The organism is Halopseudomonas sp., from assembly GCF_038130085.1.
GTDB lineage: Bacteria > Pseudomonadota > Gammaproteobacteria > Pseudomonadales > Pseudomonadaceae > Halopseudomonas.
The window spans coordinates 1-51,764 of record NZ_JAYPMU010000023.1; the positions used below are offsets into that span (position 1 = coordinate 1).

70 protein-coding genes and 1 pseudogene are annotated in these 51,764 nt (G+C 60.2%); 16 read left to right on the forward strand and 55 right to left on the reverse strand.

Features of this window, described 5'->3' with window-relative positions:
- The 7 genes from AAFM31_RS14625 to AAFM31_RS14655 all read left to right on the forward strand — a co-directional run.
- On the forward strand, window positions 1-493 hold a 493-nt coding region (locus AAFM31_RS14625; RefSeq protein WP_341708665.1), incomplete at its 5' end, for a restriction endonuclease subunit S.
- 35 nt (window positions 494-528) lie between these two features.
- Window positions 529-1,077 carry a hypothetical protein gene (locus AAFM31_RS14630; RefSeq protein WP_341708666.1) on the forward strand — a complete coding sequence of 183 codons (549 nt, stop codon included), beginning with the start codon at window positions 529-531 and terminating at the stop codon, window positions 1,075-1,077.
- The gene (locus tag AAFM31_RS14635; protein ID WP_341708667.1) at window positions 1,074-1,415 is read left to right on the forward strand and encodes a hypothetical protein; all 342 of its coding nucleotides are present in this window, start codon (window positions 1,074-1,076) and stop codon (window positions 1,413-1,415) included. The genes AAFM31_RS14630 and AAFM31_RS14635 overlap by 4 nt, the downstream gene beginning before the upstream one ends.
- Window positions 1,324-2,166, forward strand: coding sequence for a hypothetical protein (locus AAFM31_RS14640; protein WP_341708668.1), 843 nt, complete (start codon window positions 1,324-1,326; stop codon window positions 2,164-2,166). Before AAFM31_RS14635 ends, AAFM31_RS14640 begins: the two co-directional genes overlap by 92 nt.
- A gap of 63 nt (window positions 2,167-2,229) precedes the next feature.
- Window positions 2,230-3,492: a B12-binding domain-containing radical SAM protein gene (locus AAFM31_RS14645; RefSeq protein WP_341708669.1), complete on the forward strand. Its 1,263-nt coding sequence runs from the start codon at window positions 2,230-2,232 to the stop codon at window positions 3,490-3,492.
- Entirely contained in the window at window positions 3,492-4,091 is a 600-nt protein-coding gene (locus tag AAFM31_RS14650; protein WP_341708670.1) for an AAA family ATPase, read from the forward strand. Before AAFM31_RS14645 ends, AAFM31_RS14650 begins: the two co-directional genes overlap by 1 nt.
- Window positions 4,092-4,392: 301 nt before the next feature.
- Window positions 4,393-4,812, forward strand: a complete 420-nt coding sequence (locus tag AAFM31_RS14655; protein ID WP_341708671.1) for a hypothetical protein — start codon at window positions 4,393-4,395, stop codon at window positions 4,810-4,812.
- A gap of 16 nt (window positions 4,813-4,828) precedes the next feature.
- Here AAFM31_RS14655 and AAFM31_RS14660 read toward each other — a convergent pair whose 3' ends face one another.
- The 15 genes from AAFM31_RS14660 to AAFM31_RS14730 form a co-directional block, all read right to left on the reverse strand.
- A complete protein-coding gene (locus AAFM31_RS14660) occupies window positions 4,829-5,638 on the reverse strand; it encodes a cobalamin-binding protein (RefSeq protein WP_341708672.1) in 810 nt (269 codons plus the stop codon).
- On the reverse strand, window positions 5,639-6,064 hold the full coding sequence (locus AAFM31_RS14665; RefSeq protein ID WP_341708673.1) for an MFS transporter: 426 nt from the start codon (window positions 6,062-6,064) through the stop codon (window positions 5,639-5,641).
- Window positions 6,057-6,680: a GTP cyclohydrolase II gene (gene ribA, locus AAFM31_RS14670; protein ID WP_341708674.1), complete on the reverse strand. Its 624-nt coding sequence runs from the start codon at window positions 6,678-6,680 to the stop codon at window positions 6,057-6,059. The genes AAFM31_RS14665 and ribA overlap by 8 nt, the downstream gene beginning before the upstream one ends.
- Window positions 6,681-6,802: 122 nt before the next feature.
- Window positions 6,803-7,450 carry a TIGR02281 family clan AA aspartic protease gene (locus tag AAFM31_RS14675; RefSeq protein WP_341708725.1) on the reverse strand — a complete coding sequence of 216 codons (648 nt, stop codon included), beginning with the start codon at window positions 7,448-7,450 and terminating at the stop codon, window positions 6,803-6,805.
- Between the two features lie 42 nt (window positions 7,451-7,492).
- Window positions 7,493-7,987, reverse strand: coding sequence for a phosphatidylglycerophosphatase A (locus tag AAFM31_RS14680; RefSeq protein WP_341708675.1), 495 nt, complete (start codon window positions 7,985-7,987; stop codon window positions 7,493-7,495).
- On the reverse strand, window positions 7,980-8,969 hold the full coding sequence (gene thiL, locus AAFM31_RS14685) for a thiamine-phosphate kinase (RefSeq protein WP_371833043.1): 990 nt from the start codon (window positions 8,967-8,969) through the stop codon (window positions 7,980-7,982). Before thiL ends, AAFM31_RS14680 begins: the two co-directional genes overlap by 8 nt.
- A gap of 16 nt (window positions 8,970-8,985) precedes the next feature.
- Entirely contained in the window at window positions 8,986-9,462 is a 477-nt protein-coding gene (nusB, locus tag AAFM31_RS14690; protein WP_341708677.1) for a transcription antitermination factor NusB, read from the reverse strand.
- The gene (gene ribE, locus AAFM31_RS14695) at window positions 9,462-9,938 is read right to left on the reverse strand and encodes a 6,7-dimethyl-8-ribityllumazine synthase (protein ID WP_104739478.1); all 477 of its coding nucleotides are present in this window, start codon (window positions 9,936-9,938) and stop codon (window positions 9,462-9,464) included. The genes nusB and ribE overlap by 1 nt, the downstream gene beginning before the upstream one ends.
- A gap of 94 nt (window positions 9,939-10,032) precedes the next feature.
- Window positions 10,033-11,127, reverse strand: a complete 1,095-nt coding sequence (gene ribBA / locus AAFM31_RS14700) for a bifunctional 3,4-dihydroxy-2-butanone-4-phosphate synthase/GTP cyclohydrolase II (protein ID WP_341708678.1) — start codon at window positions 11,125-11,127, stop codon at window positions 10,033-10,035.
- 24 nt (window positions 11,128-11,151) lie between these two features.
- A complete protein-coding gene (locus AAFM31_RS14705) occupies window positions 11,152-11,814 on the reverse strand; it encodes a riboflavin synthase (RefSeq protein WP_341708679.1) in 663 nt (220 codons plus the stop codon).
- A gap of 27 nt (window positions 11,815-11,841) precedes the next feature.
- A complete protein-coding gene (nhaD, locus tag AAFM31_RS14710; protein ID WP_341708680.1) occupies window positions 11,842-13,098 on the reverse strand; it encodes a sodium:proton antiporter NhaD in 1,257 nt (418 codons plus the stop codon).
- A gap of 12 nt (window positions 13,099-13,110) precedes the next feature.
- Entirely contained in the window at window positions 13,111-14,250 is a 1,140-nt protein-coding gene (gene ribD / locus AAFM31_RS14715; RefSeq protein WP_371833042.1) for a bifunctional diaminohydroxyphosphoribosylaminopyrimidine deaminase/5-amino-6-(5-phosphoribosylamino)uracil reductase RibD, read from the reverse strand.
- Window positions 14,234-14,707, reverse strand: coding sequence for a transcriptional regulator NrdR (gene nrdR, locus AAFM31_RS14720; protein ID WP_341708682.1), 474 nt, complete (start codon window positions 14,705-14,707; stop codon window positions 14,234-14,236). Before nrdR ends, ribD begins: the two co-directional genes overlap by 17 nt.
- Window positions 14,708-14,914: 207 nt before the next feature.
- Window positions 14,915-16,396 (reverse strand): AMP-binding protein, encoded by a 1,482-nt coding sequence (locus AAFM31_RS14725; protein ID WP_341708683.1) that lies wholly within the window; start codon window positions 16,394-16,396, stop codon window positions 14,915-14,917.
- 1 nt (window position 16,397) lies between these two features.
- Window positions 16,398-17,384, reverse strand: coding sequence for a nitronate monooxygenase family protein (locus AAFM31_RS14730; protein WP_341708684.1), 987 nt, complete (start codon window positions 17,382-17,384; stop codon window positions 16,398-16,400).
- 114 nt (window positions 17,385-17,498) lie between these two features.
- On the opposite strand from AAFM31_RS14730, the gene AAFM31_RS14735 reads away from it, so the two are divergent.
- From AAFM31_RS14735 to AAFM31_RS14765, 7 genes are all read left to right on the forward strand, one after another.
- Complete coding sequence (locus AAFM31_RS14735) at window positions 17,499-18,446, forward strand: LysR family transcriptional regulator (RefSeq protein WP_341708685.1); 948 nt, start codon at window positions 17,499-17,501, stop codon at window positions 18,444-18,446.
- Between the two features lie 16 nt (window positions 18,447-18,462).
- Window positions 18,463-19,116, forward strand: coding sequence for a 50S ribosomal protein L11 methyltransferase (locus AAFM31_RS14740; RefSeq protein ID WP_341708687.1), 654 nt, complete (start codon window positions 18,463-18,465; stop codon window positions 19,114-19,116).
- A 59-nt stretch (window positions 19,117-19,175) separates the two neighbouring features.
- Window positions 19,176-20,054 carry a thioredoxin gene (gene trxA, locus AAFM31_RS14745; protein ID WP_341708688.1) on the forward strand — a complete coding sequence of 293 codons (879 nt, stop codon included), beginning with the start codon at window positions 19,176-19,178 and terminating at the stop codon, window positions 20,052-20,054.
- A 99-nt stretch (window positions 20,055-20,153) separates the two neighbouring features.
- Window positions 20,154-20,753: a DUF2796 domain-containing protein gene (locus AAFM31_RS14750; RefSeq protein WP_341708689.1), complete on the forward strand. Its 600-nt coding sequence runs from the start codon at window positions 20,154-20,156 to the stop codon at window positions 20,751-20,753.
- A 7-nt stretch (window positions 20,754-20,760) separates the two neighbouring features.
- Window positions 20,761-21,471 carry an ABC transporter ATP-binding protein gene (locus AAFM31_RS14755; protein WP_341708690.1) on the forward strand — a complete coding sequence of 237 codons (711 nt, stop codon included), beginning with the start codon at window positions 20,761-20,763 and terminating at the stop codon, window positions 21,469-21,471.
- Complete coding sequence (locus AAFM31_RS14760; protein ID WP_341708691.1) at window positions 21,471-22,733, forward strand: ABC transporter permease; 1,263 nt, start codon at window positions 21,471-21,473, stop codon at window positions 22,731-22,733. Before AAFM31_RS14755 ends, AAFM31_RS14760 begins: the two co-directional genes overlap by 1 nt.
- Window positions 22,734-22,748: 15 nt before the next feature.
- Window positions 22,749-23,255, forward strand: a complete 507-nt coding sequence (locus AAFM31_RS14765; RefSeq protein WP_341708693.1) for a DUF3299 domain-containing protein — start codon at window positions 22,749-22,751, stop codon at window positions 23,253-23,255.
- Here the strand turns inward: AAFM31_RS14765 and AAFM31_RS14770 are convergent.
- Genes AAFM31_RS14770 through AAFM31_RS14795 form a run of 6 tightly spaced genes read right to left on the reverse strand, consistent with a single transcriptional unit; the run spans window position 23,249 to window position 28,036 of the window.
- A complete protein-coding gene (locus AAFM31_RS14770) occupies window positions 23,249-24,316 on the reverse strand; it encodes a hypothetical protein (protein ID WP_341708694.1) in 1,068 nt (355 codons plus the stop codon). The genes AAFM31_RS14765 and AAFM31_RS14770 overlap by 7 nt on opposite strands.
- Window positions 24,316-25,002: an energy transducer TonB gene (locus AAFM31_RS14775; RefSeq protein ID WP_341708696.1), complete on the reverse strand. Its 687-nt coding sequence runs from the start codon at window positions 25,000-25,002 to the stop codon at window positions 24,316-24,318. The genes AAFM31_RS14770 and AAFM31_RS14775 overlap by 1 nt, the downstream gene beginning before the upstream one ends.
- On the reverse strand, window positions 25,002-25,412 hold the full coding sequence (locus AAFM31_RS14780) for a biopolymer transporter ExbD (RefSeq protein WP_341708697.1): 411 nt from the start codon (window positions 25,410-25,412) through the stop codon (window positions 25,002-25,004). The genes AAFM31_RS14775 and AAFM31_RS14780 overlap by 1 nt, the downstream gene beginning before the upstream one ends.
- 11 nt (window positions 25,413-25,423) lie before the next feature.
- Complete coding sequence (locus AAFM31_RS14785; RefSeq protein WP_341708698.1) at window positions 25,424-25,939, reverse strand: MotA/TolQ/ExbB proton channel family protein; 516 nt, start codon at window positions 25,937-25,939, stop codon at window positions 25,424-25,426.
- Entirely contained in the window at window positions 25,932-27,275 is a 1,344-nt protein-coding gene (locus tag AAFM31_RS14790; protein ID WP_341708699.1) for a MotA/TolQ/ExbB proton channel family protein, read from the reverse strand. The genes AAFM31_RS14785 and AAFM31_RS14790 overlap by 8 nt, the downstream gene beginning before the upstream one ends.
- On the reverse strand, window positions 27,272-28,036 hold the full coding sequence (locus AAFM31_RS14795; RefSeq protein WP_341708700.1) for a DUF3450 domain-containing protein: 765 nt from the start codon (window positions 28,034-28,036) through the stop codon (window positions 27,272-27,274). Before AAFM31_RS14795 ends, AAFM31_RS14790 begins: the two co-directional genes overlap by 4 nt.
- A 208-nt stretch (window positions 28,037-28,244) precedes the next feature.
- Here AAFM31_RS14795 and AAFM31_RS14800 point away from each other — a divergent pair, with 208 nt between their 5' ends.
- Window positions 28,245-28,940 carry an OmpW family outer membrane protein gene (locus tag AAFM31_RS14800; protein WP_341708701.1) on the forward strand — a complete coding sequence of 232 codons (696 nt, stop codon included), beginning with the start codon at window positions 28,245-28,247 and terminating at the stop codon, window positions 28,938-28,940.
- Window positions 28,941-28,990: 50 nt separating this feature from the next.
- Here the strand turns inward: AAFM31_RS14800 and AAFM31_RS14805 are convergent, their stop codons facing one another.
- The 4 genes from AAFM31_RS14805 to AAFM31_RS14820 all read right to left on the reverse strand — a co-directional run bounded on the left by AAFM31_RS14805 (window position 28,991) and on the right by AAFM31_RS14820 (window position 32,805).
- Entirely contained in the window at window positions 28,991-29,872 is an 882-nt protein-coding gene (locus AAFM31_RS14805; RefSeq protein ID WP_341708702.1) for a sugar nucleotide-binding protein, read from the reverse strand.
- 226 nt (window positions 29,873-30,098) lie between these two features.
- The gene (locus AAFM31_RS14810) at window positions 30,099-30,776 is read right to left on the reverse strand and encodes a histidine phosphatase family protein (RefSeq protein ID WP_341708703.1); all 678 of its coding nucleotides are present in this window, start codon (window positions 30,774-30,776) and stop codon (window positions 30,099-30,101) included.
- 145 nt (window positions 30,777-30,921) lie between these two features.
- On the reverse strand, window positions 30,922-31,407 hold the full coding sequence (ssb, locus tag AAFM31_RS14815; protein WP_269688495.1) for a single-stranded DNA-binding protein: 486 nt from the start codon (window positions 31,405-31,407) through the stop codon (window positions 30,922-30,924).
- Window positions 31,408-31,434: 27 nt separating this feature from the next.
- Window positions 31,435-32,805, reverse strand: coding sequence for an MFS transporter (locus AAFM31_RS14820; RefSeq protein ID WP_341708705.1), 1,371 nt, complete (start codon window positions 32,803-32,805; stop codon window positions 31,435-31,437).
- 151 nt (window positions 32,806-32,956) lie between these two features.
- Here AAFM31_RS14820 and uvrA point away from each other — a divergent pair, with 151 nt between their 5' ends.
- Window positions 32,957-35,788 (forward strand): excinuclease ABC subunit UvrA, encoded by a 2,832-nt coding sequence (gene uvrA, locus AAFM31_RS14825; protein WP_341708706.1) that lies wholly within the window; start codon window positions 32,957-32,959, stop codon window positions 35,786-35,788.
- 2 nt (window positions 35,789-35,790) lie between these two features.
- Here the strand turns inward: uvrA and AAFM31_RS14830 are convergent, their stop codons facing one another.
- The 30 genes and pseudogenes from AAFM31_RS14830 to AAFM31_RS14975 form a co-directional block, all read right to left on the reverse strand.
- Entirely contained in the window at window positions 35,791-37,749 is a 1,959-nt protein-coding gene (locus AAFM31_RS14830; protein ID WP_341708708.1) for a methyl-accepting chemotaxis protein, read from the reverse strand.
- Window positions 37,750-37,975: 226 nt separating this feature from the next.
- Window positions 37,976-38,356, reverse strand: a complete 381-nt coding sequence (rplQ, locus tag AAFM31_RS14835; RefSeq protein WP_321350191.1) for a 50S ribosomal protein L17 — start codon at window positions 38,354-38,356, stop codon at window positions 37,976-37,978.
- Window positions 38,357-38,382: 26 nt separating this feature from the next.
- On the reverse strand, window positions 38,383-39,384 hold the full coding sequence (rpoA, locus tag AAFM31_RS14840; protein WP_104739454.1) for a DNA-directed RNA polymerase subunit alpha: 1,002 nt from the start codon (window positions 39,382-39,384) through the stop codon (window positions 38,383-38,385).
- Between the two features lie 27 nt (window positions 39,385-39,411).
- On the reverse strand, window positions 39,412-40,032 hold the full coding sequence (gene rpsD, locus AAFM31_RS14845; RefSeq protein ID WP_088277377.1) for a 30S ribosomal protein S4: 621 nt from the start codon (window positions 40,030-40,032) through the stop codon (window positions 39,412-39,414).
- A gap of 15 nt (window positions 40,033-40,047) precedes the next feature.
- On the reverse strand, window positions 40,048-40,437 hold the full coding sequence (rpsK, locus tag AAFM31_RS14850) for a 30S ribosomal protein S11 (protein ID WP_080048700.1): 390 nt from the start codon (window positions 40,435-40,437) through the stop codon (window positions 40,048-40,050).
- A gap of 20 nt (window positions 40,438-40,457) precedes the next feature.
- The gene (gene rpsM / locus AAFM31_RS14855) at window positions 40,458-40,814 is read right to left on the reverse strand and encodes a 30S ribosomal protein S13 (protein ID WP_096006250.1); all 357 of its coding nucleotides are present in this window, start codon (window positions 40,812-40,814) and stop codon (window positions 40,458-40,460) included.
- Between the two features lie 160 nt (window positions 40,815-40,974).
- The gene (rpmJ, locus tag AAFM31_RS14860) at window positions 40,975-41,091 is read right to left on the reverse strand and encodes a 50S ribosomal protein L36 (RefSeq protein ID WP_088277373.1); all 117 of its coding nucleotides are present in this window, start codon (window positions 41,089-41,091) and stop codon (window positions 40,975-40,977) included.
- Between the two features lie 24 nt (window positions 41,092-41,115).
- On the reverse strand, window positions 41,116-42,444 hold the full coding sequence (gene secY / locus AAFM31_RS14865; RefSeq protein WP_341708714.1) for a preprotein translocase subunit SecY: 1,329 nt from the start codon (window positions 42,442-42,444) through the stop codon (window positions 41,116-41,118).
- Window positions 42,445-42,879, reverse strand: coding sequence for a 50S ribosomal protein L15 (gene rplO, locus AAFM31_RS14870; protein WP_088277369.1), 435 nt, complete (start codon window positions 42,877-42,879; stop codon window positions 42,445-42,447).
- 3 nt (window positions 42,880-42,882) lie between these two features.
- Complete coding sequence (gene rpmD, locus AAFM31_RS14875) at window positions 42,883-43,065, reverse strand: 50S ribosomal protein L30 (protein WP_088277367.1); 183 nt, start codon at window positions 43,063-43,065, stop codon at window positions 42,883-42,885.
- A 6-nt stretch (window positions 43,066-43,071) separates the two neighbouring features.
- Window positions 43,072-43,575, reverse strand: coding sequence for a 30S ribosomal protein S5 (rpsE, locus tag AAFM31_RS14880; protein ID WP_083728626.1), 504 nt, complete (start codon window positions 43,573-43,575; stop codon window positions 43,072-43,074).
- A gap of 10 nt (window positions 43,576-43,585) precedes the next feature.
- On the reverse strand, window positions 43,586-43,936 hold the full coding sequence (gene rplR / locus AAFM31_RS14885) for a 50S ribosomal protein L18 (RefSeq protein ID WP_341708716.1): 351 nt from the start codon (window positions 43,934-43,936) through the stop codon (window positions 43,586-43,588).
- A 10-nt stretch (window positions 43,937-43,946) separates the two neighbouring features.
- Entirely contained in the window at window positions 43,947-44,477 is a 531-nt protein-coding gene (gene rplF, locus AAFM31_RS14890; RefSeq protein ID WP_341708717.1) for a 50S ribosomal protein L6, read from the reverse strand.
- Window positions 44,478-44,490: 13 nt separating this feature from the next.
- Window positions 44,491-44,883: a 30S ribosomal protein S8 gene (gene rpsH / locus AAFM31_RS14895; protein ID WP_088277361.1), complete on the reverse strand. Its 393-nt coding sequence runs from the start codon at window positions 44,881-44,883 to the stop codon at window positions 44,491-44,493.
- A gap of 39 nt (window positions 44,884-44,922) precedes the next feature.
- The gene (gene rpsN / locus AAFM31_RS14900; RefSeq protein ID WP_341708718.1) at window positions 44,923-45,228 is read right to left on the reverse strand and encodes a 30S ribosomal protein S14; all 306 of its coding nucleotides are present in this window, start codon (window positions 45,226-45,228) and stop codon (window positions 44,923-44,925) included.
- 11 nt (window positions 45,229-45,239) lie between these two features.
- A complete protein-coding gene (gene rplE / locus AAFM31_RS14905; RefSeq protein ID WP_088277357.1) occupies window positions 45,240-45,776 on the reverse strand; it encodes a 50S ribosomal protein L5 in 537 nt (178 codons plus the stop codon).
- Between the two features lie 17 nt (window positions 45,777-45,793).
- Window positions 45,794-46,108, reverse strand: coding sequence for a 50S ribosomal protein L24 (gene rplX, locus AAFM31_RS14910; RefSeq protein WP_088277355.1), 315 nt, complete (start codon window positions 46,106-46,108; stop codon window positions 45,794-45,796).
- Window positions 46,109-46,119: 11 nt separating this feature from the next.
- Entirely contained in the window at window positions 46,120-46,488 is a 369-nt protein-coding gene (gene rplN / locus AAFM31_RS14915) for a 50S ribosomal protein L14 (protein ID WP_088277353.1), read from the reverse strand.
- A 42-nt stretch (window positions 46,489-46,530) separates the two neighbouring features.
- Window positions 46,531-46,794 (reverse strand): 30S ribosomal protein S17, encoded by a 264-nt coding sequence (gene rpsQ, locus AAFM31_RS14920; protein WP_104739447.1) that lies wholly within the window; start codon window positions 46,792-46,794, stop codon window positions 46,531-46,533.
- Window positions 46,795-46,796: 2 nt separating this feature from the next.
- Window positions 46,797-46,988, reverse strand: a complete 192-nt coding sequence (gene rpmC, locus AAFM31_RS14925) for a 50S ribosomal protein L29 (RefSeq protein ID WP_083728635.1) — start codon at window positions 46,986-46,988, stop codon at window positions 46,797-46,799.
- Entirely contained in the window at window positions 46,988-47,401 is a 414-nt protein-coding gene (rplP, locus tag AAFM31_RS14930) for a 50S ribosomal protein L16 (RefSeq protein WP_088277349.1), read from the reverse strand. Before rplP ends, rpmC begins: the two co-directional genes overlap by 1 nt.
- A gap of 11 nt (window positions 47,402-47,412) precedes the next feature.
- On the reverse strand, window positions 47,413-48,093 hold the full coding sequence (gene rpsC, locus AAFM31_RS14935) for a 30S ribosomal protein S3 (RefSeq protein WP_088277347.1): 681 nt from the start codon (window positions 48,091-48,093) through the stop codon (window positions 47,413-47,415).
- Window positions 48,094-48,104: 11 nt separating this feature from the next.
- Window positions 48,105-48,437 carry a 50S ribosomal protein L22 gene (rplV, locus tag AAFM31_RS14940; RefSeq protein WP_065335991.1) on the reverse strand — a complete coding sequence of 111 codons (333 nt, stop codon included), beginning with the start codon at window positions 48,435-48,437 and terminating at the stop codon, window positions 48,105-48,107.
- Window positions 48,438-48,448: 11 nt separating this feature from the next.
- Entirely contained in the window at window positions 48,449-48,724 is a 276-nt protein-coding gene (gene rpsS / locus AAFM31_RS14945) for a 30S ribosomal protein S19 (RefSeq protein WP_088277343.1), read from the reverse strand.
- A 17-nt stretch (window positions 48,725-48,741) separates the two neighbouring features.
- A complete protein-coding gene (gene rplB, locus AAFM31_RS14950; RefSeq protein WP_088277341.1) occupies window positions 48,742-49,566 on the reverse strand; it encodes a 50S ribosomal protein L2 in 825 nt (274 codons plus the stop codon).
- A 14-nt stretch (window positions 49,567-49,580) separates the two neighbouring features.
- Window positions 49,581-49,877, reverse strand: a complete 297-nt coding sequence (gene rplW / locus AAFM31_RS14955) for a 50S ribosomal protein L23 (RefSeq protein ID WP_104739443.1) — start codon at window positions 49,875-49,877, stop codon at window positions 49,581-49,583.
- Window positions 49,874-50,476, reverse strand: a complete 603-nt coding sequence (rplD, locus tag AAFM31_RS14960; protein WP_341708722.1) for a 50S ribosomal protein L4 — start codon at window positions 50,474-50,476, stop codon at window positions 49,874-49,876. Before rplD ends, rplW begins: the two co-directional genes overlap by 4 nt.
- Before the next feature lie 12 nt (window positions 50,477-50,488).
- The gene (rplC, locus tag AAFM31_RS14965) at window positions 50,489-51,127 is read right to left on the reverse strand and encodes a 50S ribosomal protein L3 (protein ID WP_104739441.1); all 639 of its coding nucleotides are present in this window, start codon (window positions 51,125-51,127) and stop codon (window positions 50,489-50,491) included.
- A gap of 91 nt (window positions 51,128-51,218) precedes the next feature.
- Entirely contained in the window at window positions 51,219-51,530 is a 312-nt protein-coding gene (gene rpsJ / locus AAFM31_RS14970) for a 30S ribosomal protein S10 (protein WP_044501102.1), read from the reverse strand.
- 154 nt (window positions 51,531-51,684) lie between these two features.
- Window positions 51,685-51,764, reverse strand: a pseudogene (locus tag AAFM31_RS14975) (elongation factor Tu); the annotation flags it as partial.

Sequence of the window (51,764 nt, forward strand, 5' to 3'; positions counted from 1 at the left end):
AGGGCAGCACCGTACCGGAAAGGTCAGGTGTTGCACTCAGTTTTTGCCGCAGCCCCACATATCAGCAAAAGCTTTAGCGGAAACCTCTCTTAAAGTAGTTCCACCGAAAAGCTTACTGATGGTTGTACGCGGCATGATCTTGGCACATTCCTTTCCTGTCGCACTCACTGCGCGGGAGGTTACGATCAACCAAGATATGAAAGCCTTGGTGCCACCTGAAGAAATCAGTGACTATCTATTAATGTACTTGCAGGCCGTTAAGCTATTGATCGTTGGGTTGGTGGATCGATCGAGTCATGGCACCTGCAAACTTATCTCGGAAAAGCTGTGGTCTCATAATATTTGCTTGCCGCCCCTCGCCGAACAACACCGCATCGTCGCCAAAGTCGATCAACTGATGGCCCTCTGCGACCAACTAAAAACCCACCTGAGCGAGGCCCGCCAACTCCACGAACAACTGGCCAGCACCCTCGTCGAGCAGGCCGTGGCTTAAACCTACCCCAATACATAGACGAATAAGGACATCAGATGCACGAAAAGGAACTTTCTCTAACCGGCAAGCTGGACAACGGTTTGACCAAAGGCATTCTCCACCTGCTTGGCTGGTTAAAGGTCGGAGGGCTGTGGCTGCTTGGCTTAACTAGTTTGGCTGCCTTGCCCTGGATTATTTTTGAGTACGAAGAGGGCCTGTCTGATCTATCTATCTTGGAGTGGGGATTTATTCCCTTGCTGGCATTACTCCTTTGGCGACACGTGCACTACTGCAAACACTTCACCACCGGTTTTTGGCTTGGGTTTAGCCGTCTGCTGATCTGTCAGGGCGTCATGGGTGCTCTCAATTTTTTGCTTGTTGGCGTCGTCATTTCCGGCCTATTTCTTATTGAGCACCCTCAGGAGCTCTTCTACTCACTCGTACAAGAAAGCCCGCTCGACAAAATAATTACCTTCTCCTCAGTATTGGTCGCTGCGTACTTGGCTGCCCCAACCTCCTGTAAAAAGCCGGTCAATGTCCCAGCGGCTGCGCCGCTCCCTACAGAACCAACCGCTAGCCCTGAGGCCAAGGAGGCCCGCCTGTGAAATATGCTCGTTTACTCAGTATCTTCCTTCTGAGCTTGGCCCACCTACCTGCGGCTAGCGCCACTGGCGGCCCAGAAACACTTATCACTGCATGCAAGGAAGTTATCGACATCTACGCCAGCAGAGATGAGGAGCGCTTTTTGGCCGGCCTGACCACCGGCCCGTCGGAAGCATGGCAAGCGGGCTACTGTGTGGGCGTGGTTAGCGAATATCGTCGTCACTACGAGTGCGACACCAGCAACTGGTATGACCAAGCAGAGCGCATCGCCGAAATACCGGTATCCTTTGCTCCACAAACGTCGGTTGATCAGCTACTGGAATTATCCTGTGGCCTGTAACGCCCATGGTTGGCCAGAGCTCTCCAGAGTCTACGAAGACCTGCTGTGCGGTGAAATCGGCTTGTCCAAGCCTCTGAACCAACATGGCAAGCTACTCAACTCACTCAATACGCTGGTTAACGCTCTCAGCCCTTCGACTAAAAACAAGGGCGAAGTCGAGCGCTACCCCAGTAAAACCAAGCCAATCATCGTTCAGCTAGACTGGACCCCTCTGAGCTGGGGAGCAGACAGCCGCAATCGCGTGTTGATGAATCCCGACCATGTCACGCTGCTGTGGAACGGCATCATGCTGCAAGGCGTATTTGGAGAGCCCAAGCTCGTTGTCGAGCTGATGCTGCCTAACGCAGATCGCAGCCCGCTTGTTGAGTGGGCCAAGCAGCTCTTCCTCGACCGTCAATCGCTAGCAGGGCTTGGCCTGCTGCGTCAGGAGCTGAGCAGCTTTCTCGAGAAGCTGCCGGTCGCCGACTTGCACGAAGAGCGCTTACCTAATCCGTTCGCCGACACGCTGCCGCAAATGGGGCTGGGTCACCTCAAGGGCAATGTGCTGAAAGCACTGGCGGCGCAAACCGCTGCGCTGTCTCTCGGCGACAGCATGATGACTCATTACCTCTCGGGCGACTTGGAAAAAGCCTATGAGGCGGCCACTCAAGTACAAACAGACAACGCCCTGCTGCTGAGGTATCGCGAGTTGATCCTGCGTGAATACCAGAGAGCAAAAGAATTTGACGATTTGCTGGATTCTTTTCGCTAACCCCCTTGGTTGTGGATTCCACAGATAAACACTGCGCTCCTACCAACACAGGAGCGCAGTGTTATGACAAGCAGCCTTATTCACTCTACCCGCACTACCCAGCCAACCCGCAATGTGGTTCTGGTTTCAATCGACTGGCGTCGGCCCGGCGATGGCAAAACCAGCCTCGGAATTGCTTCCATCGCAGCCACGCTCAGTGCAGCCGGCATCCGCTATCAACTGGTGGAATCAACCATCAACGAGCTCAGCTTCAACCTTGAGCGAGAACAGGTTCGCATCCAGCAAGCGCTCGATGACATGGGCCCGCATACGCTGCTGGGGTTTGGCGTCTTTGTCTGGAACGATGAGGCCATTTGCCAACTGATGAGTCGCCTGCTGCTGCCTGCCGGCACCAGCATTGTGCTTGGGGGGCCGCAGATCAGCTATATGCCCGCCGGCAGGCTCGAGGCAGCCTACCCACAGGCGCAGTGGTTTGTGAGAGGAGCTGGTGAGCACGCCATGTTGCGCCTTGCCCAAGGCGCATCTTCAGATGGGTGCGGAGTGCACGTCGCTGGCGAGCCTGATCAGGCTCAGCAGGCGAGTTTGCCGCTGAACGGGCTTGCGTCGCCCTTCATGCACGGCGTGGTGCAGATGGCCCCGGAAATACGCTGGGAGACCCAACGCGGTTGCCAGTTCAAATGTTCATTTTGCCAGCACCGGGACGCCGACGGACGGCAACCCACGCGAGCGTTTGACCTTGAGCGCTTGCGCGCTGAAGCGCAGATGTTTGCGGCTCACAGGGTCAAGCGCATATCGATACTTGACCCGATTTTCCATAGCAACGATAGCCACGCTATTGCCGTTCTCAACCTGCTGAAGCACGCCGGCGTTAGCGCGCAGATCGCCTTGCAGTGCCGCTTTGAGATGCTCACAGAGCCCTTCCTGAATGCGCTGCAGGGTCTGGACGTCACGCTGGAGTTTGGCTTGCAAACTGCTATCCCATCCGAGAGCAGGCTCATCCAGCGCAGCAACAACATGCCGAAGGTTGAAGAGAAACTGGCTCTGGTAAAGCAGCGTGGAATCGACTTCGAGGTGTCGCTGATCTACGGCTTGCCGACACAGACCCTCGACAGCTTCCAGCGCTCTGTGAATTGGTGCCAACAGCAAGGGGTGCCGCGAGTTAAAGCCTGGCCGTTGATGTTGCTACGCGGCACGCCGCTATATGAACAAAAGAGCCAGTACGCAATGCGTGAGACGGAGGGTCTGGCCATTCCCCTCGTGCTTGCCAGCGACAGCTTTACCGAGGCCGAATACCGGGCAATGGCCAGCATCGCGGAGGCCCTGTGATGAACAGTCAAAGCCGCTTTATCGTGCTGGAAGGTCTGGACGGCGTAGGCAAGTCAACGCTGGCAAGCAATCTGGCAGAGCAGCTCAAAGGCATGCTCATGAGTACTCCCGGCGAGGCCTTCAAAGCCGTGCGCAACCAGGCCATGGAGGCGTTTGCAGGGGATGAACTGGCGAAGGCACTTTTCTACTCGGCCACCGTTTCCAGTGAAGGGCGCAAGGCTCGCAGCATCACTAATCAGGGTAAGCCTGTGGTAATGGACCGCTACTGGGCCTCTACCGTTAGCTATGCGATCGCCCGAGGCGTAAGTGCCGACCTCGACTGCCTCGCAGATGAGCTGGTACGTCCTGACATTACCGTGCTGATTACGCTGGACGAACGCACACGCCTTGAGAGACTTCAGCACCGAGGAATGATGGCTGAAGACCGAGAAACCTTTGCCACGTCTTTCATGCAAACCGTATTGCGAGAATTGGAAGAGCGCAGCGACATCACGGTGGATATAACTGGGTTGACTCCAGAAGACGCGGTAAAAACCGTTGCCTCAAGAATAAACAGTTACTTTGACCCGGTGACGCATGCAACGGAGGCGCCCTTATGAGCAACATCGATCAGGTCATAACCTCCTGCCCTCACCAGATCGCAGCTTGCCACCAAAGCAAGGCACACGAAATCGATAAGGCACTGCGTGCAGGCGTCCCGTATACAGCGCTTGGCGGCAAGCACATCCGCTGCAGCAAAAACCTGCTCCGCTTCAAGTTAGGCACGTCACTGCGGCTGATTTATCAGAGGACTGCACACGGTCATCGGCCCCGTGCAGTTGTTACCAGACAGCACTTGGAGCAGGAATTGAGACGGCAGCTAGCCAAACAACACCGCAATACCAAACACCGGGAGGCATCATGAACTCGACCGCCCTGCTTAATCAGTCGCAACAAGCCAGTGACGGGTTAGACATACATGTCAAACACCTCGACTTACAGCGACTGAAACATTTGCACACCGACACACCAGGTGCAGAAATGTCCATTACCGAGTGGGATACCGCCGAGCTGGAATATCGCCGCTTTCTGACGCTGAAACGGCTCTATCCTGGAGTTACGTTAATACCGACTAAAGCCGCCGATAGCCTTTGGCAGGCCCACATCCTTGATACCCGGGCGTATCGCTCGGACTGCCACAAGGTATTTAGCCGATTTATCGATCGCTACCCCTACTTCGGCATCTACGGTGAGGAAGACCAGCGAGAAATGGAAAGTGCCAAGGCTCATACAGCACGCCTGCACGAGAAGCACTTTGGTGCGATTTGCGGTTCTGCTTAGCGATAAGGCTCTGCAGCTAGCGCACCAACCCGCACAACTCCTCTACCCCCGCAATAATCGCAGGAGTCGGGCGGACCAGCAGGTCGCTGTCGAGCACATGGAGGCGGTTGTGCTGCGCGGCTGCCAGCGTCGGAAAGCGGCGCCAATCATCGAGCCAGCGCTCGGCGGTGACGCCCTGATCGGCCAGCGCGACGATGACGTCGGGGTTGGCGGCCAGCACACCTTCTCTGCCGACTTGCGGGGCGAGGCCGGCCAGATCGGCGAAGACGTTGTCGGCGCCGCAGAGTGTCAGCGCGTCGGACAATAACTGGTCACCGGCGGCGGTGTAGAGTGGATTGTCCCAGAGTTGGAGGAAGACCTTGGGACGTGTTGCCGAAGGCGCTGCGCGGAGCCGTTCCAGCTGGGCGCGGAAATCGGCCTCCAGCGCCTGCGCCTCGGCTGGCTGATCGAGCAATTCGCCAAGCTGCAGGGTCATGCTGGCGATATCGTCGAGCCGTTGCGGGTCGAACTGTTCGACGCGAATGCCCCAACCACGCAACCGGTTCAGTAGTTCAGGGGGATTGCCGGAGGTCCAGGCGAGGACCAGATCAGGCCGGACGGACACGATCCGTTCGGCAGAGAGAGTCTGATAGCTGCCGACAGCTGGCAGTTCGCTCAGCTCAGGCGGCAACTGACCGTCATCCAGCACACCAACCAGCCGAGCGCCAGCGCCCAACTGCAAGGTCATGTCGGTAAGAAAGGGCGCCAGGCTAACGATGCGCTCGGCAGCCTGGACAGGAAGTGTGTTGAGGGTCAGCGCCAGCAGCAGCGCCAGCAGCTGACGCACTCAGTTGACCCAGGCGGCCGGCGGACGGTACAGCAGCATGGCACCCAGGCTGACGATAACCAGCAGCACCAGCGGGATGACCTCACCCACACAGAAGTAATGCACCAGTGCGATCAGCGCCGGTAGCGCTGCAGCGGCCAGACCCAGGCTCTGATTACGATGCAACACAGCCCAGGCGCTGGCGGCTTCGGCGCTCTCACCCAGGCCTTCGGCGCGAATCAGCGTGCGCTTGTACAGCCGGAAGCGCCAGAGAGTCAGCATCAGGCTGGCCATACCGACGGTGAACAGCGGCACCGCCGCCTCGTCAAACAGGCCAGTCCAGTCACCGAGCACCACCACAAGCAGGATCGGCAGCAGCAGAACAGTCAGGCTCAGCATGCGCCAAACACTGCGCAGCGAGCGCCAATGGGGCTTGGGATCAAACATCGTCGGACTCTGCCTCAGCTTGATGCAATTGGCCGAGCATATGGCCCAGCTTGCCAGCCTTGGTTTCCAGATACTTGGTGTTGTGCGGGTTCTTGCCGAACTGCAGTGGCAGGCGCTCGGCAACCAGTACGCCAAAACCCTGCATGGCCTTAACCTTGCGCGGGTTGTTGGTCAGCAGCTTGAGGCTCTTGATGCCCAGATGATCGAGCATCGGTTTGCAGATGCCGTAATCGCGCTGGTCGGCGCCAAAGCCAAGCAGTTCGTTGGCCTCTACGGTATCAGCACCGCCATCTTGCAGATGGTAGGCGCGGATCTTGTTCATCAGGCCAATGCCGCGGCCTTCCTGACGCAGGTACAGCAGCGCGCCGCGACCTTCTTCGGCGATGGCTTTGAGGGCAGCTTCCAGCTGGAAGCCGCAGTCGCAGCGCAGGCTGAACAGTGCGTCGCCGGTCAGACATTCGGAGTGCAGACGGCCGAGCACGGGCTCGCCATCGGACACATCGCCCATCGTCAGCACCACATGCTCCTTGCCGGTCGCTTCTTCCAGGAAGCCGTGCATAGTGAACGTGCCCCACTTGGTGGGCAGCTGGGATGACGCAATAAAGGTGACTGTCACGCCGGTCTCCTGTACGACCTTTGCAAAAAAGGGGCGGCTATATTAGCAGGTGAAGCGCTCGCGGGCGATCTGCAAGACACCTTGATAGGCGCGCTGAATGCCCAGTGCTGGGCGGCGGGGAGTCAGTACTTGCGCTCAAGCAGCAGCAGATTGTCCTGTTCGTCCATTCGTACCCTGCTCAACCAGCTCATGCCCAGCAGCACTTCCAGCGGAAAGCGTCCTTCCAGAACCAGAGCCTGCACGTTGCTCAGCTCGATATCACCGACCTTCACCCGCGCCAGATTGACCTGGTAGCCTTCGACCGCACCCGACGCGGTAGCAGCACGCACCGAGGTGCCACCGAGCTGGTAATCGATACCAAGACGCCGCGCCTGCACCGAACTCATCGACACGCTGGTCGCGCCGGTGTCGACCATGAAGTTGACGGTCTGGCCATTGATCGAACCCGTCACCCGAAAGTGTCCGCCCTCGCCGCGAGGAATACTCACCTGCTGCCGCTCGGCCTGCGCGAACCCGGCGCTGTATTCGCGCTGCAGCCCAAACTGCCGCGTCTGGCCGTCGACCCGCAGTGTCGCCGTCTGACTGTCGGCGGAGATCAGCTCGACCCCATCTACCGGAGGCTTACCGACCCGCAGCATATGGCGCTGACCGTCGATATTGACCACCGCCGCGTTGGCGAACAACCCAACCACTCGCACATCGGTCGCCGCCGATACCAGCGAGGCCGCAGTCAGTCCGGTACCGAGCAGCAGAGCAGAGAGAAGAGCCATACGGGCCATGCGGTGTTTCCTTTGCGCGAGAACAGGCGAGGTTTACACCATAGCCAACAGGGTTTCGGCCAGCAACAACACCAGCAAGGCCATGAAACCGGCAATGATGTCATCCAGCATGATGCCGAAGCCGCCGCCAACCTGCCTGTCTACCCAACGGATTGGCCAGGGCTTCCAGATATCGAACAGGCGGAACAGGGCAAAGCCGGCCAGTAACCAGAGCCAGCCGGCCGGCGCCAGCCAAAGCGCGATCCACAAGCCGACGAACTCGTCCCAGACAATCCCGCCGTGGTCATGCACGCCTAGATCTGCAGCGGTACGGTGACACAGCCAGATGCCGAGCAGGGTCGACAGTACGATCACCAGGCTGTAGCCACCAACTGGCAGTTGCTGCCACAGCAGCACAAACGGCAAAGCCGCCAGGGTCCCCCAGGTACCGGGCGCCGGGCGAATCGCGCCACTGCCGAAACCAAAGGCCAGAAAATGAATCGGGTTACGCCACACCGACCGGGGTGTCGTTTCGTTTGCGTCAGACATCCGTGCTCCTGAAATGTTGATAACCGGCCGGGCCCTCGACCGCCTGCGGCCCCAGCCCCAGATCCAGCTGAACCCCCTGCCCGCCCTGCACCTCGCCAATCACGCAGACAGCATGACCCGCCACACGCCAACGCTCCAGCTGCGAACGGGCGGCACGTGGCATGGTGAAGAGCAGAACGTAGTCGTCGCCACCGCGCAGCATCCAGTCGAGCCGCTGCCGCTCGGACCAGCTGCGCAGCGCGTCCGACATCGGCAGCTGCGGCCCGTTGATCAGCAGCCGCACGCCGCTGGCACTGGCGATATGGCCGGCATCGGCCAGCAATCCGTCGGATATATCCAGCCCGGCAGTGGCTACGCCGCGCAGCAGCTGCCCCAACGCGAGCTGCGGCAGAGGCCGCCAGAACCGACCATGCAGATAATCCTGTGCGGCCATCGGCAAGCCCGCGGGCAGCGGATTGCCGAGCGCAACTTCGAGACCCGCCGCGCCATCGCCCAGCGTGCCGCCGACACACAGCAGGTCACCGGGACGGGCGCCGGATCGGGTCAGCGCCTGACCCGCCGGCACCTGACCGAGCACGGTGACGCCAATATTGAGCGGGCCACGGGTGGTGTCGCCACCGATCAGGTTGATCCCCGCGTCACGCGCGGCATCGGCCAAACCACTGGAAAACGCCTGCAACCAGCCGGGCGTCGCCTGCGGCAAGCTCAGTGCGAGGGTAAAACCAAGGGGAGATGCGGCCATCGCCGCCAGATCACTGACCGCTACCGCCAGGGCGCGATAACCCAACTCGGCAGCGGGACAGTTTTTCGGGAAGTGCACACCCTCGACCAGGGTGTCGGTGGAAACCACCAGTTGCTGCCCGGCAGCGGGCTGCAGTACCGCGGCATCGTCGCCGATGCCGAGGATAGTGGCGCTGGCCTCGCCTGCCTGCTCCAGACGCGCGGTGCGAAAGTAGCGGGCGATCAGCTCGAATTCGTCCAGCGCCATGGCCGGTCGATCAGCGTCCCTTACGGGGGGCACCGACTTCCGCCTTGCGCAGACGCGGAGCCAGCTTGTCGAGAATGCCGTTGACGTACTTGTGACCGTCGGTCGCACCGAACGACTTGGCCATCTCGATGGCCTCGTTGATGACCACGCGGTACGGCACATCAATGCGCTTGAGCAGCTCGTAGACGCCGATGCGCAGTACGCTCAGCTCAACCGGGTCGACATCCTTGATGTCGCGGTCCAGCACCCGGCTCAGCTCGTCGTCGATGTCACCCAGGTTACGCGGCACACCGGTCAGCAGCTCGTGGAAATACGCGCTATCCACCTTGCTGAAATCGTTGTCGGTGCGAAACTGCGCCTCGATATCAAACACTGGCAAATCCGCCATGTGCCAGGAGTACAGCGCCTGCATCGCCAGACTGCGCGCCTTGCGACGGGCCGACGCTTTCGGTCGGCCGGCTGCGGGGGAACTCTGCTGATCGTCCATCAGGCCTCCAGCTGCTTGATGACGCTGACCATTTCATAGGCAGACATGGCCGCTTCCGCGCCCTTGTTGCCAGCCTTGGTGCCGGAACGCTCGATAGCCTGTTCGATGCTGTCGACGGTGAGTACACCGAAGGCAACCGGGATACCGTATTCCAGAGATACCGCACCCACGCCCTTGACGCACTCGCCAGCCACGTATTCGAAGTGCGGCGTTCCGCCACGGATGACCGCGCCCAGGGTAACAATCGCGTCGTACTGCTTCAGGTCGGCGACTTTCTTGACCATCAGCGGAATTTCAAAGGCGCCGGGAACACGCACGATGGTGATGTCTGACTCCTTGACGCCGTGGCGCTTGAGCGCGTCTACCGCGCCCTCTACCAGGCTTTCCACCACAAAGCTGTTGAACCGGCCAACGACCAGTGCATAGCGGCCTTGGCCAGTTACAAAATCACCTTCGATGGTACGGATAGCAGTCATGAACAGTCTCTCTGTATAAAGAACCGGCAGGGCTCTGGGCGCTGCCGTGAATCAAATGGGTGACGAAACCTACCTGCGTTTGCTCAATAGTTGGTCAGTCGCAGGGCAGGTATTCTACTACTTCCAGGTCAAAGCCGGATATGGCGTTGAACTTCATCGGGCTGGAAAGCAGGCGCATCTTGCGCACACCCAGATCACGCAGGATCTGTGAACCGGCCCCGACCGTATTATAGGTCGACGGACGGCGCGGCGCCGCCTTGCCGGTCCCGAGGTTGCTGACGTGCTCCAGCAGCGTCTCCGAATCAACGTGATTACCCAGCATCAGCACCACACCACGCCCTTCAGCGGCAACACGGCGCATCGCTTCTTGCAGACTCCAGCGCCCGGCTTCCGGCACCAGGAACAGGTCACGCAGCGGGTCGACATTGTGCACACGCACCAGGGTCGGCTCTTCCGGCTCGATATCGCCGAGCGTCAACGCCAGATGCACCACGTCAGCGGTGCGGTCACGGTAGGCAACCAGATTGAACTGGCCCAACTCGCTGCTCAACACTTTCTCGTCAGCGCGCTCGACGGTGCGCTCATTCAGCAAGCGGTAGTGAATCAGGTCGGCGATAGTGCCGATCTTGATGTCGTGCTGCTTGGCAAACTCTTCCAGCTCCGGACGACGGGACATGCTGCCGTCGTCGTTCATGATCTCGCAGATCACCGCCGATTCGCCGAACCCGGCCATGCGGGCCAGATCGCAGGACGCTTCGGTATGACCGGCACGCGCCAGCACACCACCGGGCTGCGCCATCAGCGGGAAGATGTGGCCGGGGCTGACGATGTCGTCCGCAGTTGCATCCGGTGCGGCCGCAGCCTGCACGGTGCGCGCGCGATCAGCAGCGGAGATACCGGTGCTGACACCAACGGCAGCCTCGATAGAGACAGTGAACTTGGTACCGAAGCCGGAGCCGTTACGCTGCACCATCAGCGGCAGTTTCAGGCGCTCGCAGCGCTCAAGGCTCATCGGCATGCAGATCAGGCCACGGCCATAGCGGGCCATGAAGTTGATGTGCTCGGCCTGACAGGCCTCAGCAGCCATGATCAGGTCGCCTTCGTTCTCGCGGTCTTCGTCATCCATCAGGATGACCATCTTGCCGGCGCGAATATCTTCGATCAGTTCTTCAATGCTGTTCAGTTTCATCCGGCCCTCCGGGGGCTGGTTATATCAGGACTTGAGGAAACCGTTCTCGGCCAGAAAGGCCATGCTGATGCCAGCGGAGGTCGGCTCGGCGGCTTTCTCGCCCAACAGCAGACGCTCCAGATAACGGGCGATCAGATCCACTTCCAGATTGACTGTGGTGCCGGGCTGATAGTCGCCCATGACGGTTTCCTGCAGGGTGTGCGGAACAATATTCAGGTGAAAGACAGCGCCTTCCACCGCGTTGACGGTCAGACTGGTGCCATCAACGGTAATCGAGCCTTTTTCGGCAATGTACTTCGCCAGCTCGGCCGGCGCTTCCACGCGGAAGTGCCATGAGCGGGCATCCTGATGCAGCGACAGCACCTTGCCAACGCCATCAACATGACCGCTGACCAGGTGACCACCAAGTCGGGTGGTCGGGGTCAGCGCCTTTTCCAGGTTGACCCGGCTACCCGGCTTCAGGGTAGAGAGCGCGGTACGGCGGATGGTCTCCTGGCTAACATCAGCCCAGAAGCCGTCACCGGGCAATTCAATGGCGGTCAGGCAGACGCCGTTGACCGCGATGCTGTCGCCCAGTTTGACGTCACCCAGATCCAGCTTGCCGGTGCGCACGTACAAACGTACGTCGCCGCCCTTGGGCTGCATGCTCTGAATCTGACCGACCGCTTCGATGATACCGGTAAACATGAATTGCCTCGCTTTCGCCTATGCCGGTCAGGAGACCAGCAGACCCAGACCGTAGACAGCAATGAAGCCGAAGGCAAAAGCCATCAGCAACAGTCCAAAGCTGCGCAGGTAGGTCATGAATGTCAGGCCGGGCATCTTGCTCATGGCAACGATGCCGGCAGCGGAGCCAATTATAAGCAGGGAACCGCCCACACCGACAGCGTAGGTCAGGCCCATCCACTCGGCGACGTTCATATGCAGGTCTGCTTTCAGCAACGCTGCGGTCAGCGGCACGTTATCGATCAGCGCCGAGAGCATGCCCATCAGGAAGTTGGCCAGCAGGGTCGGCATGACGTCATACAGCGCCGTCAGATTCTGCAGGGTACCGATGTACTGAAGCATACCGACCAGCAGCAGCACGCCGAGGAAGAACAGTAGCGTCTCGAATTCGATGACGCGGATGTATTCCAGAATCGGATCGGCGTCGATGTCTTCATTGAAGAAGCGCGCAATCAGGAACATCAGCGCCAGACCGGTCAGGAAGGTCAGCACCGGCGGAATCGCGAAGAACAGGCTGAGCAGGATGGTCGCAACAATGGTCAGCAGGAACAGCGCGCCGATCACCTGATCCACGCCACGCAGTTCGTGCAGCTGGTTCTTCTCGATGATCACCTCGTTGCTCATGCCAATCGACAGCAGCCCGGCCAGCAGAATGACCGCCAGCAGCGCCGGCGCGCTGAGCAGCAACAGGTTGGTGATTTCCACCTTGTCGGCCATGAAGATCATCAACGTGGTGACGTCACCCGTAATCATAGCCACACCACCGGAGTTGACTGCAAACACCACCAGCGTGGCGAAGCGCAGCATCTTGCGCAGCTCCAGATTGAGACTCAGCACCAGTGCAACCGACACCAGGGTCGCGGTGATGTTGTCGGCAATCGATGAAAACACAAAGCAGAAGCCACCCGTCAGAAACAGCAACTTGCGCTCGGTAATGCGCCCGGGAAGGATGCGGTAGATGACGTTCTCGATCAGCCCCTTCTTGTTCAGATAGGCAACGAAGGTCATGGTCGCCAGCAGGAACAGCCAGAGACTGGCGATATCGGTGATGTTTTCGTTAAGCGCTTCCTGAACATGCTCGCGCACGGTGTTGTCAGGCGCGGCGATAAACAGCACCAGCCACGACAGCGCACCGAACAACAGCACCACCTTGGCCTTGTTAACGTGGATGACTTCTTCCAGCACGACCCCCAAAAAGGCCACTACCGCCATGATCCACAGCAGTATCTGAACACTACTTTGCATTGTCTTACACTCTCAGGAAGGGAAAATCGGTCGTGCTGTGATGCGCCAGTCCTGGCCAATTGCGCGCATGTCGACGATGTCTACGTCCATCGCCTCGCTCATGCTTTCGAAGGGCAACTGCATCAACGGCCGCGCCTGACTTCCGAGCAGGCGCGGTGCCATATACACAATCAGTTCATCAACCAATCCGGCGCGCCAGAAGGCGCCAGACAGGCCAGCGCCGGCTTCCACCAGCACCTCATTGCAGCCCCGCTCGGCGAGGGTCCGCAGCACCGCATGCAGGTCGACCTTGCCGTCTGCACCGGGGACCGCTAGCAGCTCACTGCCGGCGGCACGATAATCATCGGCGGCCTGTTCGGCACTGGTACTGATCACCAGTGTCGGCCCCGCCTCACGGAAGAAACGCTGGTCCAGCGGCACCCGCCGCAGGCTGTCCACCAGCACCCGCAAGGGCTGGCGCGCGGCAGCGGCCGCAGCGTCATCAGCCGGTAGCCCCAGCTCGGACGCGCGTACGGTCAGGGCAGAATCATCCAGCAGCACGCTGTCGGCGCCACTGACCACCGCGCCGCTGCGCGCCCGCAGACGCTGCACATCGGCACGGGCAGCAGGCCCGGTAATCCACTTGCTCTCGCCACTGGCCATGGCGGTACGACCGTCAAGACTCATCGCCAGCTTGACGCGCACCCACGGCAAACCGTGCTGCATGCGTTTGATGAAACCCGGATTGAGTGCCTGCGCCTGCGCTTCAAGCAGTCCGCAGCTGACCTCGATACCCGCCTCGCGCATCCGGGCCAGACCGTTACCTGCCACTTGCGGGTTCGGGTCCTGCATCGCCGCAACTACTCGGCTGACGCCTGCCTTGACCAGCGCATCGGCGCAGGGCGGAGTGCGGCCGAAGTGGCTGCAGGGTTCGAGGGTAACGTAAGCCGTGGCGCCGCGAGCCTTGTCGCCGGCCTGCGCCAGCGCGTTAACTTCGGCGTGACCTTCGCCGGCACGCACATGCCAGCCTTCGCCGACGATCTGGCCATCAGCAACCAGGACGCAGCCGACCCGCGGATTGGGTTCAGTGGTGTAGACACCCCGTTCGGCGAGCATCAACGCTCGGCCCATCCACTCCCGGTCAGCGACGCTCCACTCAGGCATCCGCTTCATCCTGATCGCGCCGAGCAAGGCGTTCAATCTCTTCGCGGAATTGGTTGAGGTCCTGGAAGCGGCGGTAAACGGACGCGAAGCGGATATAGGCCACTTCGTCGAGCTGCTTCAGCTCGCGCATGACCATCTCGCCGACGGCCAGTGCCTTGACCTCACGCTCACCGGTCGCGCGCAGCCGGTGTTTGATATGCCCGATAGCCGCTTCGATCTGCTCGACGCTGACCGGGCGCTTCTCCAGCGCGCGCTGGAAACCGGCACGCAGCTTGTCTTCATCGAAGGGCTGGCGACGACCGTCCTGCTTGATTACCCGAGGCAATACAAGTTCGGCGGTTTCGAAGGTAGTGAAGCGCTCCTGGCAGGCCAGACATTCGCGACGACGACGGACCTGATCGCCCTCGGCCACGAGGCGAGAGTCAATCACCTTGGTGTCATGTGCGCCACAGAATGGACAGTGCATGCAGGTTTTCCCAGGTGGATAAAAAACGGCCTACATCTTACCTTTTGTAGGCCGCGGATGAAATGTGTCATTACATTTCAACTACCAGATTGTCGCACCTGCCGGGATTGCTACCGTTTCAGCCTCTGAGCGCCGTGCCAGACGGGTTCGCGGCCCGCCATAAGGCGCACGCCGAAACGGTAGCAGGCTATTGCGGAAACACTGCGTTCAGGCACTGGCCTGCAGACAAGTGTCGCGCAGCCGGCGCTTGGCTACCTTGCCGTTGTCATCACGCGGCATAACTTCCACCAGATCCACCCGCTTGGGCACCTTGTATCCGGCCATGTTCTCCCGCACGAATGCCTGCACCGCAGCCGCATCTACCTGCGGGTCGCTGGTTGCCACGACCGCCATCAGCGACTCGCCATACTCGGCGTCCGGCATGCCGAAGACGGCACAGTCGCGCACGCCGGGCATGGTAATCAGTACGTGCTCGATTTCCGCCGGGTAGATGTTCACACCACCGGAAATGACCATATCGGACTGACGGTCGCAGACGTACAGGTAACCTTCGGCGTCGAGATAACCGATATCGCCGACCGTTGCCAGATCGTCCAGCCCGGCCTTGGTACGGGCCGCTTCATTGTTCAGGTACGTGAAGTCCGGGACCATCGGCTGGCGAACATAGATCACACCGGGCTCACCGACACCGCACTCCTTGCCATCCTCGCCAACGATACGAATGCGCGTATCGCCGATCGGCCGGCCGACACTGCCGGGCTTGCGGCGCGCGGACTGCGGATCCTGCAGGGTGATCATGCCGGTTTCGCTGGACGCGTAGGTTTCGAAAATCACGTCACCCCACCAGTCGAGCATGCCCTGCTTGACGTCCGGGGCGCAGGGCGCGCCGGTCGAGGCGACAAAACGCACCGACGAAATGTCGTATTTGGCCCGCACCTCGGCCGGCAGACGCAGCAGGCGGACGTACATGATCGGTACCAGATAGACCACGTCGATCCGGTGCTTCTCGATCAGCGCCAGCGTCTGCTCCGCGTCGAAGCGCGGCATCAGCACCAGCTTCTCGGCCTGCTGAATCGCTTGCTGGGTAAACGAGGTCGGCGCGCTGTGATACAGCGGCGCGGTGACCAGCGCTCGCACGCCGGGGGTAATACCCCAGGCGATGCTGCACAGCTCGCGCATAAACTCGGCCATCTGCGCTCGCACCTCTGGCGGCGGCACCAGCCGCACCACACCCTTGGGCCGTCCGGTAGTACCTGAGGTGTAGGCCATGTGCGCCCGTGGCGTGCGCTCGGGGCCGTCGTAAGGCGCTTGCTGCGCCAGCCAGCCTTCGTAGTCACGCGCATCCTCAGCGCCAGCACCAACCACCAGCACCTGCACGCCGGCGGGAATCGCGCCGTCCAGCGTGGCCAGCAGGTCTGCTTCGACGATCAGCACCTTGGCCGCCGAGTCGTTCAGCAGGTAGGCCACCTCATCGGTCTTGAAGTGCCAGTTGATCGGGCAGTAATAACAACCCGCGGTCAAACAGCTCTGGATCGCATCGATAAACACCGGGCCGTTGCGCAGCATGACGGCGATGACGTCGCCATCCTCTACCCCCATGCGCGCCAGACCGCCCGCCAGACGCAGCGCCCGATCAGCAACCTCATCACCGCTGCGCTGCAGATCACTACAAATCAGTTCAGCGGTCATATCAGCGCGCTCCAAAGGGCTGGGTAATGCGCGCCATGCGCTCCTGCGCCTCGCGGTACTCGCGCTCCAGCTTGCTGATCGCTTCAGCCGTCGAGGTCACCGCGCCAATGCTGCCGACGCCCTGACCGGCACCCCAAATATCGCGCCAGGCCTTGCTCTTGCTGCTGCCGCCAGAGCCGAACTTCATGCTGCTCTTATCGCCTTCGGGCAGGTTGTCCGGGTCCATGCCGGCGTTGACGATGCTCGGCTTCAGGTAGTTGCCGTGCACGCCGGTGAACAGGTTGCTGTAGACGATATCGTCAGCGCTGGTTTCGACCAGCATGTTCTTGTAAGCCTCGTCTGCGTTGGCTTCATGGGTAGCGATAAAGCGCGTGCCCATGTAGGCCAGATCCGCACCCATGGCTTGGGCCGCAAGAATCTGTTCGCCCTTGGAAATTGAGCCGGAGAGGATGATCGGGCCGTCGTAGAAGGCGCGAATTTCCGAGACCAGCGCGAACGGGCTGAGCTGACCAGCGTGGCCGCCTGCGCCGGCGCAGACCAGAATCAGGCCATCAACGCCAGCCTCAATAGCTTTCTTGGCGTGCTTGACGTTGATCACGTCGTGGAACACCAGGCCGCCATAGCTGTGGATCGGGCCAACCACGTCGTTGGGCGCACGCAGACTGGTGATGATGATCGGCACCTTGTACTTCACGCACAGCTCAACGTCGTGCTGCAGACGGTCGTTGCTGCTGTGCACGATCTGGTTCACCGCAAACGGCGCCACCACCGCATCCGGGTTGGCGGCCTTGTACTCGGCCAGTTCGCTGGTAATGCGCTGCAGCCACTCGTCCAGCACCTCGGCCGGGCGCGCATTGAGTGCCGGGAAGGAACCGACAACGCCAGCCTTGCATTGGGCGATGACCAGATCCGGGTTGGAGATGATGAACAGCGGTGAACAAATGACCGGCAGGCTCAGATTGCCTTGCAGTACCGAGGGCAGACTCATGCGTGTATTCCCTGTAGTTATGGTTGGTGGGCTTCCCAAGGACTATAGAAGCGTCGCATTTGATCTACAATGCGCACACACCATGCCCAAACTGTTTACTCATCGGCAACAATCATGGACATCAAAACCCTCCAGTACTTCAGTGCCATCGTTGAGGCCGGCGGTATGAGTGGCGCCGCACGGCGGCTCGGCACCTCGCGCTCGCATATCAGCCGCCGACTCAAGGCGCTGGAGCAGGATTTGCAGGTGCAGCTATTACGCCGCACCACCCGACGGGTCGAGCCGACGCAGATCGGCTGGGCGCTATATGAGCACGCTGCGCGCATTACCCAGGAGCTGAGCGCACTGCAGTCGACCGTCGACAACCTCGGCCGCAACTTGCGCGGCCATCTGCGTCTGAGCGTACCCTCGGCACTGGGCCAGCAGCTGGTCGGCCCGCTGCTGCTGGAGTTTGCCGAAGCCTACCCGGACGTCACCCTGCAGCTGACCTTCAGCAACCGCATCTTCGATCTGGTCGCCGAGGAAATCGACGTCGCCCTGCGGGTCACCAACACACCGCCGGATACGCTGGTTGCGCGCGACCTCGGGCCGATCGAGTGGGTGCTGTGTGCCAACCCGGACTATCTGCAACGTGTCGGCACACCCAAGGCGCCGGAAGACCTGTTGCGCTGCGACATGGTCAGCGTCAAGGTGCCGGACCTGCGCCTGCCGCTGGAACTGTCAGACGGCAAACACAGTCAGCAACTGACCCTGCGCCCACGCCTGCAGACCGAAGACATGCTGTTCCTGCGCCGCGCCGCGCTGCATGGTCTGGGCTGCGCCCTGCTGCCCTACTACGCCGTACGCGATGAGCTGAACGCCGGCAGCCTGGTTGCGGTATTGCCGAACTACCGCGCCCGGGTCGACGCCTGGGGCGATCATCTCTACCTGTTGACCGCACCAAATCTCTACCCAACCCTGGCCACCCGTGCACTGATCGAATTCCTGCGCAACCGTCTGGCCGATATCCCGTTGACGCCACAACACCCGGCTGCCAGCGAACTCGCTACAATGCCCTCCTGACCTCAGGAACACATGCATGACACTCGAAGCCCTCACCGCCGAACTGCAGCAGGTACTGCCCGACGCCCAGCTTGTGCCCAGTCGCCTGCCCGGTCTGCCGGAGCTGGAGCTCTGGCTGCTCGACCCCAGCAATCTGGACCGTGCCTTCGCCAGCGACGAAACCCGTCGCCTGCTCGAACATCCGCCCTACTGGGGCTTCTGCTGGGGCAGCGGCCTAGCGCTGGCGCGCTGGGTGCTGGACCACCCCGAGCAGGTGCGCGGCAAACGGGTACTCGACTTCGGTTCTGGCTCCGGCGTGGTTGCCCTGGCCTGCCGCATGGCCGGTGCCGAACAGGCCATCGCCTGCGACCTCGACCGCCCGGCCCTGCTGGCCTGCGCACTCAACGCCCGGCTCAACGATATGCAGATTGTGCTGTCCGATGACTACTTCGCCGTCGACGGCGAGATCGACCTGCTGATCGCTGCCGACGTGCTCTACGACGTTGAGAACCGGCCACTGCTAGACCACTTTGCCGAACGCGCCAGCAATGTGCTGATCGCCGACTCGCGCGTGCGCAACCTGAGCCATCCGCGCTATCAGCGCAGCGCCATTTTGCCCGGCCGCACCTGGCCCGATCTCGGCGAGCCGCTGGAGTTTCGCGACGTCAGCCTGTATCAGCTCAACCCTTGACCTTGGCGCCAGCGCCACCATATAAGCCAGACTCGAAATCACCAGCAGCGGAATAGCCCATGTCATCGCCCTACCTGTTCGACGCCACCACCGACACCTTTGATCGTTACGTGCTCGAGAACTCCTTCCACAAACCCGTGCTGGTGGACTTCTGGGCCGACTGGTGTGCGCCCTGCAAGGCGCTGTTTCCGGTACTGGAAAAGATCGTCGACAGCTACGAAGGCGAACTGCTGCTGGCCAAGGTCAACTGTGACGCAGAGCCCGGTCTGACCGAACGCTTCGGCATTCGCAGCTTGCCGACCGTGGTGCTGTTCAAGGACGGTCAGCCGGTCGAAGGCTTCGCCGGCGTGCAGCCAGAGAGCGCGATTCGCGAATTGCTGACCCCGCACGTCAACGAGCCCGCTCCTGCTGCCGACGAGCCGGAGCAGGATCTGGCCAGTCAGGCGCAGGCGCTGATCGACGCAGGCCAGCCGCAGCAGGCCATTGCCCTGCTGCAACCGGCCCTGCAGGCAGAAGCTGATGATGCCCTGCTGCTCGTGCTGGGCCGCGCACTGCTGGCCGACGGCCAACTGGACGACGCCGACAAGGTAATCAACGCCGTTCAACAGAAAGACAGTCATAAACAAACCCTGAGCGCCCTCAAAGCGCAGCTCAGCTTCGCCCGCCAGAGCGCCGGCTTCGCGCCCCGTGCAGAGCTGCAGGCACGCCTTGACGCCGATGCTGCCGACAGCGAAGCGCGCTACCAGCTGGCCCTGCTGGACCTCACCGCAGGACACAGCGACAACGCCCTGGCAGCCCTGCTCGACCTGCTGCAGCGCGATCGCAGCTGGAACGAGGGGGCCGCGCAGAAGACCCTGCTGCAGGTCTTTGACCTGCTCGGTGGCGACCACCCGCTTACTGTGCAGTACCGCCGCAAACTCTACCAGGCGCTGTACTAAGCAAACGACAGCGTCGGGCTATGCTCCGACGCCGATTTCGGGCTTGCCTTATCGACAATATGAAATAAGATAACATTTTATTTTCAGCCGGAGTCTCCGATGCGTCGCACCCTGCTTGCCCTCAGCCTTGCCCTGCCCGTCAGCCAGTCATTGAGTGCCGAAGAGCACTCGCACGCCAGTCTGGATGCCCACGAACACGGTGTCGCCAGCCTCAATTTGGTCGTCGACGGCAATCTCGTCAGCCTGGAGCTGGATAGCCCGGCGGCCAACCTGGTCGGTTTCGAACACCAGCCAAGCTCTGATGAAGACCGCGCGACCATTGCCCGGGTCAAAGCCACGCTGGAGCGGGCCGACAGTTTGTTCAGCTTCACAGCGGACGCGGGCTGCGCACTGCAACAGGTCGACTTGCACAGCCCTCTGTTCGAACAGCATGCCCCTGCCGAAGAGCACGAGCACGAGCACGAGCACGAGCACGAGCACGAGCACGATGATCATCATGAACATGAGCATGGTGAACATGCTGACATTGAAGGCCGCTTCGACTTTGCCTGCAGCGCGCCAGACAAGCTTGAAGCGCTGACCCTGCCGTTGTTCAATAGCTTTCCAGCGCTGCAGCGTCTTCAGGTGCAGACCATCACCGCCAGCGGCCAACATGGCGCACTGCTGACCGCAGACAATCCCAGCTTGCCAATGGACTGAGCAGACCATGACCAACCCGCTGCTGCAGGTCAGCAACCTGCAGTTTTCCTGGCCGGGCCAAGCGCTCCTGCTGGATATCCCGGCCTTCAGCCTGCAGGCGGGCGAGCGCCTGTTTCTCAAGGGTCCGTCCGGCAGTGGCAAGACCACCCTGCTGGGCCTGCTCGGCGGTGTACACCAACCCCAGCAGGGCGAGATCACCCTACTCGGACAATCACTGCGCACGCTATCAGCGCTGCGCCGTGACCGCTTCCGTGCCGACCACACCGGCTACCTGTTCCAGCAGTTCAACCTGCTGCCGTATCTCTCGGTACTCGACAACGTCACCCTGCCCTGTCGCTTCTCCAGCCTGCGCCGTGAACGCGCCCTGCGCCAGCAAACAAGTCTGAACGCCGCTGCAGAGCACCTGCTGCGCGAACTCGGGCTCAGTGACAGCACTCTGCATCAGCGCAGCGCCAGTGCCCTGTCGATCGGCCAACAACAGCGGGTTGCCGCCGCCCGCGCGCTGATCGGTAGCCCCGAGCTGGTCATCGCCGACGAGCCCACCTCGGCGCTGGACGCGGACAGCCGCGACGCCTTTCTCAAGCTGCTGTTCGATGAATGCGCACAGATGGGTAGCAGCCTGCTGTTCGTCAGCCATGACACCAGTCTCGCCAGCCGCTTTGACCGCGCCCTCTCGCTGGCGGAGCTGAACCGCGCCAGCCAGCCGGAGACCTTCTGATGTATCTGCTGCGCCTGTCCATCCAGAGTCTGGCTAACCGCCGCTTTTCTGCCCTGCTTACCGTTATTGCCATTGCCCTGAGCGTCACCCTGCTGCTCGCCGTCGAGCGGGTGCGCACCGAGGCCCGCAGCAGTTTTGCCAGCACCGTCAGCGGCACCGACCTGATCGTCGGCGCGCGCTCCGGCTCGGTGCAACTGTTGCTGTATTCGGTATTTCGCATCGGCAACGCGACTAACAACATCCGCTGGGACAGTTTCCAGCAGATCAGCAATCAACCGCAGGTCAAATGGGCAATTCCGCTGTCACTCGGCGACTCGCACCGTGGCTTTCGCGTGCTTGGCACCAGTCAGGCCTACTTCGAGCACTACCACTTTGGCCGTGATCGCAGCCTGAGCCTCAGTCAGGGCCAGCCGTTCGCGGATCTGTATGACGCCGTGCTTGGCGCCGACGTCGCACGCGAACTGGGCTACCAGTTAGGTACGGAGATGGTGCTGGCCCATGGCGCCGGCGCGGTCAGCTTCGTCAAACACGCGGACAAACCCTTCCGGGTGGTTGGCATCCTGGCCAAGACCGGCACCCCGGTCGACCGCACCATCCACGTCAGTCTGCAGGGCATCGAAGCGCTGCATGTCGACTGGCAGCAGGGTATGCCGGCGCGCGGCGCTGGCCAGGTCAGTGCCGACCAGGCGCGCGCGCTGGACCTGACCCCGCACGCCATTACCGCATTCATGCTTGGCCTCAACCGCCGCATCGACACCTTTGCCCTGCAGCGCCAGATCAACGAGTTCAGCGGCGAACCACTGCTCGCGATCCTGCCAGGCGTCGCCCTGCAGGAGTTGTGGGGGCTGCTCAGCGTGGCGGAAAAAGCACTGCTGCTGGTATCGGTGTTCGTTGTTCTGACCGGACTGGTCGGCATGCTGACCGCCATTCTCAGCGGCCTGAACGAGCGCCGTCGGGAGATGGCGGTACTGCGCTCGGTAGGAGCACGACCACTGCATATCTTCAGCCTGTTGCTGCTGGAAGCGGTCAGCCTGACCATCGCCGGTATCGCATTGGGGCTGGGGTTTCTCTATGCAGGCATTGCCGTCTCTCGCCCCTGGCTGGAGCAGCAATACGGCCTGTTTCTGCCATTAGGCTGGCCCACCCAGAGCGAACTGACCCTGCTCGCCGGCATCGTCGGCGCCAGCGTGCTGATGGGCTGCATTCCGGCCTGGCGCGCCTACCGGCAGGCGCTGCTCGACGGCCTGTCCATTCGACTCTAGGAATCCACAATCGCCATGACACGTCTGACTCGCCTGTTTGCCCTGACACTCGGCCTGCTCGCCCTACCGGCGGAAGCGGCCCGCGAACTGAGCTGGGAAGAGCTGGTGCCCGCCGGCACCGGTCACCTGTACGGCATGCCTCCGGCACGCCACGATGGCCTGCAATCGGAAGACCAGGCAGCCGCCAATCCGCTGACCCAAAGCATGACCAACGCGCCCACGGTTGCCGAACTGGACGGTCAGCAGGTCAAACTGCCGGGTTACGTAGTGCCGCTGAACGTGGATCCCAACCAGCGGGTGACAGAGTTTTTGCTGGTCCCCTACTTCGGCGCCTGCATCCACGTGCCACCACCGCCATCGAACCAGATCGTGCTGGTACGCAGTGAAATAGGCATCGCGCTGGATGCGACCTGGGTGCCGTACTGGATTACCGGAGAACTGCACGTCGAGCAGAGCGAAAGCGAGCTGGCCAACGCCGGTTATCGGCTGGAAGCCAGCGCGATAGAGGAATTTACTTACTGAACAGCGCTTAGCGCCTGTTCGGCAGCGCCCCTCAAGCTCACCAGTTGGCGACGCTGAGCTGCACCGGTCGGCTGAATGCCCTGGATGACCGCGAGCACGGCCTGCCACTGAGCCTGCTGGTAGTGCAACCACGCTACCTTCAGCTGATCCGCTGGCTGCCCTGTAGCACCGGCAACCTGCAGCCAGACCTGCAACGCCTGCGGGTAATCCCGCGCCGCCTGCCACAACTGCGCCAACTGCCGTTGACGCTCCAACGTGGTGTTGAGCAACCGCTCCCGCAGCAACTGTTCAAGAAGGCGCGCTGCCTGCCAGGGAGAGCCGGCACGGGCGTGCAGCGCCACCAGGCTTTCCATGTCCAACTCGCTCAGGCCAACCCCTGCCAGCTGCGCCAGCCGCATGGTCGCAGCCGCCTTGCTCTGCTCACCGGCCAAACTCTGCAGGCTCGCGAGTTGACGCCAGTTGGCGGCACGCTCGGGCGCACGCTGCAAGAGCACCTGCTGCCAGCGCGCCGCCGCTGTGTAGCGTTTGAGTTCGTAGTTCATGCCCACCAGCAGCTGATACCAGCTGTCATCCACCGAAGGGCGCTGACGCACCACCTGCTCGGCCAGCGGCAGCGCCTTGTCGAATTGTCCGAGTTGCCGATACGCCTGCACCTGAAGCTGCCGGGTGGCATCGCTGGATGGCAGCAGCGCCAGCTCAGCGGCCGCCTGCTGATAACGCCCCTGCTGCATCAGCAGACGCGCCAGATTGGCCCGATCCTGCGCCTGGGCTTCGGCATCCAGCGCCCGCTGCTTGAGTGATTCGGTCAGCCAGTGGATCGCGTGCTCGGCATCGTTCGCGTCAATCGCCATGTAGGCCAGGCGCTGCTGCAGCAACGCCCGCTCTAGACTCCCCTCGGCGCTCGCGGGCAGAACCGCCTGCAAACGCAACCGCGCGGTGGTCGCATCGCCGCGCTGTTCGGCGGCCCGGGCATCGTCCAGCGCCTTGAAGACCACAGGGTCAATCTGCGCAGCTAACAGCGGCGTCGCCAACAACAACCAGCCAAGCAGCCAGACCCGCATCAGTGCTTGCCCTCGAGGACAAAGTTGAACACCTTGGTGGCTTCACGGGCGACCGCTACGCCGTTTTCCTGCCGCGGCACAAAACGGCTGCGACTGATCGCCCGGCGCGCCGCCCGATCAAACACCCCCGGCGGCTCGGACGCAAGGACCTCGATTTCCTCCACCCGCCCTTCGGCATTGACGGTAAAGCGCAGCGTCACCGACCCCTCAATCCCCGCCGCGGCGGCGCGCGCGGGGTAGTCCGGACGCACGTCGGTCAGCGGTACCAGCTCCTCGGCGCTGCCCGGCGCTGCACCGTGGGCTGGCGCAGCCGGTGCAGGCACACTCGCGGCGGCGGTGGGCGCGGCGGCAGCAGGCTCCAGTGCCGGCGGCGCCGGGGCGACGCTGAGGCTCAGATCGGTTTGCACCTGCGGAATGTCAATCTTCAGTTCCGGGATCGGCAGCGGCGGCGCCTGCGGTGTCGGCGGCTGAAGCTGCGGCCGTTCGGGCGGGGTTGGGCGTTCCGGCACGGCCTGCGGCGGACGATTTTCACTGCTGCTGTCGGCAACGCTACGCGTGACCCCGATGCGCAACAACTCGCGCTCGGGCTGCTCGGTCCGCTCCGGAGGCATGACCAGCGCCAGCATCAGGCCAAACAGCGCCAATGCCACCAGCAGCGCCAGTACAAAGCTGCCGATCAGTCGCATCACTGACCCACCGTGGCCGCCAGAGCGACATCACTGACCCCGGCCAGTCTGGCCTGATCCATTACCCGCACCACCAGTCCGGTACGCGCGTCCCGGTCAGCCTGAACCACCACGGTACTGTCCGGCTGGTCCACCCGCATACGCTCTACACCGGCGCGCACCGCGCGAATGTCGACCGGCTTGCCATCCATCCAGATCTCACCGTCGGCGCTGACCGCAATCAGAATACTGGCCCGCGGTTTGCTGACCGCGCTATCCGCGCTCGGGCGCAGAACATCGATGCCGGCTTCGCGAACGAAGGAGCTGGTCACAATGAAGAAGATCAGCATGATGAAGACGATGTCGAGCATCGGCGTCAGGTCGATTCCGGCTTCGTCGTCACTGCCGGCGTGGTGTCTGCGCATGCGCATCGGTTGCTCTCCTAATCCTGCTGCAGACGGTCGGACAGACGCTGCAATGCGCGCCGCGACTGCTGATCCAATCGGGCCAGACAAAACAGACCGCTGATCGCGATCACCATACCGGCCATGGTCGGCACCGTTGCGCGCGACACCCCGGCGGCCATCGCCCGCGGGTTGCCGTTGCCACTGATCGACATCACGTCAAACACCTGGATCATGCCGCTGACCGTGCCGAGCAGACCGAGCAGCGGACAGAGCGCGATCAGCACCCGCACCAGCGGCAGAAACCGGCTCAGCTGTGCCTGCGCCTGCGCCAGCCAGGCGGTACGAATATGCCGCGCCGCTGCACTGCGTCGCTCGACGCGGGCCAGCCAGCGCTGTTGCAAACCGTGCGCCTGCTGCGGAAACACCAGCGCCAGATACCACAAGCGCTCCAGCATCAGCGTCCACAACAGTACCGTGACGCCCAGAATGGCCCACAGCACCCAACCGCCGCTGTCGAGAAACGCCAGCAGGCGCCAGAGCAGGTCAGTCACGCGACTCACCACCGCCCAGATGCAGCGCGATCAGACCGGCACTCTGCTGCTCCAACAGCTGGATCAGCGCCTTGCTGCGCGCCGCCACCAAGGTGTGCAAAAACAGCAACGGGATCGCCGCCAGCAAGCCCAGCACGGTGGTCACCAGTGCCTGGGAAATCCCATCAGCCATCAGCTTGGGGTCACCGCTGCCGTATTGGGTAATCGCCTGAAAGGTCGCAATCATACCGGTGACGGTACCCAACAGGCCCAGCAGCGGCGCCACCGCGGCGAGCAGCTTGATCATGCCCTGCCAGCGCTCCAGCGCCGGCGTCTCCCGCAAAATGGCCTCATCCAGCTTGAGCTCGAGGGTGTCCAGTTCTTCCAGCCGCGGGTTGCTGCCGATCACGCTCAGCACCCGCCCAAGCGGATTGTCGTGCCGCAAGTGGTTTAGGTCGTCAATCTGCCGATCCACCCCACGCTGCACCCAGTGCAGCCAGACCAGTCGCGCCAGCGCCAGCAGCACGCCCAGCACACCCAGCGCCACGATCACATAACCGACGATCCCTCCCTGCGCCAGACGGGTCAGCAGATCCGGCGTACGCTGTAACTGCTCGATCACCTGCCCGCGGGCCGGATCGATCCAGAGGTCGGCAGCGGCTTGCCGCGGAGCGATAAAGTCAGCGATCAGCCCATTGCCGCTCGGCTGCCGGGCGGCCAGTTCCAGGCTGTTAGACTCGGATTGGTAAAGCAGATAGCCCTGCTCGGAGAGGGCAACGAAGGGGCCAACCAGCACCACTGGCGCCGGCGCGCTGTGCCCCTGCCGATCGATCACCGGCGCCGTAATCCGCGCGACCTCGCCGGACGCGGTCATGTCCTGCTGCAGGCGGTACCAGAACTGCTCCAGCGCCTCGACGCTGGGGATCCGGGTGCTTTGCGCCAACGCCTCCAGCTCGTCGCGACGCTCCGGGAAGCGGCTATTAAGCTGCGAATCCTGCCACTGCCCGAGGGTATCTCCGGCCCCTTGGCGCACCACACCAAACAGCTCGCCCAGATTACCGCTGCGTGCCGTCAGCTCCGCCCGCAACTCGGCCAACTGCTCACTCTGGGTTTTGAATTTCGCATCCAGTTGATCGGCGCGGGCCTGCGCCTGCGCCAGCCGCGTGCGCATCTCATTCAGTCGCTGTTGCCGCTGATCACGTTCGCGCAAAAAGCGCTGCTCGCGGGCCTGCATCGCCGCCAGTTCAGCGCTGCGGGTATCGCGAATGCTCTGCAGCAACGCGTCCTTATCCAGTGCCTGAGCCTGCGCCAGCGGCGCCAGGCTGCACAGCAACACCAATGGAGCCAGCCACTTCATGGGGCCACCTCCGTACTGACCACCGGCATGGGCAAACGCAGCAGTTGCGGCGTCTGCTCGCTGCGGGCAATCGCCATGCCCTGATCCAGCGCCCGACGGTAGCTGGACGGCAGCGCCTGCCACTGCTGCCGGGACACGTCCCAATAGCCCTGCTGCTGCCGATCCAGACTCTGATAGAACAACATCAGTCGACCAATCCGCAGAAACTCCACCACGCGCTGCTGATCACCATTACCCAGCGAGCCGCGCCAGGCTTCAAGGGTACGGCCGTAGTCGCTTTCGATCTGATAGGCCTCCAACACCCGACGGTACAGCTCGGCGATACTGACCTCCGGATCGGTCAGCAAGGCCTGCAGGCGCGCCACGCGATCCTGCCGCTCGTCCAATAGAAAGGGCAGGTCAAGGGCGATGAACGACTCGAGCGAGTCGACCATGCGGGTAATCAGGGGCACCATCTCACGCTGGGTGTCTGCAACACTGTCGAGTTGCTGCTGCAAACTGCCAAGCTCTTCGGCCTGCGCAACCACCAGTTGCTGCATCCGCTCGCTGTAGTCTGTCAGCGCCTCGGCCTGTGCGCTGGCCTGCAAATACTCACTGAGCGCTGCGCGGCTAGCGTCGTCCAGCTGGTCAATCCGTTGCTGCGCTGCTACCGCTTCGCCGGTCAGCGCCTCGCTCTGCTGCTGCGCCTGCTCCAGCGACTGCTCGGCGTGCAGACTCGGTGGCAGCATCAACAACAGCGCCGTCAGCCATACTGGTTTCATCCCTCTCCCCTCAACACTCGCTGGCACCGCCAGCCGGACATAAGAGCCACATTGTCTTTGCTGTGCTCTACATGAGCAACCACAGCCGCGATCGCATCGCTGCGGCAGCCTGCCGCACCCGTTCCCGCCCGCACCTTGCTCCAGATCAATAGTCCATCGCCGCCATGCTCGTAAAGTGGCACCTGTCCAACACACTAGGAGACAGAACATGTCAGCTTTCGCATCCCGTCTTGGCCTTGCAGCCCTCTTTGCTCCCGCACTGCTGGCCGTTTCGGTTACCGCTCAGGCCCACCAGGCAGGCGACATCATCGTCCGCGCCGGTGCTATCACTGTTGATCCTCATGAAGATAGCTCTGGCATCAAGGCAGGCGGCGCCGATCTGGGCGGGAAGGCTACTCTCGACAGCGACACTCAACTGGGTCTGAACTTCGCATACATGCTGACTGACCATGTGGGCCTTGAACTGCTCGCAGCAACCCCCTTTAGCCATGACGTTGGCGTTGCAGGCTCCCCCGCAGGCGTCGACGCATTGAACGGAAAACTGGGTTCACTCAAGCACCTGCCGCCAACACTGAGCGCCGTCTGGTACCCGATGGATAGCAGCGCCGCCTTCCAACCGTACGTTGGCGCTGGCGTCAACTTCACCTGGATCTTCGACGAAGAACTGAGCAGTTCCGCCGAAGCAAAAGGCTTCGACGGCCTGAGCCTCGACAACTCCTGGGGCCTTTCAGCCCAAGTAGGCTTTGACTACATGCTGACCGAGAGCGTCATGCTGAACGCCCAAGCGCGCTACATTGACATCGAAACTACTGGTTACACCAACCTTAACGGCGTTGGTCGCCTGAAAGTTGACGTCGACGTTGACCCCTTCGTTTACATGGTCGGCCTGGGTTACAAGTTCTAACCCACCTCACCACACTCACGGCTGCACTTCCCCTTGGGGTCCTCGTGACCTCAGGGGGCTTTTTCGTTAAGCAGCTCAGGTAAACCAATACGCCAGGTGCGCGGCTTGATGCCAAAGGCATAGAGCAACCGCCGCCCGCTCAGCACAGCGTTACGCGGCTCCACAGCGGCAGCCGGTTGCGACTCGAAGGCAACAGGCTCTATTCCGGGCTCACGCTCAATGCGACCACTGGATACCAGCTCCTGAGCCAGGGTCCGTGCAAAGCTGATCCAGCTGGCCATCTCACCGCTAGCGTAGTGATAACAGCCATACAGCTCCGCATTGCAGTCCAGCTGCTTGAGCGCACTCAGCACCACTCGGGCGGAGTCCGCCACAGTCGTTGGATTACCGCGCCACTCCTCGGCAAGCACGACCGCCTGCTCACTGCACAGCTGACCAATCAGCCGTTGCAGCATGCCGCCTTCCGACGTATCCAGAACCCAGCTGAAACGCAGTAGCAGATAACGCCGGCAGCGTTGCTCCAGCATGGCATCCAGCGCCGCCTGCTGCTCACCGTGCAGACCGATCGGCTGCAGTGGGTCCTTCTCGGTGTAGGGTTGCCCCTTGCTGCCGTCGAAGACGCGGGTGTTGGATAGCATGCACAACAGCACGTCGCGCTGTTCGCACTGCGCAATCAGCTGCTCAGCGAACCGGCTGTGCTGCGCCAGGGCATCGGCAGCCGGCGCCAGCACCTGAAACTGTTGATGGTAAAAAGAGAGGTCGACAACCGCGTCCGGGTTCAGGGCATCCAGCCATCCGGCGATGTCCGCGGGTTGCCATTGTGCCGGCTCATCATCCAGTGTGAGAAATTCGATATCTTCCGCTGCCGCCTGCACATTCAGTGCGCGTCCGAGGAGTGACGACTTGCCCAGCAGCAACACCCGCATCCGCATGCTTTGATGACCCTTGAACCTGATAACCCTAGACAGCCTGTATTGTGCAGTCTCGGGCGAATTACGTCACCTGTCGAATTCGGCAAGCACTGACGGGCTCGTCGCATCCCAGGTAAGCACGCAAACGTGCATCGCAACGTAGCAGAAGCATGCTTGAGCGCTCACACTTCAGGATACCGACACCGATCCGGAGCGTCGGGAGGTATGTGGAACGGACCGCGCTTGCTCAGGTATAGGTAACCAGGTCACGGTGCTGCAGGCCGTCGAGATGCGGCACACTGTTGAAGCTGCTCAGGCGCATATTGTGCTGATTGAATACGCACTGAATGATCGCCGTGTTCTTGGTCTGCAGATTCAGCTCGACCATAGAGCGGCTGGGCGCCTCCAGCAACTGCCGTACCAGCATGGCAATAGCCCCACCTGAGCTGACGGCCAGTACCTTGCTGCCCTTGTAGCTAGCCATGATGTGCTCGCGCACGCTGAGAATGCGATCTTCAAAGCTCGCCCAGGTTTCCGGCAAATCGCCCTGCAGCTCCCCTTCCGACCAGAGCACGATGCCCTGTTTCAAGCGTTTGAAGAAGTCAGCCACGGTGGGTTTTTCCGGCAGTGCCTGCTCAGGGTGCTGGGCTAGGAAGGCGTGCAGAATGGAGTGGAAGTCGAACTCATTCAGTTCCGGAAAGACCTGAAAGCCGCTGGCTTCGATGCCCATGCCCGCGCAGATACCTTCAGCCGTCTCGCGATGACGCACCATATCGCCGGTCAGAATGTGATCAAACTGCAGCTGCTGGGTGGCGAAGTATTCGCCCAGCATGCGCGCCTGCTGATGGCCCTTGGGTGACAGCTGATCGTAGTTGTCGCTGCCGAACGAGGCCTGACCGTGACGAACGAAGTACACCTCTGACATGTTGCTCTCTCTGTGCTGGAGTGATTGGGCAACCCGCTGCCCGGCATCATCAGCGATACAGGACCTTTCACGAGCCATAAAAAAACCCGGCAGACCGGGGATACGAGGATCCTAGGTCATGCCGGGTTGCGGCGACAGCTACATTCTAGAACGGAATGTCATCATCAAAGCTGTCGTAATCCGGTGCCGACTGCTGCGGTGCAGCCTGTTGCGGCTGCGCTGCGGCCTGCGGTTGAGCGGCCGGACGCTGCGGACGGGACTGCCCCATACCCTGCTCACCACCACCTTGACGGCTATCGAGCAGCTGCATCTGGCCGCCCATATCAACCACAACCTCGGTGGTGTAACGCTTGACGCCGTCCTTCTCCCACTCGCGGGTCTGCAGGCGACCTTCAACGTACAGCTTGGAGCCCTTGCGTGCGTACTCGCCAACCACCTCGGCGATACGACCGAAAAACACCACGCGGTGCCATTCGGTACGCTCCTGCATCTGGCCGGTCTGCTTGTCCTTCCAGCTGTCAGTGGTTGCCAGGGTGACGTTGGCGACCGCGTTGCCGTTAGGCAAATAACGCACTTCCGGATCACCACCGACATTACCGATCAAAATTACCTTGTTGACGCCTCTGGCCATTCCATTCTCCTGACTATGCCTGGGTGATCAAACGGGTGCTGCGACCCGATCCAACGCTTCACGATCCAGCAGTTTGCTGTCGACTTTCAAGTAGGCAGCCGATTCGTCGGCAACAATCACGACGTCGGTCACACCTGCAACAGCAAGCAGGCTGGCGGCCAGGCCGGCGTCCTTGATGCGATCAGGGGACACGGCCAGCCGATAACTGGTTTCGTAAGGCGGTTCGCGCATGGTAACACCAATAGCCAGCCACGACAGCGCCAGTAGCGCGCATCCGACGAATACCCCGCTCAAGCCAAAATGCGCAAACAACCAGCCGCCGAACATGCCGCCCAGCGCCGCACCAGCAAACTGACTGGTGGAATAGACGCCCATGGCCGTCCCCTTGCCACCGGCCGGTGCAATCTTGCTCAGCAGCGACGGCAGTGTCGCTTCCAGCAGATTAAATCCGACAAAAAATACGATGATGCAAGTGACCAGCCACGGCAGCGAATGCTCGGCCAGCCAGAACAGCGGCTGCACCACTGCCAGCAGCGCAACCGCGCCGAGCAACACGCGCTTCATCTGACGCTGGCGCTCTGCATAGATGATAAACGGCACCATGCCGAAGAAAGACAGCAGCAACGCCGCCAGATAGACCCACCAGTGCTCTTCCTTCGGCAGACCAGCCTCCTGCTGCAGCGCCAACGGAATCGCCAGAAAGGTCGCCATCAGAATCGCGTGCAGGCAAGCGATGCCGTAGTTCAGACGCAACAACTCGGGATTACTGAGAGCCGGCCACAAGGCGCCGCGGACGATACCAGCGTCCCGATGGCGCAGCGTTTGCTGCGGGGTTGGCACAACCAGCAGCACCAACACGATACCAACCAGCGCCAGAGCAGATGTCGACATGAACACCCCACCTAGTCCGGCGATCCGCGCCACGACCGGTCCAGCCACCATCGCCACGGCGAAAGCCAAACCGATGCTCATGCCGATCATCGCCATTGCTTTAGTCCGATGCTGTTCACGCGTCGAGTCGGCCACCAACGCCATCACCGCGGCGGCAATAGCCCCGGCACCCTGCAGGATGCGTCCGGCGATGACCTGTTGAATGCTCTCGGCACCGGCGGCAAGCAGGCCGCCAGCAGCAAACAACAGCAGCCCGAAGACAATCACCGGCTTGCGCCCGATCCGGTCGGACAACATGCCAAAGGGAATTTGCAGAAAGGCCTGCGTCAGGCCGTAGGCACCAATTGCCATGCCAATCAGCAGCGGCGTGGCGCCGTCCAGCTGCTGACCATAGGTAGCCAGCACCGGCAAGACCATGAACAGGCCCAGCATGCGGAAGGCAAAGACCAGCGCCAGCGATACCGAGGCGCGGCGTTCCTGCGGACTCATGGAGTCAACCTGATGCATGACAGCTCCGGATAAAAGCGCGGATTTTATCATGCCTTTCCCGTCATCGGGACGGCCATCCCGCGAGAGTGCTGCCCACTGTGCGACTTTGCCGCCAGACCGGCACAGGCCGTATACTTGTCCGCTTTGTCGGCTGCGAGGTGAGAGTACTGTGGATACGATCCAGATACGTGGTGCGCGCACGCACAACCTGAAGAACGTCGACCTTGATCTGCCACGCGACAAGCTGATCGTGATCACCGGCCTGTCCGGCTCAGGCAAGTCCTCGCTGGCGTTTGATACGCTCTACGCAGAAGGCCAGCGCCGTTACGTTGAGTCGTTGTCCGCCTATGCCCGGCAGTTCCTGTCGATGATGGAGAAGCCCGACGTCGACCACATCGAAGGCCTCTCGCCCGCCATCTCGATCGAGCAGAAGTCCACCTCGCACAACCCGCGCTCCACCGTGGGTACCATCACCGAAATCTACGACTACCTGCGCCTGCTGTTCGCCCGCGTCGGCACGCCGATGTGCCCAGACCACAACCTGCCGCTGGCCGCCCAAACCATCAGCCAGATGGTTGACCAGGTGCTGGCAATGCCGGAGGGCAGCAAGCTGATGCTGCTGGCACCGGTCATGCGCGAGCGCAAGGGCGAACACTTGGCGCTGATCGACGAGTTACGCGCTCAGGGTTTCGTTCGCGCCCGCATCGACGGCCGTATCCACGAGCTGGACGAAGCCCCGGCGCTGGACAAGAAACGCAAGCACACCATTGAAGTGGTTGTTGACCGCTTCAAGGTCCGCGCCGACCTGCAGCAGCGGCTGGCCGAGTCATTCGAGACCGCCATCAGCCTGGCCGACGGCATTGCGATCATCGCGCCGATGGAAGGCGAGGAAGGCGAGGAAGTTACCTTCAGCGCACGCTTTGCCTGCCCGGAATGCGGCCACTCGATCAGCGAGCTCGAACCGCGCCTGTTCTCCTTCAATAACCCGGCCGGTGCCTGCCCCGGCTGCGACGGCCTGGGCGTGAAGCAGTTCTTCGACGCCCGCCGCCTGGTCAACGGCGAACTGACCCTGGCCGAGGGTGCCATCCGCGGCTGGGACCGCCGCAACGTCTACTATTTCCAGATGCTCAGCTCGCTGGCTGAGCATTACGGCATCGATCTCGACCAGCCGTTTGAAAAGCTGCAGGAGCCACACCGCAAGCTGGTGCTCAGCGGTACCGGCAAGGAAAACGTCCCCTTCCGCTACCTCAACGATCGCGGCGACGTCGTGCGCCGCGAGCATCCGTTCGAGGGCATCCTGCCAAATCTGGAGCGCCGCTACCGGGAGACCGAGTCCCAAAGCGTACGCGAGGAACTGGCCAAGTACCTGAGCACCCAGCCGTGCCCCGACTGCCATGGCACCCGCCTGCGTCGCGAAGCGCGCCACGTGATGATTGATGGTCGCAACCTGCCTGGGGTAACCACCCTGCCGGTCGGCAGCGCCGCCGAGTACTTCGAACAACTGACGCTGGAAGGCAGCCGCGGCGAGATCGCCGAGAAGATCCTCAAGGAAATTCGTGCGCGCCTGATGTTTCTGGTCAACGTCGGCCTCGACTATCTGACCCTGGACCGCAGTGCCGACACCCTGTCCGGCGGCGAAGCGCAGCGCATTCGCCTGGCCAGCCAGATTGGCGCCGGCCTGGTTGGCGTCATGTACATCCTCGACGAACCCTCTATCGGCCTGCACCAGCGCGACAATGAGCGCCTGCTCGCCACCCTGGTGCACCTGCGCGACCTCGGCAACACCGTGATCGTGGTCGAGCACGATGAAGACGCGATCCGCTTGGCCGACTATGTCGTCGATATCGGCCCCGGGGCAGGCGTACACGGCGGCCAAGTGGTATCCCGCGGCACCCCGCAGGAAGTGATGGACGACCCAGCCTCACTGACCGGCAAGTACCTGTCCGGCAAGGTGAAGATTGCCGTGCCGCCCGAGCGCACGCCATTGCGTAAGGAGTGGCTGCGCCTCAAAGGCGCCTGCGGCAACAACTTGCAGAAGGTCAATCTGGAGATTCCGGTCGGCCTGCTGACCTGCGTGACCGGCGTATCCGGCTCGGGTAAATCCACCCTGATCAACAACACCCTGTTCCCGATCACCGCTACCGCGCTGAACGGAGCAACCACGCTGGAAACTGCGCCCTACGACAGCTTCGACGGCCTGCAGCATCTGGATAAGGTGGTCGACATCGACCAGAGCCCGATCGGCCGCACGCCGCGCTCTAACCCGGCCACCTACACCGGCCTGTTCACGCCTATTCGCGACCTGTTCGCCGGCACCCAGGAAGCACGCTCGCGCGGCTACAAGGCCGGACGGTTCTCGTTCAACGTCAAGGGTGGGCGCTGTGAGGCCTGTCAGGGCGATGGCCTGATCAAGGTCGAAATGCATTTTCTGCCTGACATCTACGTGCCCTGTGACGTGTGCAAGAGCAAGCGCTATAACCGCGAAACACTGGAGATCAAGTACAAGGGCAAGAGCATCCACGAGGTTCTGGAAATGACCATCGAGGAAGCCCGCGAGTTCTTCGATGCGGTACCGGCAATCGCCCGCAAGCTGCAAACGCTGATTGATGTAGGCCTGTCCTATATCCGCCTTGGCCAGTCGGCTACCACGCTGTCAGGCGGTGAAGCGCAACGGGTCAAACTGGCCCGCGAACTGTCCAAGCGCGATACCGGGAAAACACTCTACATTCTCGACGAGCCGACTACCGGCCTGCACTTCGCCGATATTCAGCAGCTGCTCGACGTGCTGCACCGCCTGCGCGATCACGGTAACACCGTGGTCGTCATCGAGCACAACCTGGACGTGATCAAGACCGCCGACTGGATCGTCGATCTCGGCCCGGAAGGCGGCTCACGCGGTGGTCAGATCATCGCCACGGGTACGCCAGAACAGGTGGCAGCCGAGCCGGCATCGCATACCGGCCGCTTCCTCGGCCCGCTACTGGAGCGGGATCGCGCCTGACCCTACAGCTGAAAGTGCGCGACGAGCTGCAACTGGCTGCCAGCCATCCGTTGCAGCCGCTCGCCGCAATCACGAGTATGAACCGCGGTGTCGCGGTTCTCGCCCGTCATGTCTTGCAGCTGGTGCATATGCTCATTGACCTCGGCCGTGGTGGTAGCCTGCTGCTCCGCAGCAGTCGCAATCTGGAACGCCAGACTTTGTACCGAGTGCAGCGCTCCGTCCAGCTCCCCCAGCCGATCCAGCACGACCTGCGTTTCCTGCTCCAACGCCTGCGCCTGACTCGACGCTGACTGCATGCGCTCCAGCGCCTGCAATGAGGAATGGTCCAGCGCTCCGACAATAGCCACTACTTCCTCAGTCGCGGTGCGGGTACGCAGAGCCAGCTGACGTACTTCGTCAGCAACTACCGCAAAGCCCCTGCCCTGCTCTCCCGCGCGTGCCGCTTCAATCGCCGCATTCAGTGCGAGCAAATTGGTCTGTTCAGCAATGCCGTTGATGACCTGCAAAACAGCACTGATCTGACGACTGTCGTCCGCTAGGGTATGTACCACAGCGTCAGCACCGCGCAGGCCGCCAAGCAGCTGATCCTGACGATTGATCATGTCTTTGAGCGTCTGCTGCATCAGCGAAAATGCGTTTCGGGCACTGGCAGTACTCTCCGCGCTCCCCGCGGCGGACCGGGCAATTTCCTGCACCGTCGCTGCCATCTCATCGACCGCGCTGACGACCATCTCGACCGCCTGCTGCTGTTGCTCAAGCCTAGCGCTGGTGCGGCCAGCCGCATCCAGAATGTCGTCGCTGGCCACTCCAACCGCTTCGCTGGAGCTACGCAACTGCTGAACGACCTCGCGCCAGGCCGAGGCCATTTCGTTCAACGCCTGGAGCAAGCCGTCGCCACGACGTCCCTGACCATTCGTTACCAGCTCACCCTGAGCAAGACGCTTGGCCAGTTTTACCATCGCCAACGGCTCGCCCCCAAGCGGCCGCATCACACTGCGACTGACCAAGAGCGTCGCGAGCATCACGGCCACAACCGTTGCAACACCCAACAAAAGAACCTGCCACATCAACGCCGTGACCGGTGCGAACGCCTGCTGAGCGTTAACCTCTGCGATCAACGCCCAGGTGCGCCCGTCCAGCTCCAGAGGCGCGAACGCCTTGAGGGCAGGCTCGCCATCAAGCCCCGGCTCCTGAGACTGTCCGGCTTCGCCACCAAGTGCGCGCTGGAGCGCATCGCCCGAAACACTGACGCCGGATTCGCCTGCTCTGGCCACGCGCAGGTCGCTAAAGCGCACAGAGTCGGAACGGAGCAATCCGTCGGCACCCACCAGATAGGTCTCGCCGTTATCGCCTAGCCCCTGCCGCGAATGCATGACCTCGTTGAGCGAATCCAGCGGCAACTCCAATACAAGCAAGGCCTGAAATTCACCATCGACCCCAACGGGCGCCACCAGATACTGCACCGGCAGCCCGGTAGACGGCTGTACGACTAGATCACCCAGATGGACACGCCGGTCATCAATGCCCTGCGCCACTATGCGCCCCAAGGGCGTGTCAGACCACTGCCCGGCGGTCACCTGCGCAAGATAGTCAGGCCCTCGCGCGACACTGAAGAACACTTTCCCATCGGTCGTTACAAGCTTGAGATCGCTGTAACCGTAGGTAGCGATGAAGTGCTCAAACGTCGGCTTGTCGTAACTCGTGGCACTCACCAGCGCGACAGCATCGAGACCTGCATAGCTGTTGCTGAGATTCCGGCTAAGAGTTTCGAGCTGGTTACGGCGCTCGGTCCAATTGGCCTGGAGCTGCCGTTGTTTAATGCTGGTAACTGCCTGCAGGGTGTTCATAGTCTGATCACGAAGCGCACTGCTAGCTTGAAGATAGACCGTGGCCGCCATGACAAGCACGGGAACCAGCCCGATCAGCAGATAGGTGGCGGCAAGTTTGAAACGCAGGGACATGGGAAACGGCTCCGCAAAAATGGACGCAGAGCAGCAAGCAAGAATCGTGCAACTTTATTTACAGACGTAAAACATCTTAAACCCTGGCGGCAACTGGCCATCGCAGCAGATCGCAGCTGGGTAACTGCACCCGCAAGGGGCGGCGAAGCCACCAACGCCCCAACAAGCACCAAATCGCGGACACAAAAAAACCGGCCGAAGCCGGTTCTTTTGTAGAGCCTGATACTTACTCTTCAGCTGCAGCCGCTTCAGGGCGGTCAACCAGCTCAACGTAAGCCATCGGGGCAGCATCGCCAGCGCGGAAGCCGCACTTCAGGATGCGAACGTAGCCACCCGGACGGGTCGCGTAACGCTTGCCCAGATCGTTGAACAGTTTGCCCACTGCAGACTTGCTGCGAGTACGGTCAAACGCCAGACGACGATTGGCAACGGTGTCTTCCTTGGCCAGGGTGATCAGCGGCTCGGCAACGCGACGCAGCTCCTTGGCTTTCGGCAGAGTAGTTTTGATCAGTTCATTCTCGAACAACGACACAGCCATGTTCTGGAACATAGCCTTGCGGTGTGCGCTGGTCCGACTCAGGTGACGACCACTTTTACGATGACGCATCTCTCAATTCCTCGGTGTCGAGACGATCAGGCCGAAACCTTATCGTCCTTCTTCAAGCTTGCAGGCGGCCAGTTGTCCAAACGCATACCCAGAGACAGACCACGAGAGGCCAGAACGTCTTTGATCTCGGTCAGAGACTTCTTGCCCAGGTTCGGGGTCTTCAGCAGCTCTACTTCGGTACGCTGGATCAGATCGCCAATGTAATAGATATTTTCAGCCTTCAGGCAGTTGGCCGAACGGACAGTCAGCTCAAGATCGTCCACCGGGCGCAGCAGAATCGGGTCAATCTCATCTTCCTGCTGCTCTACCACCGGCTCCTGGTCACCCTTCAGATCAACGAAGGCAGCCAGTTGCTGTTGGAGAATGGTTGCAGCGCGACGAATCGCCTCTTCCGGGTCCAGGGTACCGTTGGTCTCGAGATCGATGACCAGCTTGTCCAGGTTGGTACGCTGCTCAACACGCGCACTTTCAACCACGTACGCAACGCGGCGCACGGGGGTGTAAGTGGCGTCCAGCTGCAGACGACCGATAGAGCGAGTCTCGTCCTCATCGGACTGACGCGCGTCGGCCGGCTCATAACCACGACCACGAGCTACGGTGAGCTTCATGTTCAGTTCGCCATTGTCGGACAGCGTGGCAATCACGTGTTCCGGGTTGACGATTTCGACTTCGTGGTCCAGCTGGATGTCAGCGGCAGTAACAACGCCCGGGCCTTTCTTGGAAAGGTTCAGGGTTACCTGGTCGCGACCGTGCATGTTGATCGCCAACCCTTTCAGGTTGAGCAGGATCTCGATGACGTCTTCCTGAACGCCTTCGATGGCGCTGTACTCGTGCAGCACGCCGTCGATTTCGGCCTCTACCACGGCACAGCCGGGCATGGACGAGAGCAGAATGCGACGAAGCGCATTGCCCAGGGTGTGACCGAAACCACGCTCCAGCGGCTCAAGAGTGATCTTGGCGCGCGTGGGCGAAGTTTCCTGAACGTCAATGTGACGCGGAGTTAGAAACTCGGTAACCGAACTCTGCATGTGGGGCACCTTTATGCTGTCTGTCGCTTACTTGGAGTACAGCTCGACGATCAGGTTTTCGTTGATGTCGGCGTACAGGTCGCTGCGTGCAGGCAGGGCTTTGAAGACACCTTCTTTCTTGCCGGCGTCTACTTCAACCCACTCCGCACCACCGCGCTGAGCAGCCTGTTCCAGAGCGCTGTTGATGCGCAGCTGGTTCTTGGCCTTTTCACGGACAGCAACTACGTCACCCGGGGAAACCAGGTAAGACGCGATATTGACAGTCTTGCCATTAACGCTGATGGACTTGTGAGATACCAGCTGACGTGCTTCAGCGCGAGTAGCACCAAAACCCATGCGGTATACAACGTTGTCCAGACGACGCTCGAGCAGTTGCAGCAGGTTCTCACCGGTAGCGCCCTTCAGACGGGCAGCTTCCTTGTAATAGTTGCGGAACTGACGCTCAAGAACGCCATACATACGACGGACCTTCTGCTTCTCGCGCAGCTGAGTACCGTATTCTGAAAGACGACCGCGGCGCTGACCGTGAACACCCGGAGGCGTTTCCAGTTTGCACTTAGAGTCGAGAGCGCGCACGCCGCTTTTCAGGAACAGGTCAGTACCTTCGCGACGAGACAGCTTGCACTTGGGACCAATATAACGAGCCATTTTACCGTCTCCTGATTAAACGCGACGCTTCTTGGGCGGGCGGCAGCCGTTGTGGGGAATAGGGGTGACATCGGTGATGCTGCTGATCTTGTAACCACAAGCATTCAGCGCACGAACTGCCGACTCACGACCCGGGCCGGGGCCTTTAACGCAAACGTCGAGGTTCTTCAGGCCATACTCAAGAGCAGCCTGACCGGCGCGCTCAGCAGCTACCTGGGCAGCGAACGGAGTGCTCTTACGGGAACCACGGAAGCCGGAGCCGCCGGAAGTTGCCCAGCTCAGGGCGTTACCCTGACGGTCAGTGATGGTGATGATGGTGTTATTGAAAGACGCGTGGATGTGGGCAACCCCATCAACGACTGTCTTTTTTACTTTTTTACGTACACGAGCAGCTGGCTTAGCCATATCTGTAGATTCCCTCGCAATTACTTACGGATCGGCTTGCGCGGACCCTTACGGGTGCGGGCATTGGTCTTGGTGCGCTGACCGTGGACCGGGAGGCCACGACGGTGACGCAGGCCACGATAGCAGCCGAGATCCATGAGGCGCTTGACGTTCATGTTGATCGCGCGGCGCAGATCGCCTTCAGTAGTGCTCTTGGCGACTTCATTGCGCAGGGTATCAATCTGCTCTTCACTCAGATCCTTGATCTTGACACTGGGCGCAATGCCAGTGGCGGCACAGATCTGTTGTGCCTTGGTCTGACCGATACCAAAGATATAGGTCAGAGAGATAACAGTGTGTTTGTTATCCGGGATGTTGACGCCTGCAATACGGGCCATCCAATTTACTCCGTCTGACAGCTACCTGACTCAACCCAAAGAGGTTGCTCGAAAAAGGGTGCGGTAGGGTAGCGCTAACAAAAACAAAATTCAACCACCTGACCAAAATTTGGCCAGGTGGCGGTTATCCTGAGACGTAGTCTTAATTCAGAACCGGGAATTAACCCTGGCGCTGCTTATGACGGGGCTCAGCACTGCAAATTACACGTACGCAACCGTTGCGACGGATAACCTTGCAGTTACGGCAAAGCTTCTTGACTGATGCTGCAACTTTCATAGCCGACTCCTATAACCCGAATACTCAGCGGATCATGCCGCTGCCGTAACCTTTCAGGTTAGATTTCTTCAAAAGAGACTCGTACTGCTGAGAAACGAGGTGCGATTGTACTTGGGACATGAAGTCCATAACAACCACTACAACGATCAACAGTGAAGTCCCACCCAGGTAGAAGGGCACATTCGCCGATACCACCAGGAACTGCGGCAACAAACAGACCGCGGTCATATACAGAGCACCGAACAGAGTGAGACGAGTCAGCACGCTATCAATGTAACGAGCCGATTGCTCACCGGGACGAATGCCCGGAATGAACGCACCGGACTTCTTGAGGTTTTCCGCAACATCCTTGGGGTTGAACATCAACGCTGTATAGAAGAAGCAGAAGAAAATGATCCCTGCACTAAACAGAATGATATTCAGCGGCTTACCCGGTCCAATAGCCTGAGCCAGAGTCTGCAGCCACTCCATGTTGTCGCCCTGGGCGAACCAGGTACCCAGCGACGCCGGGAACAACAGGATACTGCTGGCAAAGATCGCCGGAATCACACCCGCCATGTTGACCTTGAGGGGCAAATGACTGGTCTGTGCGGCAAACACCTTGCGACCTTGCTGACGCTTGGCATAGTTGACCGTGATCCTGCGCTGGCCACGCTCGACGAATACGACGAACGCGATCATGGCGATAGCAACGAGGCCAACGCCAATAAGCGCGAAGATGTTGATGGTGCCCAAACGAGCACCTTCAAAGGACTGACCAATGGCTGCCGGCAAACCGGCAACAATGCCGGCGAAGATCAGCATCGAGATGCCGTTACCGACACCCCGCTCGGTGATCTGTTCACCGAGCCACATCATGAACATCGCACCAGCAACAAAGGTCGTAACCGCTACAAAATAGAAGCTAAACCCTGTGTCGAACGCAACGCCCTGACTAGCCAGACCAACGGACATACCGATGGCTTGAATAAAGGCCAGTACCAGCGTCAGATAACGCGTGTACTGACTGATCTTCCGGCGACCGGACTCCCCTTCCTTCTTCAACTGCTCCAGCGACGGCGTAACCGCCGTCATCAGCTGCATGATGATGGATGCAGAGATGTACGGCATGATGCCCAGAGCGAAAATACTCATCCGCTCCAGAGCACCGCCAGAGAACATGTTGAACAGGCTAAGGATCGTCTCTGAATTCTGATTGAACAGATCGGCCAGACGATCAGGGTTTATCCCGGGAACCGGAATATGCGCCCCGATACGGTAAACGATGATCGCGAGGAACAGAAAGCGCAGGCGCCCCCAGAGTTCACTCAAGCCACCTTGATTCATTCCAGAAAGAGCGCCTTGCTTAGCCATTTAGTCCTCGATCTTGCCACCAGCTGCTTCGATCGCTGCACGAGCACCCTTGGTGACGGCCAGACCTTTGACGGTAACCGCTTTGGTTACGTCGCCGGACAGGACGATCTTGGCTCGTACAAACTTGTTGCCAATTACGTTGGCATCTTTCAGCGCCTGCAGGTCAATGACCTCAGCGTCGACTGCGTTCAGTTCGCTGGTGCGAATTTCAGCAGTGACCATAGCCAGTTTGGAAGTGAAGCCAAACTTCGGCAGACGACGGTGCAGCGGCTGCTGACCACCCTCGAAACCGGGGGCAACGGTGCCACCGGAACGCGAGGTCAGACCCTTGTGACCGCGGCCAGCGGTCTTACCCAGACCGCTACCGATACCACGACCGACGCGCAGCTTTTCACGGCGTGCACCCGGCGCGGAACGCAGATCATTCAGTTTCATGTCTTATTCCTCTACCCGAACCATGTAGGAGACCTTATTGATCATCCCACGAACCGACGGAGTGTCTTCGACTTCGACGGTGTGGCCGATGCGGCGCAGACCCAGACCTTTAACGCAGGCCTGGTGCTTCGGCAGACGACCAGCGACGCTCTTGAACAGAGTCACCTTGATTTTTGCGTTTGCCATGTCCGCTTACCCCGTGATGTCTTCGACGGTCTTGCCGCGCTTGGCCGCTACAGACTCGGGAGACTGCATCGACTTCAGGCCCTTATAGGTAGCCTGAACGACGTTGACCGGGTTGGTGGAGCCGTAACACTTGGCCAGTACGTTGTGTACACCAGCCGCTTCCAGAACGGCGCGCATTGCACCGCCGGCGATAACACCAGTACCTTCGGAGGCCGGCTGCATGAACACCTTGGAGGCGCCATGAGCTGCACGAACCGGGTACTGCAGAGTGGTACCGTCCAGATCAACCTGGATCATGTTACGACGAGCCGCTTCCATAGCTTTCTGGATCGCAGCAGGCACTTCACGTGCCTTGCCGCGACCGAAACCTACGCGACCTTTGCCGTCACCGACAACGGTCAGCGCAGTGAAAGCGAAGATACGGCCGCCTTTTACTACTTTGGCAACGCGGTTCACCTGGACCAGCTTCTCGATGTAACCTTCGTCGCGCTTTTGATCGAAATTAGCCATAACTCTACCCTTAGAATTCCAGCCCGCCTTCACGAGCGGCGTCGGCCAGCGCTTTTACGCGACCATGGTACTTGAAGCCGGAACGGTCGAAGGCGACCTGAGTTACACCGGCGGCCTTGGCACGCTCAGCAACCAACTGACCTACCTTCTTGGCTGCTTCCATGTTGCCGGTGTTACCAGCACGCAGTTCAGCATCCAGAGTGGAGGCGCTGGCCAGCACTTGGCTGCCATCTGCCGAGATAACCTGCGCGTACATGTGCTGCGAAGAGCGGTGCACGCAGAGACGAACGGCTTCCAGTTCGCGCAGCTTCAGGCGCGTACGGCGAGCGCGACGGAGACGAATAACTTTTTTATCGCTCATTTGCTATGCCCTACTTCTTCTTAGCTTCTTTACGACGCACTACCTCATCGGCGTAGCGTACACCCTTGCCCTTATAGGGCTCCGGACGACGGAAATCACGAATTTCCGCTGCTACTTGGCCGACCAGCTGCTTGTCGATGCCTTTGATGATGATGTCAGTCTGGCTGGGGGTTTCAGCAGAAACGCCCTCAGGCAGCTGGTAGTCGATCGGGTGGGAGTAACCCAGAGCCAGGTTCAGAACCTGACCTTTTGCCTGAGCCTTGTAACCAACACCGACCAGCTGCAGCTTGCGCTCGAAGCCTTGGCTGACGCCGATAACCATGTTGTTGACCAGGGCGCGGGTAGTACCGGCCATAGCCATGTTCAGGCTGCCGGCACGGGCTGCGAAACGCAGCTCGCCGTCTTCCTGAACCACTTCAACAGTCGGGTGCAGGTTCAGATTCAGAGTGCCCTTGGCGCCCTTGATCGACAGTTCCTGACCTTCCAGTTTTACTTCAACACCCTGCGGCAGTTTGACAGGGTTCTTAGCGACGCGAGACATCGTTGACCCCCTATCAGAATACGGTGCAGAGAACTTCGCCGCCGATACCGGCAGCGCGAGCAGCGCGATCAGTCATCACACCTTTATTGGTGGAGACGATGGAGACGCCCAGACCGCCCTTGACCTTAGGAAGCTGGTCAACGGCCTTGTACTGGCGCAGGCCGGGACGGCTTACGCGCTTGAGCTCTTCAATTACCGGCTTGCCTTCGAAGTACTTGAGTTCGATAGACAGTGTCGGCTTAACGTCGCCTACTACTTCGTAGCTTGCAACGTAGCCTTCTTCCTTAAGTACCTTGGCGACAGCCACCTTCAGCTTTGCCGAAGGCATGCTGACGCTGGACTTCTCAGCCATCTGGGCATTACGGATACGGGTCAGCATATCTGCCAACGGGTCCTGCATACTCATGGGCTATGTGCTCCTGAAACTGAGTAATAAAAGTCTGGTTTACCAGCTGGCCTTGACCAGGCCGGGAACGTCACCGCGCATTGCTGCTTCACGCAGCTTAATGCGGCTCAGACCAAACTTGCGGTATACGCCGTGCGGACGGCCGGTAACGCGGCAGCGGTTACGCTGACGGACCGGGCTAGAGTCGCGCGGCAGTTTCTGCAGGGCAACTTGAGCTGCCCAGCGATCTTCGACGGAAGCATTAACGTTGCCGATAGTCTCCTTGAGAGCTGCACGCTTAGCAGCAAACTTGGCGACCAGGCGAGCGCGCTTGGCTTCGCGGTTCTTCATACTGACTTTTGCCATTGTCCTGACTCCTAGTTACGGAACGGGAAGTTGAACGCGCGCAGCAGCGCACGACCTTCGTCGTCGGTTCGCGCAGTAGTAGTCAAGGTAATGTCCAGACCACGCAGGGCGTCGATTTTATCGTAATCGATTTCCGGGAAGATGATCTGTTCCTTGACGCCCATGCTGTAGTTGCCACGACCATCAAAGGACTTGGCATTCAGACCACGGAAGTCACGAACGCGCGGCAGGGAAATCGACAGCAGACGGTCCAGGAATTCGTACATCTGCTCGCGGCGCAGGGTAACCTTAACGCCAATCGGCCAGCCGTCACGAATCTTGAAGCCTGCAATGGACTTGCGAGCGTAGGTCACGATGCCTTTACGGCCAGTGATCTTCTCGAGGTCAGCCAGTGCGTTCTCGATGACTTTCTTGTCACCAACAGCTTCGCCAAGACCCATGTTCAGGGTGATCTTGGTGATTTTCGGCACTTCCATCGCATTCAGACCCAGTTCAGCCTGGAGTTTCGGAGCGATGGTAGTGCGATAGGTTTCTTTCAATCTCGCCATGGTAAGCACCTAGATTCTCAAGCGTCGACAGCTTTTTGGGTCGACTTGAAAATACGAACCTTCTTACCGTCTTCGACCTTGAAGCCGACGCGATCGGCTTTGTTGGTCTCGGGGTTGAAGATTGCCACGTTGGAGACGTGGATCGGCGCCTCCTTCTCAACAATACCGCCCTGAGCACCAGCCATAGGATTCGGCTTGGTGTGGCGCTTGATAATGTTGACACCGGAAACCAGCAGGCGGGCATCGTCACCAACTTTCAGGACTTTGCCACGCTTGCCCTTGTCTTTACCGGCAATGACGATTACGTCGTCGTCGCGTTTGATCTTTTGCATGACCGGGCTCCTTACAGCACTTCGGGCGCGAGGGAAACGATCTTCATGAACTGCTCGTTACGCAGCTCACGAGTCACCGGCCCAAAGATGCGGGTACCGATCGGCTCATTCTTGTTATTGAGCAGAACGGCAGCGTTGCCATCGAAACGGATCAGCGAACCGTCAGTACGGCGTACGCCGTGACGGGTACGCACGATGACCGCGTTGAGCACCTGGCCTTTCTTTACTTTGCCGCGCGGAATCGCTTCCTTCACGGTCACCTTGATGATATCGCCAATGCCGGCGTAGCGACGGTGAGAACCGCCCAGAACCTTGATACACATAACGCGACGTGCACCACTGTTGTCAGCCACATCCAGCATGGATTGAGTCTGAATCATAACTTTCTCCGACCCTTAAATAATCCGCTAAGTTGCGCGGGCTTAAACTTGCGCCGCGCGCTCGTCGATCTGAACCAGGGCCCAGCTCTTGGTTTTGGCCAAGGGGCGGGTCTCACGAATGGTCACCAGATCGCCGATGCGGCATTCGTTGTTCTCGTCGTGCGCCTTGAGCTTGGTAGAGCGCTTCACGTACTTACCGTACAGTGGGTGCTTTTCCTGACGCTCGATGAGCACAGTGATGGTTTTATCCATCTTGTCACTGACAACACGGCCAGTAACGGTACGAACTGTTTTGTTCTCGGCCATGATCAGTTACCACCTTTCTGATTGAGCACGGTCTTGACGCGAGCGATGTCGCGCTTTACCTGGTTCAGCAGATGCGTTTGACCGAGCTGACCGGTTGCTTTCTGCATGCGCAGGTTGAACTGATCGCGCAGCAGGGTGAGCAGCTGTTCGTTCAGCTGCTCAGCAGATTTTTCACGAAGTTCTGTCGCTTTCATTACATCACCGTCCGCTTAACAAAGGTGGTAGCGAGAGGCAGCTTGGCTGCGGCCAGTGCGAATGCTTCGCGGGCCAGCTCTTCGGAAACACCTTCAATCTCGTAAAGGACCTTACCCGGACGAATCTGGGCTACCCAGTACTCGACGTTACCCTTACCTTTACCCATACGTACTTCAAGAGGCTTCTTGGAGATGGGCTTGTCCGGGAAGACCCGGATCCAGATCTTACCGCCACGCTTAACGTGACGGGTCAGGGCGCGACGAGCCGCTTCAATCTGACGAGCAGTCAGACGACCACGACTTACGGCTTTGAGAGCGAACTCACCGAAGCTCACTTTGCTACCACGATGCGCCAGACCACGGTTGTGGCCGGTCATCTGCTTGCGGAACTTCGTACGCTTAGGTTGTAACATGTGCGTACCCCTTACTTAGCAGCTTTTTTCTTGGCTGCGACGGCTTTGGTTTCTTCCTGGAGACCACCAATGATCTCACCCTTGAAGATCCAAACCTTCACACCGATCACACCGTAGGTGGTGTGGGCTTCAGCCGTCGCGTAGTCAATGTCGGCACGCAGGGTGTGCAGCGGCACACGACCTTCGCGGTACCATTCGGTACGGGCGATCTCGGCGCCGCCAAGACGGCCGCTAACCTGGATCTTGATGCCCTTTGCACCGATGCGCATGGCGTTCTGTACGGCACGCTTCATGGCGCGACGGAACATCACACGACGCTCGAGCTGCTGAGCAACGCTCTGTGCTACCAGAGCACCGTCGAGTTCCGGCTTGCGGATCTCTTCGATGTTGATATGCACCGGCACGCCCATCTGGCTGGTCAGTTCCTGACGCAGCTTTTCAACGTCCTCACCCTTCTTGCCAATCACGATGCCCGGACGAGCAGTGTGAATGGTAATGCGGGCAGTCTGAGCCGGGCGCTGAATGTCAACGCGGCTGACAGAGGCACTTTTCAGTTTGTCCTGAATGTACGCACGTACCTTCAGGTCAGTGTTCAGATAGTCCGCATAGTTGCGGCCATCTGCGTACCACACCGAAGTGTGTTCTTTAACGATACCGAGGCGAATGCCTACCGGATGTACTTTCTGACCCATTTGATCGACTCCTACTTGTCAGCAACCTTGACCGTGATGTGGCAAGACCGCTTGATGATGCGATCAGCACGGCCTTTGGCACGCGGCATGATGCGCTTCAGAGAGCGACCTTCGTTGACAAACACGGTGGAGACCTTCAGGTCATCCACGTCTGCGCCATCATTGTGCTCGGCGTTGGCAATAGCCGATTCCAGCACTTTCTTGATGACGGCAGCGGCCTTCTTGTTGCTGAATGCCAGCAGGTTCAGGGCCTCATCCACCTTCTTACCGCGGATCTGGTCGGCGACCAAACGCGCTTTCTGGGCAGAGAGTCGGGCGCCCTTATGAGTAGCGGCTACTTCCATCTTCTAACCCCTTAGCGCTTGGCTTTCTTGTCTGCAGCGTGACCACGGTAGGTACGCGTAGCAGAGAATTCGCCCAACTTGTGACCGACCATGTCTTCGGTAACGATAACCGGCACATGCTGACGACCGTTGTGTACAGCGATGGTCAGACCGACCATCTGCGGCAGAATCATGGAACGGCGCGACCAGGTCTTGATCGGCTTACGGTCGTTCTTTTCTACTGCCACTTCGACCTTCTTCAACAGGTGAAGATCGATAAAAGGACCTTTCTTCAGAGAACGCGGCACTGTCGTATCCCCTCTAATTACTTGCTGCGGCGACGGACAATCATCTTGTCAGTGCGCTTGTTGGACCGAGTCTTGGCACCCTTGGTCGGGAAGCCCCACGGGGAAACCGGATGACGACCACCGGAGGTACGACCTTCACCACCACCATGCGGGTGATCTACCGGGTTCATGGCAACACCACGAACGGTCGGACGAACACCGCGCCAGCGCTTGGCACCAGCCTTACCCAGCGAGCGCAGACTGTGCTCACCGTTGGACACTTCACCCAGAGTCGCGCGGCATTCGCCGAGGACTTTGCGCATTTCGCCAGAGCGCAGACGAACGGTGACGTAGGCACCTTCGCGAGCAACCAGCTGGACAGCGGCACCGGCACTGCGAGCTACCTGAGCGCCTTTACCAGGCTTCAGCTCGATCGCGTGAATAGTGCTACCTACCGGGATATTGCGCAGCGGCAGAGTGTTACCGGCCTTGATCGGCGCATCAGCACCAGAGACCAGTTGATCGCCAGCAACAACGCCTTTCGGGGCGATGATGTAGCGACGCTCACCGTCGGCATACTTCAGCAGAGCAATATGAGCGGTACGATTCGGATCGTACTCTACGCGCTCTACTACAGCGGGGATACCGTCCTTGTTACGACGGAAGTCCACGATGCGGTAGTGCTGCTTATGACCGCCCCCACGATGACGCGTGGTGATGCGGCCGTTGTTGTTACGACCACCAGACTTGCCTTGCTTCTCTACCAGAGGTGCGTAAGGAGCACCTTTGTGCAGGTCAGCGTTAACGACCTTGACGACGAAGCGGCGGCCAGCGGAAGTAGGTTTACATTTAACAATAGCCATGATGTACCCCTGTCTTATTCAGCGCTGGCGAAGTCGATGTCTTGACCGGGCTGCAGGCTAACGTACGCCTTCTTCCAGTCATTACGCTTGCCCAGGCCGCGAACGGTTCGCTTGGTCTTGCCTTTTACATTCAAGGTCGAAACTGCCTTGACCTTGACGTTGAACAGTTGCTCAACGGCTTTCTTGATTTCCAGCTTGGTCGCAGTAGTGTCTACTTTGAACACGAACTGGTTCTGGCTGTCAGCCAGCACGGTTGCCTTCTCGGAAACATGCGGGCCAAGCAGTACTTTGAAAATGCGCTCTTGGTTCATCCCAGCATCTCCTCGAACTTCTTAACAGCAGGCACGGTGATCAGCACCTTGTCGTAAGCGATCAGGCTAACCGGGTCAGAACCTTGAACGTCGCGAACGTCGACGTGCGGCAGGTTACGCGCTGCCAGGTACAGGTTCTCGTCAACGCCGTCGGTCACGATCAGCACGTTCTGCAGATCGAGATCCTTCAGCTTGCCAGCCAGGGCCTTGGTTTTCGGTGCATCAACAGAGAAGCTCTCGACGACCACCAGACGATCCAGGCGAACCAGTTCGGACAGGATGGAGCGCATTGCACCGCGATACATCTTGCGGTTCAGCTTCTGCTCGTGATTTTGCGGACGGGCAGCAAAAGTGGTACCACCGGAACGCCAGATCGGGCTACGGATAGTACCGGCACGGGCGCGACCGGTGCCTTTCTGACGCCAGGGCTTCTTGCCACCACCGGATACGTCGGAACGGTTCTTCTGCTGCTTGGTACCCTGACGAGCACCAGCCATGTATGCAACAACGGCCTGGTGAACGAGGGTCTCGTTAAACTCGGTAGCAAAGGTCAGATCGGAAACTTCGATCGCACTTGCACCAGCTACATTCAGATTCATGGTAACTCCCCCTTAACCCTTGGCCTTGACCGCCGGGCGAACAACGACGTCGCTGCCGGTAGCGCCAGGCACGGAGCCCTTGATGAGCAGCAGATTGCGCTCAGCGTCTACGCGAACGACCTCGAGAGTCTGGACGGTTACCTGTTCGGCACCCATGTGACCAGACATCTTTTTGCCCTTGAATACACGGCCCGGGGTCTGACACTGACCGATGGAACCGGGTACACGGTGGGATACCGAGTTACCGTGAGTAGCGTCCTGGCCGCGGAAATTCCAGCGCTTGATGGTACCGGCGAAGCCTTTACCCTTGGATTGACCAGTTACATCCACCTTCTGACCGGCTTCGAACAGCGCTACAGTGAGCTCTGCCCCAGCTTCATACTGGGAACCGTCTTCGATGCGGAATTCGCAGACCTGGCGACCAGCCGCAGTACTGGCTTTGGCAAAGTGCCCAGCCATCGGCTTGGTAACGCGGTTGGCGCGACGCTCACCCACAGTGATCTGAATAGCTTGATAGCCATCAGTCTCCAGGGTTTTAACCTGAGTGACGCGGTTCGGTTCAACTTCTACAACCGTAACCGGAATGGAAACACCATCTTCAGTGAAAATGCGGGTCATACCGCATTTCCGGCCGACTAAACCAATAGTCATTTTGTAAACCTCATGAGTGCACGGGGCTATTACCCGCTATGGCCGCCCAACACAGGGCGTTACACGACCTTTAGCCCCCGTTTTGGGGCTATCAGCCGAGGCTGATCTGAACCTCAACGCCAGCGGCAAGGTCCAGCTTCATCAGCGCATCGACAGTTTTGTCGGTGGGCTGAACGATATCCAGCACCCGCTTATGGGTACGGATTTCATACTGATCGCGCGCGTCTTTGTTGACGTGCGGAGAAATCAGTACAGTAAAACGCTCTTTGCGCGTCGGCAAAGGGATCGGACCACGCACCTGAGCCCCAGTACGTTTCGCGGTATCCACGATTTCCTGGGTAGACTGATCGATCAGGCGATGGTCAAAAGCCTTCAACCGAATACGAATCTGTTGGTTCTGCATTTGACCAGAAACTCCAAGTAACTGTTTTCAGGCACACCCAACTTCAGGTACGCCTGTCCAAGGGAGGCGCAATTCTACTGATGCGCTTCCCCACTGTCAACCAAAAGACAAAAGCCCCCGCTGAGCGGGGGCTTTTTGCTTTTACTTCAGACCATCACTCGATGATCTTGGCTACCACGCCGGCACCAACGGTACGACCGCCTTCGCGGATCGCAAAGCGCAGACCGTCTTCCA

Coding starts and splice junctions, on each gene's coding strand:
- AAFM31_RS14630 (WP_341708666.1), top strand. CDS start 529: ATGCACGAAAAGGAACTTTCTCTAACCGGCAAGCTGGACAACGGTTTG.
- AAFM31_RS14640 (WP_341708668.1), top strand. CDS start 1,324: ATGACCAAGCAGAGCGCATCGCCGAAATACCGGTATCCTTTGCTCCAC.
- AAFM31_RS14645 (WP_341708669.1), top strand. CDS start 2,230: ATGACAAGCAGCCTTATTCACTCTACCCGCACTACCCAGCCAACCCGC.
- AAFM31_RS14650 (WP_341708670.1), top strand. CDS start 3,492: ATGAACAGTCAAAGCCGCTTTATCGTGCTGGAAGGTCTGGACGGCGTA.
- AAFM31_RS14655 (WP_341708671.1), top strand. CDS start 4,393: ATGAACTCGACCGCCCTGCTTAATCAGTCGCAACAAGCCAGTGACGGG.
- AAFM31_RS14665 (WP_341708673.1), bottom strand. CDS start 6,064: ATGTTTGATCCCAAGCCCCATTGGCGCTCGCTGCGCAGTGTTTGGCGC.
- AAFM31_RS14675 (WP_341708725.1), bottom strand. CDS start 7,450: ATGGCTCTTCTCTCTGCTCTGCTGCTCGGTACCGGACTGACTGCGGCC.
- AAFM31_RS14680 (WP_341708675.1), bottom strand. CDS start 7,987: ATGTCTGACGCAAACGAAACGACACCCCGGTCGGTGTGGCGTAACCCG.
- nusB (WP_341708677.1), bottom strand. CDS start 9,462: ATGGACGATCAGCAGAGTTCCCCCGCAGCCGGCCGACCGAAAGCGTCG.
- ribE (WP_104739478.1), bottom strand. CDS start 9,938: ATGACTGCTATCCGTACCATCGAAGGTGATTTTGTAACTGGCCAAGGC.
- ribBA (WP_341708678.1), bottom strand. CDS start 11,127: ATGAAACTGAACAGCATTGAAGAACTGATCGAAGATATTCGCGCCGGC.
- AAFM31_RS14705 (WP_341708679.1), bottom strand. CDS start 11,814: ATGTTTACCGGTATCATCGAAGCGGTCGGTCAGATTCAGAGCATGCAG.
- nhaD (WP_341708680.1), bottom strand. CDS start 13,098: ATGCAAAGTAGTGTTCAGATACTGCTGTGGATCATGGCGGTAGTGGCC.
- ribD (WP_371833042.1), bottom strand. CDS start 14,250: ATGAAGCGGATGCCTGAGTGGAGCGTCGCTGACCGGGAGTGGATGGGC.
- nrdR (WP_341708682.1), bottom strand. CDS start 14,707: ATGCACTGTCCATTCTGTGGCGCACATGACACCAAGGTGATTGACTCT.
- AAFM31_RS14725 (WP_341708683.1), bottom strand. CDS start 16,396: ATGACCGCTGAACTGATTTGTAGTGATCTGCAGCGCAGCGGTGATGAG.
- AAFM31_RS14730 (WP_341708684.1), bottom strand. CDS start 17,384: ATGAGTCTGCCCTCGGTACTGCAAGGCAATCTGAGCCTGCCGGTCATT.
- AAFM31_RS14735 (WP_341708685.1), top strand. CDS start 17,499: ATGGACATCAAAACCCTCCAGTACTTCAGTGCCATCGTTGAGGCCGGC.
- AAFM31_RS14740 (WP_341708687.1), top strand. CDS start 18,463: ATGACACTCGAAGCCCTCACCGCCGAACTGCAGCAGGTACTGCCCGAC.
- trxA (WP_341708688.1), top strand. CDS start 19,176: ATGTCATCGCCCTACCTGTTCGACGCCACCACCGACACCTTTGATCGT.
- AAFM31_RS14750 (WP_341708689.1), top strand. CDS start 20,154: ATGCGTCGCACCCTGCTTGCCCTCAGCCTTGCCCTGCCCGTCAGCCAG.
- AAFM31_RS14755 (WP_341708690.1), top strand. CDS start 20,761: ATGACCAACCCGCTGCTGCAGGTCAGCAACCTGCAGTTTTCCTGGCCG.
- AAFM31_RS14760 (WP_341708691.1), top strand. CDS start 21,471: ATGTATCTGCTGCGCCTGTCCATCCAGAGTCTGGCTAACCGCCGCTTT.
- AAFM31_RS14765 (WP_341708693.1), top strand. CDS start 22,749: ATGACACGTCTGACTCGCCTGTTTGCCCTGACACTCGGCCTGCTCGCC.
- AAFM31_RS14770 (WP_341708694.1), bottom strand. CDS start 24,316: ATGCGGGTCTGGCTGCTTGGCTGGTTGTTGTTGGCGACGCCGCTGTTA.
- AAFM31_RS14775 (WP_341708696.1), bottom strand. CDS start 25,002: ATGCGACTGATCGGCAGCTTTGTACTGGCGCTGCTGGTGGCATTGGCG.
- AAFM31_RS14780 (WP_341708697.1), bottom strand. CDS start 25,412: ATGCGCATGCGCAGACACCACGCCGGCAGTGACGACGAAGCCGGAATC.
- AAFM31_RS14790 (WP_341708699.1), bottom strand. CDS start 27,275: ATGAAGTGGCTGGCTCCATTGGTGTTGCTGTGCAGCCTGGCGCCGCTG.
- AAFM31_RS14795 (WP_341708700.1), bottom strand. CDS start 28,036: ATGAAACCAGTATGGCTGACGGCGCTGTTGTTGATGCTGCCACCGAGT.
- AAFM31_RS14800 (WP_341708701.1), top strand. CDS start 28,245: ATGTCAGCTTTCGCATCCCGTCTTGGCCTTGCAGCCCTCTTTGCTCCC.
- AAFM31_RS14805 (WP_341708702.1), bottom strand. CDS start 29,872: ATGCGGATGCGGGTGTTGCTGCTGGGCAAGTCGTCACTCCTCGGACGC.
- AAFM31_RS14810 (WP_341708703.1), bottom strand. CDS start 30,776: ATGTCAGAGGTGTACTTCGTTCGTCACGGTCAGGCCTCGTTCGGCAGC.
- ssb (WP_269688495.1), bottom strand. CDS start 31,407: ATGGCCAGAGGCGTCAACAAGGTAATTTTGATCGGTAATGTCGGTGGT.
- AAFM31_RS14820 (WP_341708705.1), bottom strand. CDS start 32,805: ATGCATCAGGTTGACTCCATGAGTCCGCAGGAACGCCGCGCCTCGGTA.
- AAFM31_RS14830 (WP_341708708.1), bottom strand. CDS start 37,749: ATGTCCCTGCGTTTCAAACTTGCCGCCACCTATCTGCTGATCGGGCTG.
- rplQ (WP_321350191.1), bottom strand. CDS start 38,356: ATGCGTCATCGTAAAAGTGGTCGTCACCTGAGTCGGACCAGCGCACAC.
- rpoA (WP_104739454.1), bottom strand. CDS start 39,384: ATGCAGAGTTCGGTTACCGAGTTTCTAACTCCGCGTCACATTGACGTT.
- rpsD (WP_088277377.1), bottom strand. CDS start 40,032: ATGGCTCGTTATATTGGTCCCAAGTGCAAGCTGTCTCGTCGCGAAGGT.
- rpsK (WP_080048700.1), bottom strand. CDS start 40,437: ATGGCTAAGCCAGCTGCTCGTGTACGTAAAAAAGTAAAAAAGACAGTC.
- rpsM (WP_096006250.1), bottom strand. CDS start 40,814: ATGGCCCGTATTGCAGGCGTCAACATCCCGGATAACAAACACACTGTT.
- rpmJ (WP_088277373.1), bottom strand. CDS start 41,091: ATGAAAGTTGCAGCATCAGTCAAGAAGCTTTGCCGTAACTGCAAGGTT.
- secY (WP_341708714.1), bottom strand. CDS start 42,444: ATGGCTAAGCAAGGCGCTCTTTCTGGAATGAATCAAGGTGGCTTGAGT.
- rplO (WP_088277369.1), bottom strand. CDS start 42,879: ATGAAACTGAATGATCTGCGTTCCGCGCCGGGTGCACGCCGTGAAAAG.
- rpmD (WP_088277367.1), bottom strand. CDS start 43,065: ATGGCAAACGCAAAAATCAAGGTGACTCTGTTCAAGAGCGTCGCTGGT.
- rpsE (WP_083728626.1), bottom strand. CDS start 43,575: ATGGCTAATTTCGATCAAAAGCGCGACGAAGGTTACATCGAGAAGCTG.
- rplR (WP_341708716.1), bottom strand. CDS start 43,936: ATGAGCGATAAAAAAGTTATTCGTCTCCGTCGCGCTCGCCGTACGCGC.
- rplF (WP_341708717.1), bottom strand. CDS start 44,477: ATGTCTCGCGTCGCTAAGAACCCTGTCAAACTGCCGCAGGGTGTTGAA.
- rpsH (WP_088277361.1), bottom strand. CDS start 44,883: ATGAGTATGCAGGACCCGTTGGCAGATATGCTGACCCGTATCCGTAAT.
- rpsN (WP_341708718.1), bottom strand. CDS start 45,228: ATGGCAAAAGTCAGTATGAAGAACCGCGAAGCCAAGCGCGCTCGCCTG.
- rplE (WP_088277357.1), bottom strand. CDS start 45,776: ATGGCGAGATTGAAAGAAACCTATCGCACTACCATCGCTCCGAAACTC.
- rplX (WP_088277355.1), bottom strand. CDS start 46,108: ATGCAAAAGATCAAACGCGACGACGACGTAATCGTCATTGCCGGTAAA.
- rplN (WP_088277353.1), bottom strand. CDS start 46,488: ATGATTCAGACTCAATCCATGCTGGATGTGGCTGACAACAGTGGTGCA.
- rpsQ (WP_104739447.1), bottom strand. CDS start 46,794: ATGGCCGAGAACAAAACAGTTCGTACCGTTACTGGCCGTGTTGTCAGT.
- rpmC (WP_083728635.1), bottom strand. CDS start 46,988: ATGAAAGCGACAGAACTTCGTGAAAAATCTGCTGAGCAGCTGAACGAA.
- rplP (WP_088277349.1), bottom strand. CDS start 47,401: ATGTTACAACCTAAGCGTACGAAGTTCCGCAAGCAGATGACCGGCCAC.
- rpsC (WP_088277347.1), bottom strand. CDS start 48,093: ATGGGTCAGAAAGTACATCCGGTAGGCATTCGCCTCGGTATCGTTAAA.
- rplV (WP_065335991.1), bottom strand. CDS start 48,437: ATGGAAGTAGCCGCTACTCATAAGGGCGCCCGACTCTCTGCCCAGAAA.
- rplB (WP_088277341.1), bottom strand. CDS start 49,566: ATGGCTATTGTTAAATGTAAACCTACTTCCGCTGGCCGCCGCTTCGTC.
- rplW (WP_104739443.1), bottom strand. CDS start 49,877: ATGAACCAAGAGCGCATTTTCAAAGTACTGCTTGGCCCGCATGTTTCC.
- rplD (WP_341708722.1), bottom strand. CDS start 50,476: ATGAATCTGAATGTAGCTGGTGCAAGTGCGATCGAAGTTTCCGATCTG.
- rplC (WP_104739441.1), bottom strand. CDS start 51,127: ATGACTATTGGTTTAGTCGGCCGGAAATGCGGTATGACCCGCATTTTC.
- rpsJ (WP_044501102.1), bottom strand. CDS start 51,530: ATGCAGAACCAACAGATTCGTATTCGGTTGAAGGCTTTTGACCATCGC.